Origin of the sequence: Mycobacterium syngnathidarum, from assembly GCF_001942625.1 — a bacterium.
GTDB classification, from domain to species: Bacteria; Actinomycetota; Actinomycetes; order Mycobacteriales; family Mycobacteriaceae; genus Mycobacterium; species Mycobacterium syngnathidarum.
The window spans coordinates 113,481-161,464 of record NZ_MLCL01000032.1; the positions used below are offsets into that span (position 1 = coordinate 113,481).

Sequence of the window (47,984 nt, forward strand, 5' to 3'; positions counted from 1 at the left end):
ATGTCGGCGAGGTTGGCCCGATGCGGGCCGTAGTGCACGGTTTTGCGGACGTAGCGACGCCGGCTCATCGACGTGGAGTACACCTCGCCGCGGCGCAGGGGACGCAGTGCCGACGGGTACTCGTCGGCGAGAGCCTCGCGTACCGGGTCTTCGAAGTAGGGCCGCGATTGCACATTGCGACGGTGCACCAGTACCAGCAGCGCCCAGGAAATCACTTTGAGCAGCAGGGAGATTCGGCCGCTCGTAGAGCGATAGTCACCACGAACGGCGCGGCGCAGCGCGTCGAGGGCCGAACCGGTGATCAACAGTGGCGCGTTTTCCGAGGTCGGCCAGCCGAAAACGAAGGCCAGCACGGTGCTGTAGCCCCGGCGTCCGATCGGTTTCACTGCGTTGGCAGCATTGAGCAGCTCAGCACCGGCAAGGAGCAGCCGGCTTCTTGGTCGACGATGGCGGTCAGCCATTCACCTTCTCCTGGAGTTGGCGACGGTCGATCTTGCCGGTGCTGTTGCGCGGCAACTCATCGAGCACGGTGATCTCCCGCGGCACTTTGTAATTGGCGAGGTTCTCCCGAACGTGCGCCTTGAGCACGTCGGGGGTGGTTGTGCCGGCGAGCACCACGAACGCGGCGAGACGCTGCCCGTACTGCGCGTCGTCGACGCCGATCACGGCGGCTTCCGCGACATCGGGATGGCCGGCCAACACCTTCTCCACCTCGATCGGGTATACGTTCTCACCGCCGGAGACGATCATCTCGTCGTCCCGGCCCACCACGAACAACCGCCCGGCCTCGTCCAGGTAGCCCACATCTCCCGAGGACATGAAGCCCTCGTGGAAGTCCTTGTTGCTGCCCGAGGTGTAGCCGTCGAACTGGGTCGAGTTGCGCACGTAGATGGTGCCCACCTCGGTGGTGGGCACCTGGCGGAACTCGCTGTCGAGGATGCGAATCTCGGTGCCCTCGGCGGGTTTCCCCGCGGTGTCGGGCGCGGCGCGCAGATCGGCCGGGGTCGCCGTGGCGATCATGCCGGCCTCGGTGGCGTTGTAATTGTTGTAGATGATGTCGCCGAAGCGATCCATGAAGGCGGTGACGACGTCGGGTCGCATGCGCGATCCGGAGGCCGCGGCGAACCGCAACGTGCGCCCGTCGTAGCGGTCCAGCACGTTCTCGGGCAGTTCCATGATCCGGTCGAACATCACCGGCACCACGCACAGTCCTTTGGCCCGGTGGCGGTCCACGAGCTCGAGCGTGGCCTCGGGGTCGAACTTGCGCCGGGTGACGATGGTGCACGCCATGGACGCCGCGAAGGCCAGCTGGGAGAAGCCCCAGGCGTGGAACATCGGCGCCACGATCACCACCCGCTCCTCCGTGTGCCACGGGGTGCGGTCCAGGATCGACTTCAGCACCTCGGGGCCACCGCCGGAATGCTTGGCGCCCTTGGGGGTTCCGGTGGTGCCCGAGGTCAGCAAGATGACTTTGCTCTTCTCACCGCCCCGGTGTGGCTCCTGGCCGCGGTGCTGCTCGACGAGCTTGGCCACGGTGACATCGTGGATGTTGGTGTCGGTCCAGGCCACGATCCGCGCGGCGTCGGGCCGGTCCGCGAGTGCCTGATCGAGAGTGCCGCTGAACTCTTCGTCGTAGATGACCGCACTGGTCTTGCCGTCGGTTTCACGTACCAAGACCTCGGCCAGCGCCGGTGCCGCGAACGAGGTGTTGAGCAGCAGCACATCGGCGCCGATGCGGTTCGCGGCGATCAGCGACAGCACGAAGCCGCGGTGGTTGCGGGCCATGATGCCGAGCACTTTCGGCGTGCCACCGGGCAGCGTCTGCAGGCCGGCGGCCAGCGCGTCGGCCTGCTGGTCCACCTGTTGCCAGGTCAGTGTGCCGAGTTCATCGACCAGGCCGGGCCGGTTCGGGCAGCGCTGCGCGGAGGCCGCGAAACCCGAAGTGACGCTCATGTTCTCGCGCGCCATGGCGGTGGCGATGCGCAGGTACTTGTCCGGGCGCATCGCTGTGATGATCCCGGCCCGGCGCATGGTGGTGACCAGGCCGACGGTGTCGTTGACGCGGTCCAGTGGTCCGGTCAGGAGATCGAGCGGATTCACCGGTGCTCAGCCGATCACCGGGAAGCGGCGTTCTTCGGCCAGCTCGTCCAGGGCGCGTTGCATGACACGGCGGACGTGCGCGTCGACCTCGTCGATATCCGGGTTCTCGCCGAACTCGGCGAGGATGTCGATCGGCTCGAGCGTCTTCATCACGATCTTGGCCGGCAACGGCACGTTGAGCGGCAGCACCGCCGACAGGCCGAACGGGAATCCGAATGACACCGGCACGATCTTGGTGCGGGCCAGCCGCGCGATCGGACCGAGCGCCTTGGCCACGCCGGTGCCGCGGGACAGGAACAGGTGCGTCTCCTGGCCGCCGATCCCGACCATCGGCACGATCGGCACGCCGGCGTTGATGGCCGCCTTCACATACCCGGTGCGTCCGGCGAAGTCGATCTTGTTGGCCGACAAAGTCGGCCGGTACACGTCGTAGTCGCCACCCGGGAACACCACGACCACACCGCCCGAGCGCAGCGCCTCGTCGGCGTTCTCGTGGCTGGCCCGGATGAAGCCGGTCTTCTTGAAGAACGCCGCTGTCGGCCCAACCATGAGCATGTCGTGGCTGAGGGTGTACACCGGGCGCGTGTAGCCGAACTTCTCGTAGAAGCCGGTCGCGAACACCGGGATGTCCAGCGGGAACAAGCCGCCAGAGTGGTTCGACACCACCAGAGCGCCGCCGTTGGGAAAGCTGTCCAGCCCGCGTACTTCGGCGCGGTGATAACCCTTGATCAGCGGCCGTAAGAAGCCCATGACCTTCTCGGTCAGGCCCGGATCCCACTTGGTGATTTCGGACGGGTCGATGTCGGTCGCAGCCACAGGGTCCCCCTGATGTGAATTGGAACGTGTTCTAGTTTTGCTAGTGTACCCAGGTCGAGGCGGAAAAACCCATTTGCTTTGCGGGCCCCGCCACCTACCGTCGAGTAGCCGCAGTCCATCCTCTCAAAACCAGAGGTCAACCGGCATGGCTATGATCCGGCCGGCTGATCGGCCGACTTGACCTGAACCATTGTTGAGGCAGCATGATCGACGGTCATGGGATTTGATCTCGCCGGCTACCTGGACAGAATCGATTATCAAGGTTCGGCGTCAGCCGATCTGGACACACTGCGCGATGTCGTCGCCGCCCACGGTCGCTCGATCCCGTTCGAGAACTTGGATCCGCTCCTGGGTATCCCGGTAGCCGATCTCAGCGCGGACGTATTGACCGACAAGCTCGTCACCCGCCGCCGCGGCGGCTACTGCTACGAGCACAACGGACTACTCGGTTACGCCCTCGACGAACTGGGCTACGGCGTCGACCGGCTGGCCGGACGGGTGGTCTGGATGAAGGAGCCCGACGCCCCGTTGCCCGCGCTCACCCACAATGTGCTGGCGGTGACGGTGCCCGGGGAGGCCGGACGCTTCCTGGTCGACGTCGGCTTCGGTGGGCAGACGCTGTCGTCGCCGATCCGGCTGCAGACCGGTGCGGTGCAGCAGACCCGCCACGAGCCCTACCGGCTGATCGAACTGGCCAGTCGCGGAGCGCCGGAGTATGAGTTGGCCGCGCAGGTGCGCGGGCAGTGGCAGCCGCTGTACCGCTTCACGACCGTGCCGCAGCCGCGGATCGACCTGGAGGTCGGAAGCTGGTATGTGTCAACGCATCCGGGCGGGATCTTCGTCGTGGGACTGACCGCTGCACTGGTCACCGACGACGCGAGGGCCAACCTGCGGGGCCGCAACCTGGCGATCCACCGTCACGATGGCACCGAGAAGATCCGATTCGACACGGCCGCACAGGTTCTCGACGCGCTCACCGAGCGGTTCGGTGTCAACCTGTCAGATCTCGGCGGCGTTGACGTCGAGGCCCGGGTGGCGCAGGTGCTCGACAGCTGAGCACGCTCGGGTAACCACAGCAGGAAATGTCATGGTCCCGCGGTCGGTGGCCGACCATACTCGGTGAACGTGGAGGACCAACCGAATGGACGTGACCGGCTGCGGGAGTTGCTCGATGCCGTCGTCGACGACGAGAACGCGGGCGTCGGCGACATGGCACGCAGCAGCTTCGCCTCGGAGTTCCACTTCTCCCGGGAAGTGCGCAGGCTCACCGGGGAGCCACCGGCGGCGCTGCGCCGACGGGTCATGCTCGAGCGGGCGGCCTGGCGGTTGCAGCAGGGGTCCGGGGTGGCCGAGGTGGCCGATTCCGAGGGATGGTCGTCGGCCGAGGTGTTCTCCCGCGCGTTCCGTCGTGCGTTCGGCGTGCCGCCGTCGCGCGCCGGCGATGTCGGTTTCCGGCTGACTGCTCCCAATGGTGTCCACTTCCATCCGCCGCAGTCGCTGTGGTGCGATTCCGGCTCGGGCGAGGAGGCCGGCCCGGATATCGCCCAGTTCATGCTCGTACACGACATCGCCGATACCGAGTACCTCATCGATGCCGCGGCTGGTCTTTCTGAACGGCAATGGGCCGAGGAGGTTTCGCCGGGTCAGGTGGTGCTGGACTGGGACGGGCCAGAACCGAGTGTCGCCGCGGTGCTCGGCGCAATCGTGTGGACCAAAGAGGTCTGGTTGGCGACCATCGAAGGCAGGGACTTCCCGTCACGCGATACCACCCGTACCGCGACAGCCGAGCAACTCGCCGCGCACCACCACGTCATCGGAAAACGCTGGACCACAGTGATATCGGAGTATTCGGCGGCAGGCAGGCTCGGCGACACCGTGATCGACGCACTGTGTGATCCGCCGGAATCCTTTCAGCTGTACGGGATCGTCGCGCACGTACTGACGTACTCCGCGCACCGGCGGGCACTGGTGCGCGGCATGCTGGCACGCCACGGCGTGGCACCCGACCGGGGTGACCCATTGGAATGGATGAGGAAGGACTGACCGGTGAAGACCGTGTACTACACCGCATCGAGCCTGGACGGTTTCATCGTCGACGCCGAGGACAGCCTGGATTGGCTGATCTCGCGAAACATCGACCAACAGGGTCCGTTCGGCTATGACGGGTTCATCAAAACCATCGGTGCCCTGGTGATGGGGTCGTCGACTTACGAGTGGATTGTGAAGAACCAGCCCGACGAGTGGATGTACGAGCAGCCGACATGGGTGCTGACCCACCGCCAGGAGATCATCGTCGCCGGGCATCCGGTCCAGGTGTACGCGGGCGATGTCGGCGAGCTGCACACCCGATTGGCGACGGCCGCGGCAGGCAAGGATGTCTGGGTTGTCGGCGGGGGAGACGTTGCCGCCCAGTTCGTCACGGCCGGATTGATCGACGAGATGATCGTCAGCTATGCGCCGTGCACATTGGGGGCGGGAGCGCCGGTGCTGCCGGTCCGCTCCGAGTGGGTGCTGGCCGAAACTGCGGCCAACGGTGAGTTTGTCTGTGCGCGGTGGGTCAGGGCGCCGGCCGACTGACCCCGGGGAGACCGTTGCGCCGGACGAATTCCCTTGACTTGATCAGGAATTCGAGTTGCCGAGCGACGTCGTGCAGCGGGTCGACCGACCTCGACGACCGGCACAGCACCACGGCGCCCTCCAGCGCGGCGATGCACATCACCGCCAGGGACGACGCGTCGGATTCGTCGAAACCGTCGGCAACGAAATCGGCAGTCAATGCCGCGCGCCAGCGGTCGAAGATGGCGCCGGCCGCCGCGGTGAGGTCGGGTTCTTCGTCCGGGGCGGCGATTGCCACCGCCACCACCGGGCAACCGGCGGTGAAATCGCTTCCGGTGAGCACGTGTTCCCAGAATTCGACGAATCGTTGCACGAGATTCCATGCGCTGTCGGAGGTTTCGGCACCGATGACGTCGCCGATAGTGTCCGCGGCGTATTGCAGCGCCTCCATCAGGATCTGGCGGCGGCCGCCGGGGAAGTGGTGGTACACCGAACCGCGGGGTGCGGCGCTACGGGCCAGGACTTCGTCGATCGTGACGCCTGCGGCGCCCCGCTCGCGCAACACCTCTACCGCGCTGCCGAGCATGCGGGCGCGCGTCGAGCCGCGCTTGTTCCGCGGCTTCGTGGCGGTGTCAGGCGACCCGGTCATGCAGGAATTGCGAGGAACAGCGAAGGAGCATCCGCGGGGTGAGGGTGCGCACCGGGGTATGCGGTGTGCGGACCCGACCGGTGAACCGGTGACCGGCGAGGTTGAGCTCAACGACCCACATCGCGCACCGCCCTTCTATGCGATCCACCATAGAAATGATGGAATCCTCGCATGATGTCGAGTATCCAACGAACATCCTTGTGGACAAAAGACTAGCAGGTGAACGCCTTCTGAACAGGTCGCGCCCGGCGCCGGAGGGCTGCGGCAAAATTATGATCATTTGCATAATTTTGCTGGTCGGCGTTGGCTCCCCGCGACCCGTGGCGTCTCGATGGGGATTAAACCAAGGTGTGCAGTCCTTCGTCGAACGCCGGGCCGCCAGCTTCCAGGGCCGCTGAGTTACTCGGCGCGAGCAGACACAAAATCGCACTGAGAGGTGCTCGGTAATGCGATTCTCTGTCTGCTCGCCGAGGAAATCAGCCGGCGGACTCCAGCGCGACCAGGGCCGCGGCCACCGCGAAGAACTTGTTGGACCCGAGCTGGCGCACGGTCTTGATGTTGAACGCCGCGGCGAGGTGCTCGGCATCGGCATCGGTGACGCCGGCCAGGGCCGCCGGAGAGGCGTCCAGGATCTCCTTGAGCGACTTGTCCTCGTAGGCCTTGTCGAGCGACTTGGCCAGATCAACCGAAACTGCCACGGTGCCTCCTCGTTGTTGGGCTGCCCACCGTAGTTGCCCACCCTGAACGTGGGCTGTCGGTGCAACCTCGCCCACACGAAAGGCGCCTTGAAACCGCAGTCCCAGGGCGCCTTTACGAGTTTCGAAGAGTTTTACTCCGGGGTGTAGCCGAACGGCAGCAGCACGCTCTTGGCCTGGGTGTAGGCGTCGATGCCCTCCGGGCCGTTCTCGCGGCCGATGCCTGAGTTCTTGTAGCCGCCGAACGGGGCTCCCGGATCGAAGGCGTACATGTTCACCGCGTAGGTGCCGGTACGGATCTTCGAGGCGATCTCGATGGCCTTCGGGAAGTCGGTGGTGTACACGCTGCCCGCCAGACCGTACGGCGAGTCGTTCGCGATGCGCACCGCGTCGTCCTCGTCGTCGAACGGGATCACCACGAGCACCGGCCCGAAGATCTCCTCCTGCGCGATGGTCATCGAGTTGTCGACGTCGGCGAACACCGTCGGCTGCACGAACCAGCCCGAATCCAGGCCCTCGGGACGTCCACCGCCGGCGACGATGCGCGCACCCTCCTCGACACCCTTCTTGATGTAGCCCTCGACGCGGTCTCGCTGCTTCTCCGAGATCAGCGGGCCGATCATCGAGGCCGGATCGTCGGGCAGGCCGACCGGCATTGAACTGACAGCTTCCGCAAGTTTTCCTACGATCTCGTCGTACCGCGACCGCGGCGCCAGGATGCGGGTCTGCCCGACACAGGCCTGGCCACAGTTCATCAGGCCGGAGAACACCAGCATCGGCAGCGTGGAGTCCACATCGGCGTCTTCGAGGACGATCGCCGCGGACTTGCCGCCGAGTTCCAGCGTGCAGGGCTTGAGCTTCTCGGCGGCGATCTTGCCGATCTCCTTGCCGACACCGCTGGAGCCGGTGAAGGTGAACTTGTCCAGCTCGGGGTTGGAGGTCAGCGCGCGGCCCGTCTCGGGGCCACCCGGCACCACCGAGAGAACGCCTTCGGGCAGGCCGGCCTCGGCCAACACCTCGGCGAACAAGTTGGTGGTCAGCGGCGTCTCACCGGCCGGCTTGAGCACCACGGTGCAGCCGGCAAGCAGGGCCGGGCCCAGCTTGTTGCAGGCCAGGAAGAACGGCACGTTCCAGGCGATGACGGCGCCCACGACGCCGATCGGCTCCTTGACGACCAGGGTCTGGCCGTAGATGCCGTCGCGGATGCCCTTCCAGTCGTACTTGTCGGCCGCGCCGGCGTAGTACTGCAGGCTCGACACGCCCGCGCCGAACTGCATCATGTCGACGATGGTCGGAGGCTGGCCGGTCTCCAGCTTCAGCAGGTGCTTGAACTCCTCGGCCCGCTCGTTGATGAGCTCGACGGCCTTGGCCAGCACGGCCTGGCGCTCCTCGGGCGACATGTGGGGCCACGGGCCCTCGTCGAAGGCTTTGCGGGCCGCAGCGCACGCGGCGTTGACGTCGGCTTCGGCGGCGAGCGGGACCTGGCCGACCTTCTCGCCGGTCGCGGGGGAGAAGACCTCGATGACCTCGGAGGTCGAGGGCTCCACCCAGTGGCCGCCGATGAACAGTTTGTCGAATTCCGTCCTTATGGCGGCTGCGCTTTGTGTCATGGCCGTCACATTACCTAGATTTCCCAGAAAAACGAGAACCTGTTCCAGTTGACGGTTTCAGGACGGTCGTAGTACCAGCACCAGATTGCTCACCAGGAACTCCCGCAACCCCGGCACCGCCGTCATCCACCAGGCCCATCGTGGGTGGTAGCGCGGAAAAGCCGCGATCAGCGCGCCGGTGGCGGCGGCCCACTGCAGACCGTCGGCGGCCGACACCGCGAACAACGACGAGCCGTAGTCGTTCTTCGGTCGGTGGCCGTGTTTGCGGGTGTAGCGCTCGGCCGCCTGGGCTCCGCCCAGATAGTGCGTCAGCCCCATTTCATGGCCGCCGAACGGACCCAGCCACACCGTGTAGGACAACACCGCCAGCCCACCCGGCTTCGTGACCCGCAACATCTCGTTGCCCAACCGCCACGGGTGCGGCACATGCTCGGCGACATTGGAGGAGAGGCAGATGTCGACGCTGTCGTCGGCGAACGGCAGTGCCATCCCGGAGGCCCGCACGAACGTGCCTTCTGTCGTGTCCGCAGCTGGTCCCGCGTGCATTTCGCGCGGATCCGGCTCCACTCCGATGTAGCGCAGGCCGGCGTGATCGAACGCCGACGCGAAGTAGCCGGGCCCGCCGCCGACGTCGAGCACGGTGCGGCCGGCAGGGGATTCACCGGTGGCGCCCGTCCACAAGTCCGTGGTCATCGCGACGGTATCGGTGGCCAGCGCGCCGTAGAACCGGGCGGGTTGGCTCTGCTCGAACCGGAATTGCGCGAGTAGCCGCACCGACCGGTTCAAGGTGGCCCGGCGGGCGAAGCGCGCCGAGATGTCGCTGGGCTGCACCCGCTCAACCTACTGACCGGTACCCTCAACACGATGTCTGCCCGTCCCGACCCACGCTTGCGGAGCGTCCTGCTGCTCTGCTGGCGCGATACGGGGCATCCGCAGGGCGGCGGCAGCGAGGCATATCTGCAACGGATCGGTGCGTGCCTGGCCGATGACGGCGTCGACGTCACGCTGCGCACCGCGCGGTACCCGGGCGCGGCGCGGCGCGAGGTGGTCGACGGCGTCAAGATCAACAGAGCCGGCGGTCCCTACAGCGTCTACATCTGGGCCGGGTTGGCCATGGTGGCCGCCCGCGTCGGCCTCGGGCCGCTGCGCAGGGTTCGGCCCGACGTCGTCGTCGACACCCAGAACGGGCTGCCCTTCCTGGCTCGGCTCGCGTTCGGCCGGCGGGTCGCGGTGCTCGTGCATCACTGTCACCGCGAACTGTGGCCGGTGGCCGGCCCGATGAAGGGCCGGATCGGCTGGTTCGTCGAGTCGAAACTCTCGCCGCGACTGCACCGTCGCAACCAGTACGTCACCGTGTCACTGCCCTCGGCCCGCGACCTGAATGAACTCGGGGTCGATTCCGGCCGGATCGCAGTGGTGCGCAACGGCCTTGACGAGGCCCCGGGCCCCACGCTGGAACTGCCCCGCTCGACCAGCCCGCGGCTGGTGGTGTTGTCGCGGCTGGTGCCGCACAAGCAGATCGAAGATGCGTTGGAAGCGGTCGCCGCACTGCGTGCGGAAGTGCCCGGGCTGCACCTGGACATTCTCGGCGGTGGTTGGTGGCAGCGGCGGCTGGTCGAGCACGCCGAACTGCTCGGCATCTCCGATTCGGTGACGTTCCACGGTCATGTCGACGAAGAAACCAAACACCGTGTGCTGCAGCAGAGTTGGGTCCATGTCCTGCCCTCGCGCAAAGAAGGCTGGGGGCTCGCTGTCACCGAGGCCGCCCAACACGGGGTGCCGACCATCGGCTACCGCGCCTCCGGCGGGCTGACCGACTCGATCGTCGACGGGGTCACCGGTCTGCTGGTCGAGGACCGTGAGGGCCTGGTCGCGGGGATCCGCCAGCTGCTGAGCGATCCGGTGATGCGAGTGCAGCTGGGGAGCAAGGCGCAGACCCGCAGCGACGAGTTCTCTTGGCGGCTCAGCGCGGATGCGATGCGCACCGTGCTGGGGTCCGTATACGAGCGGCAGTACGTCAGTGGGTTGGTCTAGTCCGCCAGGGGTCGAGCGGGCGCCGCTGGTCACGCGAATCGCAGTTTTCGACGTGATGTCGATGTGCCCGGCTGTCAGCGACTTTCCAGCGACAATTGCCACACGGGCATCGCTGGCCTCATCAAACCCATTGTCGCTGAAAAGTCGCGCGCAGCCGGGCAACTAGGCACCTGCTTCCGCGCCGCGACACGCAGAACCGCCACGCACGACACCCCGATCCGCCGAGGCTAACCGCGCCGGCCTGATCGTCCATGTGCTCGCCAGAAGCTCACAGCCATCCCGAGCGCCCCGCCGGCCAGCACTCCCAGCCACACCCCATGCGCGGCGATCATCACGCCTCGGTGAGGCGAGGCCGGGTGATCGCCGCCAATCCGGTACACGGCGACGTCGCCATCCCGGTAGGCCACCGGAAGGTCCAATTCGGCCGGCACACCGTTGGTTTCGACCACCAACCAGCCGACACCGGCGTCGGCCATGGTTGGGCGGTCGGCGCCCGAGCGCAGTAGATCCTGAACCGCGCGAGCCCGCCTCCCCTCCCCGGGCACCAGCTGACCGCCGATCACCAGATCGCCGGTCGACAGCACCTCGGCGCGCAGCCACCGGGGCAGCGGATCGAGTACCGGCGCGGTACCCGACCAGTAGAACAACCGCATGCTGTCCGGTGGCAGCACCACCACCGGCCGGGGATCGGCGTTGATCGTCGCTGTCGCGGCGGCCCACCCGGTCGGATACTGCACTGCGCGCATCTGATTGCCCACGCCCCAGGCCAAGTCGGGCAGTACCGCGATCAGCGCAGCACAGCCCACCGCAGCCGAAGCGGCCGATGGCACCCGCAGCCGGCGCAACGTGTCGGGTGCGGCAGCGGCAGCCAGCACGTAGCCTGGCATCGCCAGGGCCACCCACTTCTGCCCGTCACGCACCACGCCGAGGCCGGGCGCGGTCCGGATGGTCGCTTCGACAAATGCGAGCCCAGGGGTGGTGGCCATGGCCGCCGGGATCACCACCGCCACCGCGGCCAGGAGCAGCAGCGGGGCCGCCGTGCGGTTACGCAGCACGACCGGCAGGCCGAGCGCCACGATGATGATCAGCACCGCCGTCGCGACCAATGCGAAAAGCGTTGTGCGTGAGTCGGGTACCGCATCGCCATTCCAGATACCGGCCAAGCCGGCCAGGCTGCCCAGGGTGCTAAGACCCGGCTCGGCCCTGGCCGCGAATGCGTGGACCCCGGCCGCCGACGCCGGGGATGACACCGTGCCCCCGACGGCCGCGGCCACCAGCCACGGCATCGCGGCAAGTGCGGCCGCCCCTAATGCCAGGGCACCGACCCGCAGTCGCCCCCATCCGGTGCCGGGGACGGCGAGGCAGACCAGCGCGATGGTGGCGGCCAGCATCAGGCCTGTCGGCGTCAAGCCGGCCAGGGCGATCCAGAACATCAGACCCCACACCGCCCCGAGGCGCGAACCGTTTTGTCCTCCTCGCGTGCGGGGGTCCGCCCGCAGCCGCAGCACACCCGCCGCCACCCAGGGCAGGCAGCCGTAGCCGACCAGCAGGCTCCAGTGACCCTGCAACAACCGTTCGGCCACATATGGATTCCAGACGGCCAGCGTTGCCGCGAGAAACTGGCCGGGCAAACCGCAGCCCAGCACGGCCGAGGCGAGCCGGGCCGCACCCCAGCCCGCCAGCCACAACCCCGCCACCAACAGGACCTTGACCACGATCCCGCCGTCGATGACGGCCGAGGTCACCGCGACAAAGAAATCCTGCGGCAGTGCCCGGGGTGCGGCCTCGGTCAGCCCGAGCGCCGCGTCCGACAGGTACGACCGCGGGGTCGAGACGGCGTCGCGCAAAAGCAGGTAACCGGGCCCCAGTAGGGGCCCGGTTACCAGTAAGGACAGCGCCAGCGCATAGGCCGGCAGCAGGGCGGAGCGCAGGCGCAGATCTACCGGTCCGGTGGTAGGTCGGACGGCCGTTGTGCGGGCAGCTTCTCGGTCTTGGCCTCCGCACCCGGCACCTGGAAGCCCTGGGTGTTGAAGAATCCGTGATCGGCGGTGTCGAGGCCGGGATCGATCAGGGTCGACTCGGCGCGCAGCGCGAACGAACCGACGACGGCGCCACCGACCAGCGCCAGCAGGCCCAGTGCGGCGAACGTGATCGGCAGGACCCGGGTCCACAGGGACACCCGGTCACGCTCATCCTGAGCGGCCGCGACCTGGGACTCGACCGTTTCCTCGTTGTAGGTGACCTTGTAGTCGACGTAGGTCACCTCGGGCTTGAGCGCGTCCCGCGCGTAGTACTGGTAGCCGTGATCCTGCGCCTTGACGATGGTGCCGGACACCGGATCGACCCAGAAGGTGCGCTGCGCGGCGTAGAAGCGGTCCATCGTGATCCGCTCGTCGGGTTCACCGGGCACTCCCCACATCGCGGCCGTGGCGGTAACCGAACTGTCTGCGTCGTCCTCGTACAGCGACGAGTACTTCACCGGCTCGGCCAGCTTGCCGTCGGAGTCGTAGCCGACATTCTGGATGAACCGGTAGGTGGTGAGCCCGTTGACGTCTTCTTCACCGTCATAGTTGGCGTCGAACGCCTTCTGCGCGATCGGGTCGAAGAACGGGTAGGTCTTCTTCTCGGTGTCGAACGGGAACCGGTAGGTCAGGCCCTCGTGCGGCAGCGCGACGTTGGTCGGCGGCTTCTCGTCCTCGATGGCCCGCGGCTTCTGCAGTGCCCCGCCCGGGTTGTTGTCGCTCGACACGGCCAGCGCGGAGCTCCGGTTCATGGTGACGGTGTCCACCATCGCCAACAACAGGCCGGAGTCCTTCTGCCGGTCCGTGCGTCGCAGCGTGCTGCCCACCTGCAGCGTCACGACCTCGGCGTTGGACGGTGATTCCACGCTGACCTGCTGTTGAAGCGCGACCGGCACGTTGCGGTCGACGGAGAACTTCTCGGCCACCAGCGATTCCGGATCAAAAGCGGTCGCGGTGCCATCGCTGACCAGGCTGGTATCCAGGTTGAGCGGGATCTTGGCGATCTTGCCCTTGGTGTAGGTGGTCAGCAACAGTGCGGCGATGAGTAGGGCTGCACCCAGCCCCATCAGTCCGCATGCTGCGATACGCAGCGCCACTGCGCGGTTCAAACCGGGCCTCCTTCAGTGTGGGCCAACTCGTCGTGAGGCAAACCCGTTCGACCCTAACAGCACTATTTAAGGCCATTACTTACTCCGGTGGCACTCCGCGGGTGCATTAACCCGCAGTTTTGGCGGGGTTGCCACAGCGCGGCACACTGGTCGCCGTGGCGACGGCAGCATCGGACGTCCAGAACGGTCCGGAGCAGGTCGGCGGAACGCGCAGCTTCCTGCCGGCCGTCGAAGGCATGCGCGCCTGCGCGGCCATGGGTGTGGTGCTCACCCACGTGGCTTTCCAGACCGGGCACACCACCGGGGTGACCGGCCGATTCTTCGGCCGGTTCGACCTCGCGGTCGCGGTGTTCTTCGCGCTCTCGGGCTTCCTGCTCTGGCGGGGCCATGCCGCGGCCGCCCGGGGCCTGCGTCCTCGCCCCCGCACCGGTCACTACCTGCGCTCCCGCATCGTGCGCATCATGCCCGGTTATCTGGTGGCGGTCGTGGTGATCATCCTGCTGCTGCCCGAGGCCAAGGCCGACGTGACGGTGTGGCTGGCGAACCTGACCCTGACCCAGATCTATGTGCCGCTGACGCTCACTGCGGGGCTCACGCAGATGTGGAGCCTTTCGGTCGAGGTCAGTTTCTATCTGGCCTTGCCGGTGCTGGCGCTCTTGGCGCGGCGGCTGCCCGTGCGGGCCCGCATCGGCGTCATCATCGCCGTGGCGGCACTGAGTTTGTTGTGGGTGCGCATTCCGTTCGACGGCACTACCGGACTCAATCCGTGGAACTGGCCGCCGGCCTTCTTCTCGTGGTTCGCCGCGGGCATGGTGCTCGCCGAACTCACGGTGAGCCCATTCGGATGGGTGCACCGGCTGGCTCGGCGCCGCATCCTGATGGGTGTGATCGCCGCGGTGGCATTCGCGATCGCGGCCTCGCCGCTGGCCGGTCTGGAAGGGCTACGCCCGGGCTCGGTCGGCCAGGTGACGCTGAAGACCGCGATGGGTGCGATCGTCGCGGGCGCGCTGCTGGCCCCGCTGGTCCTCGACCATCCCGACACCGGCCACCGGATTCTGGGCAACAAGGTGATGGTGACGCTGGGCCGTTGGTCCTACGGATTGTTCGTCTGGCATCTGGCCGCGTTGGCCATGGTGTTCCCGATGATCGGCGAGTTCTTGTTCAACGGGCAGATGCTCGTGGTGCTGATCCTGACGCTGGTGTTCGGCTTCGCGCTGGCCGCGGTGAGCTATGCGCTGGTCGAATCCCCGTGCCGGGAGGCGTTGCGGCGGTGGGAGTACCGCAACGAGCGTCCGGTGCCGCCGCTGGACAGTTCGATCACCGACGAGCCGGAGCCTGCCCCAGCCGCGCGATGACCTCGTCGCGCACCGCGGTGCGGCGCGCCTTGCCGGCGTCGTCACGCAGCGGCGTGTCGGCGAACTCCACCCAGCTGGGCACCTTGTAGCCGGACAGGCGCTCGTGCAGAAAGTCCTGGACGGCCGCGGCGTCGAGGCCGGACCCGTCACACGTCTGCACCAAGGCGTATGGCACCTGACCCAGATCCTCGTGCGGTACACCGACCACCAGACAGGACAACACGTCCGGATGGTCGGCCAGCGCGGCTTCGATCTCGGCCGGGTAGACGTTCTTCCCGCCCACGGTGAACATGTCGACGCGCCGGTCGTTGAGGTAGAAGAACCGCTCGTCCCCGTCGTCGACGTAATACCCGAGATCTCCGAGGGAGTCCCAGCCGTCGCGACTCTTGGCCGTGCTGCCCACATAACGGTAAGTGGGCGCACTGCCGGGACCGGGCCGCATGTAGATCTCACCGGTCACGCCAGGGGGACATTCGGCTCCGTCGTCGTCGAGCACCTTCATCTCACCGGCCACCACCACGCCGACCGAACCCGGATGTCGCAGCCACTGCTCACCGGAGATGAAGGTCAGGGCCTGCAGTTCGGTACCGCCGTAGAGCTCCCACAGCGCATCTGGGCCGACCAGGTCGATCCACGCCTGTTTGACCGCGGGCGGGCAGGGTGCGCCGACGTGCCAGAAGCGTCGAATGCTGGACAGGTCATAGGCTTTCGGGTCGGCCCGGTAGACCGGCAGCAGGCGCTGCATGATGGTCGGCACCGTGGTCAGGAACGTCACGCGGTGTTCGGTGACCAGCCGCAGGAACTCCACCGGGTCGAAACGGGGCATCAACACCAGGTGGTGGCCTTGCAGCAGGGCGATGGCGAAGGTGGTGAAACCGGTGTTGTGGCTCATCGGCACCGACATCAGCGTGACGTCTCCGGGCTGGGCGCCCAGCGGAACGCCGATCAGGGCGGGCACCCGGCTGTCGCCGCCCGCCTCGATCAGCTTCGGGCGGCCGGTGCTGCCGCCCGAGGCCATCGACTTCCACGTCGGCGAGACCGCCTCGGGCAGTGGCGCGTCGGACAGTCCGGCGTCAGGGGTGAAACCGGCTGGAACCCAGGGTGTTTCACCGGCGTCGCGGCCGACCACCAGGGCCCGGGGACGTAACGCCAGGATCCCGGCGAACTCGGCGTCCGGCAACCGGGGTGACAACGGCTGCGGCACCGCGCCAAGCTTCCACGTGGCCAGGACCGCCTGCACCCATTCGATCGAATTGGGCAAATTGATGGTGATGTAATCACCTTGCCGCACACCGCGTTCGGCGTAGGCACGGGCCAGTCGATTGGCGGAGCGCTCCAGTTCGGCCCGGGTGAGCGTGACGTCCCCGCAGGTTACCGCGGGCCGGTCGGGATCAGCCGCGACCAGTTGGCTGACGGCGGTCGGGATGGTCGGGAAGGCGTCGGTCATCTCAGTACCCGCCCTTGCGCTCGAAGATTCGTCGCGGATTGTCCACCAGCATCGTGGTGATCTGCTGCTCGGTCACCCCGCGCTCACGCAAGGCGGGCAGCACGTCGTTGTGGATGTGCAGGTAATGGCTGTTCGGAAGGGCCTGCGCGGTGAGCTCGTCAGGCAACGCGTCGAAGTAGCACCAGGTGTCGTGCGAGAGCACCATCTTTCCGGCGTGGCCGCGCGCGCACATGGTTGCGACGGTCGCGACCCGTTCCTCGAACGGGAGAAAGACGTCGACGCCGAAGCGGTCCATGCCGATGTAGGAACCGTTGGCGATCAACTCCTCGAGGTAGCCGATGTCGGTGGTGTCGCCGCAGTGGCCGATGATCACCCGGGACAGGTCCACGCCTTCCTCGGCGAAGATGCGCTGCTGTTCGAGGCCGCGCCGGCTGGCCGCGTGGGTGTGGGTGGAGATCGGCACCCCGGTCTGCCGGTGGGCCTGGGCGACGGCCCGCAGGACTCGCTCGACGCCCGGGGTGACGCCGGGTTCGTCGGTGGCGCACTTGAGGATTGCGGCTTTGATGCCGGTGTCGGCGATGCCGTGATCGATGTCGCGGACGAACATCTCGGTCATGGGGTCCGGATGTCCGTTTTTGGGCGCGTTGAAGTGGAAGGTCAGCGGCAGATCGTTATAGGTGTAGAAGCCGGTGGCGGCGACGATGTTGAGCTCAGTGGCCGCGGCGATCCGGGCGATGCGCGGAATGTAGCGGCCCAGTCCGACCACGGTGAGGTCGACGATGGTGTCGATGCCGCGGGACTTGAGTTCGGTGAGCCGTGCGATCGCATCGGCCTCCCGGCTGGCCTCGTCACCCCAGGACTCGGGGTAGTTCTGGGCCATCTCGCTGCTCATGATGAAGACGTGCTCGTGCATGAGCGTGACGCCGAGGTCGGCGATATCGATGGCTCCGTGGGCGGTGTTGACTGTCGGCACGAGCCCGATGCTAGGTCGATCAGCCCGTCGCGCGTGGGGATTCGGTCCAGTCGCGGGCGGTGGTGCCCGCGCCGTCGAGTCCCCAGCTGATGATGCGGCGCGGTGCGATGCGGATGATGTCGCCGGACAGTCCACCGTCGGTGCTGCCGGCTCCCCGTAATGGCGTTGCCGAACCTCGGATTTCGACTCCACGAGCGTCCGGTGGTTGTATCGACAGCACGGTATCGACGATGAACGCCACCTGCGGGTTGCGAACGACGTTGCGCCACTTCTGCGTCGAGGCGAGGGCGTGGCCGACGATGTCGATGCCGTCCCCGTCGGGACTCAGATGGACCCCGACGGGGCGGATTTGCGGATCGCCCGTGCGGCCCACGGTGCACAGCCGTCCGATCGGTTGCTCGCGAAGGAAGGCCAGTTCGGCAGGGGTGAACGTCATCGGGTCTACTTCCTGTGCTCTTCCAGATACTGGTGCAGCCGGGTGAATACCCCTTCGATGCAGTCGAGTTCGCCGGGCCGGATGTGGTCGAAGAACAACTCGCGGACCGATTCGCTGTGCAACGGCGCTGCCTGCCGCAATGTGTCCATGCCGGTGGCGGTGAGCACGGCCCGGTGGCCCCGGCCATCCTCGGGGGCAGGCTCCCGCAGAACCAGTCCTCGCTTGGTCATCGAGGTGATCTGGTAGGTGATGCGACTGCGGGAGAACACCATCTTGTCGGCGAGTTCGCTCATCCGTAACCGGTGGTGGGGGGCTTCTGACAGCAGCATCAGCAGGTGGTAGTCCATCAGGGTCAAGCCAGTGGTCTCACGCAACCGTTCATCGAGTTTGGTCTCCAGTCGCAGGCTGGCCTCGATGTAGGGCCGCCAGGCGCGTTGCTGCGCGGCGGACAGTATGTCGGCGATCTCCCTCACCCCTCTCGATCAGTGATTCGAATTTTAATCGATGCTCCGCCACATCTTGAAATAAAGCAGAAACATGCCTAGTTTCAGATAGTACAAATTTGAATTACTACACCAGGAGGATGCCATGACCACCAATTTCGGACTAATCGACCCCGACGATGCCGTGATGCTGCTGATCGACCATCAGTCCGGGTTGTTTCAGGTCGTCAACGACCAGGCGCATGACCAGGTCCGACGCAACGCGGTAGCGCTGGCCACGCTTGCGAAGATCGCCGGCATCCCCGTCATCGCCACGGCTTCGGTGCCCCAGGGGCCCAACGGCCCGTTGATCCCAGAGATCCACGAGATCGTTTCCGATGCCACCTACGTGCCGCGCAACGGCGAGATCAACGCGTGGGACGCTCCGGCATTTCGCGAGACCGTCGCCGCTACCGGACGCAAGACACTCATCGTGGCCGCGGTGATCACCTCGGTCTGCCTCGTCGAGCCCGCGTTGAGCGCGCTCGCCGACGGATATCGGGTGTTCGCGGTGATCGACGTTTCCGGCACCTATTCGCAGGTGTCGCAACAGACCGCGATGGCGCGACTGGTGCAGGCCGGTGCCGTGCCGATCGATACCGCGGCAGTGGCCAGTGAGGTGCAGCGGACCTGGAACCGGCCCGATGCCGCCGAGTTCGCCGAACTGTACTCCGGGGTCATGACCAATTACCGGTTGCTCATCGAGTCCTACAGCCGGGCCCAGGCCGAGGCCACCGGCGGTGACGGTGCCGACGCCGAGCGGAAACTGGCCGCCGGGGTCTGACGGGTCTCACTTCAACGAGACTGGTGGCACCGCCGGCATCCGGTTCGCCTACGACAAGAAAAGGAGTAACGACGACATGACACATCGAATCGACTGGGACGACGCTTATCGCCAGCAGCAGACCCCGCCTTGGAGCATCGGTGCACCGCAACCGGAATATGCCGCGATCATCGACGCCGACGGCGCCGTAGTTGGTGAAGTCCTCGACGCCGGCTGCGGCCACGCCGAGCTCGCGCTGGCCTTGGCGGCACGGGGCCATACCGTCGTTGGCATCGACCTGAGCCCGACGGCGATTGCGGCCGCCGCTGCGGCTGCCGCGGACCGCGGCCTGGCCAACGCAACGTTCGTGGCTGCTGACATCTCGACGCTCACCGGGTACGACGGGCGGTTCGGCACGATCTTCGACAGCGGCCTACTGCACGCCCTTCCGGACGAATTGCGCGACGGCTACCTACGCTCGATGTACCACGCGGCCGCCCCCGGCGCGCATTTCTACATCCTGGCCTTCGGCACCGGGGCGTTCAGCGATCACGACGGGCCCGGCCCCACGCCGTTCACCGAAGACCAACTACGGGAAGAGGTTTCGCGGTACTGGCAGGTCGACGAGATCCGCCCGGCCCAGTTGCACGCCGCCCTGCCCGAAGGCCGTGCACAGATGCCGGGCTTCCTGGTCACCGCCAGAAAGGTTTAGCTGGCCGCCTCGACCGCCGCCATCACCTCGGGGGTGGCGGGGTCGAGGACGTCATCGAAGTCGTGGTGCTTCTGTACGTACTTCGCGACGTACGGGCAGACCGCGACAAGGCGCTTGCCGGCTGCGCGGGCATCGGTCAGTGCGGCCGAGACCAACTCGCCGGCCAGGCCGCGGCCACTGAACTCGTCGTCGACCTCGGTGTGATGAAAGATGCGCTGATTGCCGGAGTCGACATAGGCAGCCAGACCGGCATGCTTGCCGTCGACGGTGAGCTCGTAATGGCGGGCTTCGGGTACGTTGCGGACTTCAGCCATGTCTCCACTATGCCGCAGTGGCACTGGCACGATCATGCAGATGGCCGCCACCACCACGTCGACCTGGGCGCCGTTGGCGTCGCCGATCTACCGCGCGCTGTGGATCGCGCAGTTCGTCTCCAACCTGGGCACCTGGATGCAGACCGTGGGAGCCCAGTGGATGCTGGTCGGGGATCCGCGCGCCCCGGTGCTGGTACCACTGGTGCAGACCGCCACCACGCTGCCGGTGATGCTGCTGGCCCTACCGTCCGGCGTGCTCGCCGACCTCGTCGACCGGCGCAGGTTGCTGCTCGCCACCCAGGGGGCCATGGCGGCCGGGGTGGCGGCGCTCGCGACTTTGACGGGCGCCGGGCTGGCCACCCCTACGGTGCTGCTGACCCTGTTGTTCCTGATCGGCTGCGGGCAGGCGCTGACCGCGCCTGCCTGGCAGGCGATCCAGCCGGATCTGGTTCCCCGCGAACAGATTCCGGCTGCGGCCGCGCTGGGCAGCATGAGTATGAACGGCGCCCGGGCGATCGGTCCGGCGATTGCCGGGGCGCTGGTTTCCCTGTCGGGCCCGACGCTGGTGTTCGCGCTCAACGCGGTCTCGTTCGCCGGCATCGTCGTCGTCCTGTTGGTCTGGCGCCGCCCCGCCATCCAGCACGTGCTGCCCGCCGAGCGACCGCTGGCCGCCCTCGGCGCGGGTGGCCGGTTCATCCGCAGGTCGCCGATCATCAGGCGAATTCTGCTCAGAGCGGTGTTGTTCATCGCGCCGGGCAGTGCCCTGTGGGGCCTGCTCGCGGTCATCGCGGAGAGACAGTTGGGGTTGTCCTCGTCCGGCTACGGCCTGCTGCTGGGGGCGCTCGGGGTCGGAGCCGTGCTCGGCGCGCTGGTCCTGGGTCGCTTGCAGTTCGCCTTCGGTCTCAACACGTTGTTGATCGTCGCCGCGTTCGGATTCGCCGGCGCCACTGCGGTTCTGGCGCTGGTCCACAATTTCGGCATCGTTCTGGCCGCGCTTGTCCTCGGCGGCACGTCCTGGCTGTTGGCGCTGTCCACGCTCAACGCCTCGATGCAGCTGAGCCTGCCTGCCTGGGTTCGGGCCCGCGGGCTGTCGGTGTATCAGTTGACGTTCATGGGTGGTCAGGCCATCGGCTCGCTGGTGTGGGGGCTGGTTGCCGGCGCGACGTCCACTGTCACGTCGCTGCTGATCAGTGCCGGGTTGCTGGTGTTCTGCGCGGTGTCGGCGTGGTGGTGGCCGTTGCACGCGCGGACCGGCGATCTCGACATGACCCCGTCGGCGCACTGGCCCGAACCTGCCCTGGTGTTCGAACCAGAGCCGCCCGACGGTCCGGTCCTGGTGCTGACCTCCTATCGGGTGGCACCCGAGCAGGAGCGCGAGTTCTTCGCTGCCATGGGCGCTTTGGGCCGGTCCCGCCAGCGCACCGGGGCCACGCAATGGCGGTTGTTTCGCGCCGTGGAACGCGAACGCGTTTTCGTCGAGGCGTTCGTGGTGCGGTCATGGGACGAGCACCTGCGCCAGCACCGCACCAGGCTGACGGGCAACGACCTGCTCATCGAGCAGGCGGTTGAGCGCTGGGTTGAGGGTGAGCCCGTCTCGCACCATCTGATCGCAGTGAAGACTCCTTGACTGTGAGGCCCATCACAGTAGTATGACCAGTGGTCATACAGGCTGGAGAGTCAGATGCCGACGGTCACCTGGGCACGTTTGGATCCCGCTCGCAGAGCCGCGGTGGTCGAGGCCGCCGAGGCGGAGTTCGGGGCACGCGGGTACTCCCGTGGCAGCCTCAACGTCATCGCGCGACGTGCGGGCGTGGCGAAAGGCAGCCTGTTCCAATACTTCGCGGACAAACGTGACCTCTACGCGTTCATCGCCGACATCGGCAGCCAGCGGGTGCGCGGGTACATGGAGGAGCGGATCCGCACCCGCGACCCGAATCGACCGTTCTTCGAATTTCTCACCGACCTGCTCGACGATTGGGTGGCCTACTTCGCCGACCACCCGCAAGACCGTTCGTTGCATGCGGCGGCCAGCTTCGAGGTGGACACCGATGCCAGGGTCAGCGTGCGAACCGTGATCCACCGCCACTATCTGGAGGTGCTGCAGCCTCTCGTGCGGGACGCTCAGGCCCGGGGAGACCTCCGAGCCGACGCCGACGCCGGCGCGTTGCTGTCGCTGTTGTTGATGATCTTTCCGCACCTCGCGCTCGCGCCGTATGTGCGTGGGATGGATCCGATTCTGGGCCTGGACGAGCCCAGCCCCGAGCAGCCGGCACTGGCCGTGCGCAGACTCATCGCAGTATTGCGGGCCGCGTTCACGGTACCCAATTCCCCGGCGACCACCCGAGCAGCCCACCAGACCTGAGGAGGTCAATTCCCATGTCACACACAAAGTTCGGCTCGCTGGCCAAAGGCGGTCTCAACTGGGACAGTGTGCCGTTGCGTCTGTTCGCCGGGGGAAACGCCAAGTTCTGGAATCCGGCCGACATCGACTTCTCCCGCGACCGGGCGGACTGGGAGGCGCTGACGGCCCGGGAACGTGAGTACGCCACCCGGCTGTGCGCGCAGTTCATCGCCGGGGAGGAAGCGGTGACCAAGGACATCCAGCCGTTCATGAGCGCGATGCGGGCCGAGGGCCGCCTGGGCGACGAGATGTACCTGACGCAGTTCGCGTTCGAGGAGGCCAAGCACACGCAGGTGTTCCGCATGTGGCTCGACGCCGTCGGGATAACCGATGATCTGCACAATTACTTCGACGAGCTTTCGGCCTACCGACAGGTGTTCTACCAGGAGCTGCCGGCATCACTCGACGCGTTGTACGCCGACCCGTCGCCGGCCGCCCAGGTTCGCGCCTCCGTCACCTACAACCACATCGTCGAAGGCATGCTCGCGCTCACGGGTTACTACGCCTGGCACAAGATCTGCGTCGACCGGGGGATCCTGCCCGGGATGCAGGAACTGGTCCGCCGGATCGGGGACGACGAGCGTCGCCACATGGCGTGGGGAACGTTCACCTGTCGTCGCCACGTCGCCGCCGACGATGCCAACTGGACAGTCTTCGAGGACCGGATGAACGAGCTCATCCCGCTGGCGTTGCGTCTCACCGAGGAGGGCTTCGCCCTCTACGCCCCGGACATTCCATTCGGCCTCGTGCAAGACGAGTTCATGCAGTACTCCGCCGACAAGGGCATGCGCCGATTCGGCACCATCAGCAGCGCCAGAGGCCGGCCGCTCGAAGAGATCGACCTCGACTACTCACCGCTGACGCTGGAGGACACATTCGCCGACGAGGATGCACGCGCATTGGCGGCGACCGCATAGACCGCGAGCGTGCGGTGTCGGCGAACCCCTCAGCCGCCGACACCGCACGCCGTGCGCACCACATAGTGCGCAACCACGCGAACACAGCTAAGCCGCACGCTCAGCCCGCCAACTGACTGCTTCGTTAGTTACTGCATCCAGTCGGGCGCAATCCAGGTCCGCAACCCGCGATCCCCCCCACAGCAAAGTGTTTCCAGGACTGCGCCACGCGTGCCGGTACCGTAAGTACCGCATACCTGTGTTGTCAACAGCTACGCGGAATCCTCCGGTTTCCTGCGGTGCAAGCCCAGGTCAGGCGTGACCGCGGACGCCGCGACGAACACCACCGACAACAGTGCGAGCAGCTGTACCCAGGGCGAGTGCCCGACGTAGCCGTCGACCGACCGCCACGGATGCTGGCTCAGCGCCGCCCCGGCCAGGATCAGGCCGCCCGCAGACACGGTCACGGTCAGCTTCTCGCGCCAGCGCTCTCGACCGCGCAGCAGGTAGCCCAGTCCCAGCGCGCCACCGGCGACCAGCAATCCCGGCAGGCCCGAAATCGCCGTGCCCACCACGAGCACCGCAGCCCCGGCCGCCGCAGGCGGCGGTTGCCACGGCCGCACCGGCTCCAGGTCCGGACTGCGGCGACGAGCGGGCCACAACGCGAGCAGAGCCAGTAGCGGAAGCAGAGCGAGCCCGCCGATCAACCCGATGCGGTACGGACGGTTCGAGGGGAACGACAGCGTCACGGTATCGGCGTCGCCGGCCGGGACCACCCAGCCCTGCTGCCAACCGTTGACCTTCACCGGGGTCAGCACGGCTCCGTCGGCCTTGCGGGCGATCCAACCCGGGTTCACGCTTTCGGGCACCACCAGCACCCGGGCGTGGGCACCGGCCGGCACCCGGGCCTCACGATGGTCCGGTGACCACACCGGCGTCGCGACGGGAGACGTTGTCGCCGCGCGTAGTTGGGTGGCCGCAGGCGTGTTCAGCACGACGCCGTCGACCACGAACGCCGAGCCAGGACTGACCAGCAGTTCTTGTTGACCGGCCGGCAGCGCGATCGGGCCGGTCCGACACGGGTGGGCCGGAATCGGATCGCCGTCGAGCAGGGCTCCCACGGTGGTGCGCACCGAGGTTTGGACGAACTGGCCGGCCACGCCGATGATCGGACCTTGACCGCATGGAAGTGACACCGTCCGTTTGCGATTGGCGGCCGAGTCGGCTGCGGCGACGGGCTTGCCGCGAACGTCGAGCACCGTCAGTTCGGCCAGCCCGGGGGGCTTGAGCTGATCGAAGCCGAGCGAGGTGCGGTCGATGATGTCGTTCCACCCGAGCAACGACACCGTGATGGTGTCCGTCACCCGGGGTTTGAGTTTCGCCGTCTGTACGTCGCCGTTGCCCGCCAGCTTGTGCACCTGGGGGCCGTCGCCGAGGTCGATCGAAACCAGCGTCGGGTGCGCGGGCGGTTGGTGGGCGCCGGGGTCGATCCGCAGGGCGCCGACTTTCGTCGGAGCGGGCAACTTCAGCGTCAGTGTGGGCGGCGCCTTGAACTGGACGACGCGTTGCGGCGCGGTCCAGGACGTGCGGGGGTCACCGTCGGTGGCTGCGTAGGAAGAACCGAGCACATCGATCGGGTCGGCGTCACCGGAGGCGCGGGTGGTTCCGGGCTGGGCGACCAGATCGGCCAGCTGGGGACCCTGGCGCGCCCGGATCCACACCGTCGGCTCGACATCGGTGTGGGTGGGCACCGTCAGCGTGCGACTCAGGTTCACCGGCTCTTCGGAGGCCAACGCCAACGCCGCCGCACACCGCACCCCGACCGGACTGTCCACGCAACCCGACCGGCCCAGCAGTTCGGTGCCCAGATCCCATTGGGCGACAACAGAATCGGCCGGGGGTGCGGGAACCTCTACGGTGTGGCGCAGGTTGATGGGATGGGCGAATCCCGACGCGTCGTACTGGGTCACCGACAGGTCGGTGATGCCGAACTGCACACCGGCGGATCCGTCGTCGGTGGCGACGGCGGTGATCCGCACCCACGGAGACTCGCCCACCGGCAGCGGCACGGTCAACTGCTGACCGGCGGTGTCGAAACGCAGGCTGCTGGTGCCGGTCGCGGTGGCCACCTCGATGCGGCGTACCTGCGCCCCGACGGCGGTGGCGCTGGGGGTGATGGTCAGTGTGGCGTTGGTGACGGGGTGATCGAAATCGACCTGAAGCCACTGCCCGACGGCGGCCTGCAGGGCGTTGGACACCCATGAGGTCGAACCGTCGTTGTCGATGGCCGCGGCCGGGCCGGTGGCCGGCGCCACGTTGGGCAGTGCGGTGGAGTCCGCGGCCGAACTCGACACCGAGATCCGTCCGCCGTTCCACTTGCCGTACACCGGCGCGGCCCCTTCGGCCGGGTAGTCCGGCACCCGGTTGTGGGTGTGACGCGCATCGTCGGGGGTGCGGATCGCCGAGGCATGGTCGTCGACGCGGCCGTAGTCGATCTCTCGCGCGGTGGGGGTGTCGGTGACGATCACGCCGGCCGCTCCGCGCGGTTGGACCGCCAGACCGGCGCGCTCGGCGTCGGCGGACAGCAGCATCGGACCCAGCGGAGGCATTCCGTCCAGACGGCGTCGCTCATCCAGGCGCAGCAGCGCCTCGGGGGCACCGGCCACCCGCGTCATCGCGTCGGCGTCGACGAGATACGGCGCGCCCGGGTTGGTCCCGCCGGTGCCGACCTGGTAGATCTCGACGGCGGGGTACCGCGGTCGCAATCCGCTGTCTGCGACGAAGCCCTCCAGCGTCCCCGGACCCACCGGTGCGCCGAACTCTGCCACCTTCGTCAGCCCGGGGGAGCCCTCGATCGACCGGTGTACCAGCACCGGGCGGGCCGACCGGGACACGTCGGGATCAAGGTCGTTGCGCACCACCACATAGGAAATGCCTTGGCGGGCAAGGCTGTCGGCCAGTCCCGCGGAGGGCCGGCCGGCGGCGAACAACCGCTGCACCGAATCCAGGGCGCGGATCGTCTCCGGCGGGGTCAGCGGGATCGAATCCCGTACACCCCACGGGCTGGACCCGAGCACCTGCAACGGCTCGTCGTGACTGTTGCCCCACGTCTGGGTGGCGAACGGTGCGCCCGGCGCCACCAGCACCCGGCCCCGCTCGGTGTTGTGTGCATCCAGCCAGTCCGCCGTGTCGTGCCAGTACTGCGGGATCGCGGTGAACGTTCCGGCCGGGGCGATACGGCCGGTCCAGGCGAGCGAGGTTCCGGCGACCAGGGCGGCGAGCACCACGATCGCCACCGCGATCCGCTTGTCACGTTCGGGCCGGGAGAACGCCTGCATCCACACTGCCCGGGGTGCGCTGCCCGGCAACGGAATCCGGCCCAACAGGTGCGCCAGGCCCAGCGCCAGCGGAAGTCGCAGAACCGGATCGAGCTTGGCCAGGTTGCGCAGCGGCGTGCCAGTGCCGTCGAGGAAGTCCTCGACGGCTGCGCCCAGCGGCGATCCCAGTCCCCCGGAATAGCCCAGGGCCAGCAACACCACGCCGATCAACAGCATGGTGATCAGCCGGCCTCGCGCGGGCATCGAGCGCAAGGCGAGGCCCGCCAAACCGGCGGCGGCCACCAAGGTGGTCGCCAGCACCGCGACCGTGCTCGTCACGAGCGAGGCCGCCGCGGTGGCCGTCGATGCCACGAACGGCGTCCAGGTGTGGGTACCGCGCAACATCTCGGTCAGCGACATCCACTGTGTGGTGACACCCGAGGATTCGATGAAGTCCAGGAACGGAGGGCTGATCCGACCCAGCAGCACCAGCGCCACGACCCACCAGGCGACCGCCAGCGCCGTGCAGCCGAACCACCACGCGGTGAACCGCCACCACAACCGGTTCGGCCGGTGACAGGCCCACCAGATGATCGCGGCCAGGCAGCCGGTCAACGTCGCGAAGGCGTTGACCGCACCCATCAGCGCCACCGCGCCCGCCGACCGGGCCGCCATCAGCCGCAGGTTGCGGTCGCCACGGAACGCCAGGATGACCGGCAACAGCACCCACGGCGCCAGCATGATCGGCAGGGTTTCCGACGAGATCGCCCCGAGCGTGGTCAGCACCCGCGGTGACAGCGTGAACGCGAGCGCACCGAGAACGCGCGAACCGGTGCTGCCGATGCCCAATGCCTCGGCGACCCGCAACACTCCCCAGAAACCGACCGTCAGCAACAGCGCCCACCACAGCCTTTGGGTCACCCACCCGGGAACGCCGAGCAGGTCACCGGCCAGGAAGAAGGCGCCGTGGGGAAACAGGTATCCGTAGGCCTGGTTCTGTGCCTGCCCGAACGGCAGATCGCTGTTCCACAGATTGAACGCACGCGCCAGGAAGCGCAGCGGATTGGCGGTCAGGTCGAGCTTTGTGTCGGGCGATATCTCTCCGGGCGACTGGGCGAAAGTCAGGAGCAGAGTCGCGGCGGCGACCACCCACAACCAGCGCCGCGAAAGTGGCGGGTCAAGCGCCCGCCGCGTTAGCGGCACATCCAAGCTAAGACCGGTCGCCGTACTCGACCCGGTTGAGCACCGATGACGCCGGGTCGCCCGCTTGCAGCGGAGGCTTCGTGTCCTGCTGCACCATTAGCGTCACACCGAAGACTGCAGCCGCTCCCAACAGCAGGCCGACGACGACGCTGGCCGCTGAGGGGATGACGAACCGGTTCACCCGGCCAACCTAGCATGGCGACACACCGAATCCGTGTGAGGCGGACCTGGCTCGACACGCAGAGAATCGATTACTGCTTATTCAGCGGCTAAGGTCGGAGCCCATGGCTTCACCGCGTCTCGTCGCAACCTTCGCAGCGTTGTCCGGGCTGTTGCTGGCCTGCTCCCCGAGCACCCCGGCGCCAGAGTCTCAATCTCCGGACACGAAGCCGCTGTCCACTCACGCACCGATGCCGGCGGCACCGGTCTGCGACCTGGCTGCCCTGTCGCCCCGCGACAAGCTGGCCCAGCTGTTGACCGTCGGCGTCACAGACGCGGCCGACGCCCGTTCCGTGGTCTCCGAGCAGCACGTCGGCGGGATCATGATCGGCAGCTGGACCGACCTGTCGATGCTCAACGACGGTTCCCTGCCCGACATCTCGGCGGCCGGCCCGTTGCCGCTGGCGGTCACCGTGGACGAGGAGGGCGGCCGGGTGTCGCGGCTGGCCTCGCTGATCGGTGAGCAGCCGTCGGCGCGGGTGCTGGCCCAGACCAAATCCGTCGACGAGGTGTACGGCATCGCACTCGAGCGCGGCAAGAAGATGCGCGGCCTCGGCATCACCGTCGACTTCGCGCCCGTCGTCGACGTCACCTCCGACCCCGACGACACCGTCGTCGGAGACCGGTCCTTCGGCGACGATCCGGCCAAGGTGACCGAATATGCCGGTGCCTACGCTCGCGGACTGCGCGACGCCGGGGTGCTGCCGGTGCTCAAGCACTTCCCCGGCCACGGCCATGGCTCGGGCGACTCGCACACCGCCGGGGTGGTCACCACACCACCGCTGGCCGAGCTGCAGAACAACGACCTCGTGCCTTACCGGACCCTGACCACACAGGCCCCGGTCGCGGTGATGGTCGGACACCTGGAGGTACCCGGCCTGACCGGATCCGATCCGGCCAGCCTCAGCCCCGCGGCGTATGACCTGCTGCGCTCGGGCAACTACGGCGGTCCGGGCTTCAACGGCGTCATCTACACCGACGACCTGTCCAGCATGGCCGCGATCAATCAGCGCTACGGCGTGGCCGCGGCAGTGCTCAAGGCATTGCAGGCCGGGGCCGACAACGCGCTGTGGATCACCACCGACGAAGTGCCCGCAGTCCTGGATGGCTTGGAGAAGGCACTGGCCGACGGCCAGCTGAACCAGGCCGCGGTGGATGCTGCGGTGCAACGCAATGCCGACGCCAAGGGCGGCGTGCGCTGCTGATTTCTGTCCACGAGCAGATGCATATGTCCCGCCGTCACCGGCGTGTCGGGGACATATATGTCTGCTCGCGGTGACGCTTATCCTGTTCGGATGGCAGGTGGAACGAAGCGGCTGCCCAGGGCCGTGCGTGAACAGCAGATGCTCGACGCTGCTGTGCAGATTTTCTCGGTCAACGGCTATCACGAGACCTCGATGGACGCGATCGCCGCGGAGGCCGAGATCTCCAAGCCGATGCTGTACCTCTACTACGGCTCCAAGGAGGAGTTGTTCGGCGCCTGCCTGGACCGGGAGCTGACGCGCTTCGTGGATGTGGTGCGCGGGGAGATCGACTTCACGCAGAGCCCCAAGGACCTGCTGCGCAGCGCCGTGCTGGCATTCCTGACCTACATCGATGCCAACCGGGCGTCGTGGATGGTGCTCTACACCCAGGCCACCAGCTCGCAGGCGTTTGCGCACACCGTCCGCGAGGGCCGCGACCGCATCATCGACCTGGTGGCCCGGCTGCTCAGCACCGGTACGCGTAACCCGCAGCCCGACAGCGACTTCGAGATGATGGCGGTGGCGCTGGTGGGTGCCGGCGAGGCGATCGCCAGCCGGGTCAGCACGGGCGATGCCGACGTCAACGAGGCCGCCGAGTTGATGATCAATCTGTTCTGGCGCGGCTTGAAGGGCACGCCGTCGGACGCCGGAACACAGTCGGTCCCCGCTGGCTAGACGGCCACGCCCTCCACGAGGCTGAACGGGGACGCCGTCTGGACCACTCGGGTCAGCAGGAACCCGGCTTGTTCGTAGAGACGGCGGTACTCGGCTTCGTTACGCTCGCGGGCCGCGATGCCGATCAGCATCTCCATGTCGATCCACTTGCCCAGGTACTCGCGGTCGTGTTCGGGGATGACCGACTCGACGAGCAGCAGTGTGGTCCCCGGGGTGGCGGCCGCGCGCACATTGCGCAGAATCTTCACCGCCTCGTCGTCGGGCCAGTCGTGAATGATGTTCTTCAGCAGGTAGGCGTCGGCGCCTTCGGGCACGTTGTCGAAGAACGAACCGGCAAGTACTTGCACCCGCTCGGCCACGCCGTACCTGCCGAGCAGTTCCGGTGCGCCTTCGACCACCTGCGGTAGGTCATAGAGCAGCCCCCGAGCCCCGGGTGTGGCGGTCAGGACGGCGGCCAGCATCCGGCCGTGCCCACCCCCGACATCGGCGATGGTGCTGAATCGAGTGAAGTCATAGGCCGCCGTGACCGGAGCGATCGCGAGTTCGGAGACGCTGGTCATGGCGTCGTTGAAGATCGCCGAGAGTTCCGGCTCGGACCCGATGTAGTCGAATGCGGCCCGGCCACGGAGCTTGGGGATGACGGCCTCACCGGTGCGGACCGCGTCGGCGAGGTGGCTCCAGTGCTCGCGGTGCTGCGGTGATCCGACGAACTTCGCCATGCCCGCGACCGAGACCGGCGCATCTTTGCGCAGGGTGTCGCCGAGGGCGTTGAGCGCATAGCGCCCGTCGCGGGTGCGGCGGAAAATCCCTTCGCTGACAAGGGCTCTCATCAATCGGTTCAGCGTATCGGCGTTGGCCCCGACACGTCGGGCAAGCTCCTCGGGGCGCAACGGACCGCCGGCGAGCGCATCGGCAACTCCGAGCTGCGCGGCGGCCGAGATGCCCTGGGCGATCCAGGCACCGAGGATTATCTCCAGCATCGCCGCCGGCGGTGGTGCCGCACGTCGATACAGCTGATGCAGATGATGGCGGACGCGTTCGACCACTCGAACCACTCGGGCGGGCGGCACCTTGGTGGGACTCACCGGATGACTGTAGGCCAGGGTGGTTGAGGCGTGGGTCACTATGGCGGACAGCAAACCGAGCGGGCGTCGGGGCCTGTCGCGTCAGCCGCCTAAAGTGGTGCCAATGTTCAACGCGACGGAAGCGCCCGGCCATGCCTGAACCGGGTGTGAGCGGCCCCTCGCTGGACCAGCTCTATCAGCTCAATCGCGAGGTCGCCGATTCGCGTTCGGCGCGGCTGCTGGCGACGAACAACCTGGCCACGTACCTCACCCTGATGGAACGCCACCTGGACCGCGGTGCCAAGCTCACCGAGATCGAGCTCGTGGTCCGGCTGGAACGTGATCTGGCCGACCTGGGCTCGGAATCGGAGCAGTCCGCCCTGGCGCTGATCAAATACTGGGCCAGTCAGGGCTGGCTGCACCGGATCACCGAGCAGTCCGGCGCCACCGAACGCAACGTCTGCTACCTCACCTACGAGGCGCGAGCCGTTCTGGATTTCGCCCGCCGCATGCGTCGCGAGGACACCATCGCCACCGGCGGCTCGATCACCGGCATCGCGGCCGGGTTGCGCCGGGTGGCCGGTCAGGTCAGCAACGATCCCGAACGTATCCGGGCTGACATCGAAGCCGAGATCGCCAAGCTGCGTGACGAATTGGATGCCCTGGACCAGGGACAGCGTCCCGAACCCGACCTGGTCGACGTGGAGGACGAGGCCCGCGCCATCGCCCTGCAGATGGAACAGATCATCTCTGACATCGGCCAGTACGGCAGCATGCTCAACCGCATCACCACACGCCTGCTGGACGCCTCCGCCGACACCGATCTGGGCTACCGCGAGCGCCAGCGTCAGTTGTTCGACGATTACGAGTCGCTGTTCGCGTCCCGCGAGAGCGCGTCGTACACCGCTTTCACCCGGATGATTCAGGACCCGGAACAGCGCGCGGCGCTGGTGGCAGACATCGACGCGGTCACCCGGGAGCTCCCGCACCTGGATCCGGGCCTACGGGAGGTGATGACCGGATTCTTCGGCCTGGTATCGGCGCAGACGGCCGAAGTCGGCCGGACCAGGCAACGCTGCGCGCGCCGCATCAAGCGCTTCGTCGCCTCCGGAACCCTCGAGCACAGCCGCGGCGTCACCCGCCAGCTCAACGACGCCTTGGCCAGTGCGCATGACCTGCTCAGTGTCTCCCTGGCGGACAGCCGCATCGGTGTCGAGGTGCCGTTGGTCCGCACCGACTTCAATTCGATCGGCGCCGTGGCATTCAAGATCCGTGACGCGATCCCGCCGTCGCAGGCCGAGCCCTCGGAAGGTGAGGTGAATCTGTCGGCGTTCTCGGCGCTGGCCTCGCAGGTGGATGCCGCCGAGCTGGCTTCACTGATCAACGGCGCGGTGCAACGCGGCCCGTTGTCGTTGCCCGATGCGATCGAGATGCTGGATTCGGCCTACCTCGGGCACGTGATCGTGCTGTGGTCCTGGGCGCTCAAGCAACAATCCACCGACGGGGCCGAATCCGTCCGGGTGCGGTTCCGCTCATTGGAGGGCACCGACCGCGAAATCGAGATCCCCCGACTGGTTTTCACCGAGCCGATCCCTACCGTCAGCGAGAGCCTGCTATGACCGACACCCCCGACCTGTCGCCCGTCAAAGATGGGGTGATCGATTTCGATGCCCTGCCCAGCATCGACGCCGTCGAGCGGACCACCGACCAGCGTCGCGCACCGCGCTTCGACGGGGATGTCAGCGAACTACCCGACCGCGCCTGCTGGGCCCTGCAGCACCTGCTGTCGCGGCGCTACGTCAGCAAGGACAATCACTCCGAGCTGTGGGCCTGGGTCACCCGCTACCGCACCGAGCTCACCGTGCGGTTGTCGGAACTCGATATGCGACTGTGTATCTCGGATGACCACGACATCGCCTACGTCGAGCAGGCCGACTACGAGTCGCAGTGGCGGCGCCGGCTGCTGCGACGCGAGACCCTCAACACCTACGACTCGATCCTGGCCCTGCACCTGGCCAAGCTCATGCGCGCCGCGGCCCGCGACGAGAACGTGTTGATCAGCCGTGACGAGATCCACGAGCTGTTCGCCGGGGTGAACAACGACACCGACCGCGACACCGCCTCGTTCGACAAACGGATCGACAACGCGATCGAGCGGCTCACCGACATCGAGATGCTGGCACGCAACCGCGAGGACGAGGACAGTTTCACCATCAGCCCGGTGGTCAATGCGATCATGACGGCCTCGATGATCACCGAATTGCAGCAGCAGTTCGAGCAGCTCAAGCGGGCCGCCAACGGCACTCTCGACGATTCCGGCGACACCGACCTTTCCGAACGGCTCTCCGACGATGTGGACGCTCATGGCTGAACCGACCAACCAGTTCTCTCTGTCGCGCCTGCAGGTCATCAACTGGGGCGTGTTCGACGGCTATCACTCGATCCCGTTCAGCCCGCACGGGACACTGATCACCGGGTCCTCGGGGAGCGGTAAATCCTCACTGCTGGATGCGATTTCGCTGGCCTTCCTGCCGTCGCACCGCCGTAACTTCAACGCCTCCGGCGACACCACCGCGGCGGGTTCGGGCACCGGCAAGCGCACGGTCGACAAGTACGTGCGCGGCGCCTGGGGTGAGCGGCGCGAGGGCACCAACCGCCAGATCATGTACCTGCGGGGGACGGGCCCGGCCTGGTCGGCGGTCGCGGTCACCTACAGCGACCGCACTGGGCGCTCGGTCACCGGGTTGGTGCTCAAATGGCTTGCTGCCGAGAAAAATTCGGATCCGGGCAGCCGCTACTACTTGATCGACGACGATCGGGACATCTTCGGGCTGTGTAACCGGTGGGCGGCCAACGGGTATGACGCTGCGGTGTTCCGCGACGACGGCTGGACCGGGGGCCGCAGTGAGAGCCAGTACCTGGCCCAGCTGTATTCCAGTATCGGCATCCGTGCCTCCGACGCTGCCCAACAGCTGCTCGGTAAGGCGAAATCACTCAAAAGCGTGGGCGGCCTGGAGCAATTCGTCCGAGAGTTCATGCTCGACGAGCCGGCCAGCCTCAGCGGCGTGGAGGAAGCGCTCGAACAGATCAACCCGCTGGTCGAGGCCCGCGGCCTGCTCGACGTGGCCCGGCGTAAACGCAACACCCTCGGCAACATCGCCGCGGTACAGGCGCGTTACGCCGACGAGGCGGCCAAGTTCGGGGTGATCGACACCATCGACAACGCGATGATCCGCGATTACATCGACCATGTGCGGCTGGCCCAGGCCGGTCCGGAGATAGCCAACCTCGACGATCAGATCACCCAACTCGGCGCCCAGCGAGACGAGTTCGGTACCCAGCAGCGCCAGCTCAAGAACGAGCACAATTCGCTGATGGCTCAAATCAACACCGTCACCGTGGATCTGGTGCCGTTGCAGCAACGCCTCACCGAGGCCGAGCGGATCAGCGAGGAGGTGTCGCGCCGACGCAGCACCTATGAGGACAAGGTCACCTCGCTGGGGCTGACCCCGCCGGACGACGGCGAGGAATTCTGGTCGCTCCGCGAAACTTTGATGGAGGAAGCCGACCGGCTGCACCGCGAACTGTTCACGGGCAATCAGCCCTATGTCGAGGCCTCGGCCAAGGAAGTCCGCGCCCGTGAGGCACGCGAGAATGTGGAGGCCGAGCTGGAACGCGTGCAGCGACTGGGCTCCCCGCTGCCGCGGACCGAATATGAGATGCGGGCCCGTATCGCCAGGGCGCTCGACATCTCCGAGCGTGATCTGGTGTATGTCGCCGAGCTGATGGAGCTCAAGCCAGATGAGTCCCGGTGGCGGCTGGCCGTCGAGAAAGTGTTGCGCGGGGCCGGTTTACGTCTGCTGGTGCCCGATGCCCATATGGAGCGGGCGCTGCGCTTCGTCAACGAGAACGACATGCGCGGCCGGATCCAGCTGCAGCATGTCCAGCATGGTTCGCAGTTGCGGACCCCGCCTCCGGGCACGCTGGCCACCAAACTCCAGTTGGCCGACCCGACGCATGACAGCGCCGTGGAGGCGCTCAACGTGATCGCAAGCACCGGCGATTACGTGTGTGTCGACGGTCCGGGGGAGTTCACCGAACAGTCCCGCGCGGTCACCGATCAGGGCCTGCGCAAAGACAGTGGCAGGCTTTCGATCAAGGACGACCGGTCGAGGCTGCGGCCCTCCGACTACATCTTCCTCGGCGGGACGGCGGCCAAAATCGAAGCGCTGCAAGATGATCTGACGGCCGCGCAGGATCTGTACCAGGTGGCGCGCACTGCGCGTGAGCGGCTGGACGACCACCGCGGACAGTTGCAATCACGGGAACGGGCCTGCCGAGCGCTGTGCGACCAGTACATGCAGTGGAGCGACATCGACACCGATTCGGTCGATGAGATGCTCGAGCGGCTGCAGGACGAACACAATCTGCTGGTCTCGGACAATCCGGATGCCGAACGGCTGCAACAGCGAGCCGACGAATGTTGGGAGCGAGTCGAGAAGGTCATCCAGCAGATCGGCTCGCTCAACGAACGTGAGACCGCACTGGATCGCAGGCGAACCGCGTTGCTGGAGCTGAGCGAGGTGCTGACCGAGCGGCTCGGCTCGAACGAGTTTCCGTCGCATGCCCGCGACACGATCGACGGATATGCCACCGACATCGCTCTGACCCTGGAATTGCTCGAACCGGAGCCGTACCGAAACGAACTGATCCGCGTCATCAGCCGAGAGCGGGATCGGTTGCGGGCGGACCGGAACCGCTCGCACGACGAGTTGGCCGGGATCATGGCCGCATACGACAGCTCGTTCCCCGATGCGATCCCCAACGACAGCGATGTGTTCGACGAGCGGGTGCACGACTATGTGGCGCTGTGCCGCCGGATCGACGAGCGTGAGCTACCCGACGCCTACGAGCGGATGCAGCGGCTGATCACCGAGCAGGCTCCGGGCGCGATCCTGAACTTGCACATGATCGCCGACAACGAGGCCCGTCGGATCACCGAGCAGATCGCCCGGGTGAACACGGGCTTGGGTGCGGTGGAGTTCAACCGGGGCACCCGGCTCACCCTGCATGCTGGCACCCGGCACCTGGCGGCCGTCGACGAACTGAACGAGAAGGCCCAGCGGATCTCGGCGCGCGTCTCCCTGGTCAGCTTCGGCGACGAGACTGCGATGTTCGAGCAGTACACCGACATTCTTCAACTCCGGAAGTTGTTGGCCGGCAACACCCCCGAGGACCGGCAGTGGACCCGTGACGCGCTGGATGTGCGCAACCGGTTCGTGCTGTACTGCGAAGAGCGCGACGCCGAGACCGGCGAGGTGATCCGCACCTACAGCAACTCCGGTGACAACTCCGGCGGTGAGCAGGAGAAGTTGATGGCGTTCTGCCTGGCGGGGGCGTTGAGCTTCAACCTGGCCAGCCCGGACAGCAACGACACCCGGCCGCTGTTCGCCCAGTTGATGCTGGACGAGGCGTTCTCCAAGTCGGATCCGCAGTTCGCCCAGCAGGCGTTGTCGGCGTTCCGCAAGTTCGGCTTCCAGTTGGTGATCGTCTCGACCGTGCAGAACAGCACGACGATCCAGCCCTACATCGACAACGTGGTGATGGTGTCCAAATCCGACGCCTCGGCGCCCAACGCCCGGCCGGTCGCTTCGGTCACCTCGGCGTCGATCTCGGAATTCGCTGACCTGCGACGCACTTCGGGCGACGCGGTACCCAGCGCCTGATGTAGCGGCGAGCGTGCGTACAGATCGCGTTATCGCGTCAGATCGCGATCTGTACGCACACTCGGTGGGTCAGAGCCCGGTGACCGTCGCGGTCAGGTGCGGGTAGCCCTTCTTCAGGTTGCGCAGGGTCAGTTCCCAGCCGTTGGTGTCGCGCTCGACGTAGAGACCGGCTTTCGCAGGCAGCACGACGGGCTTGGCGAACCGCACCGAATACTTGACCGCCTCGGGGAGCTGCCCCTCGATGTTGGTCAAGACAGCTGCGGCACTGTACATCCCGTGCGCGATCACGGTGGGGAAGCCGAACAGCTTGGCGGCGATCCCGTTGGTGTGGATGGGGTTGTGGTCCCCACCGATCGACGCGTAGTTCCGGATCTGGCCCGCGGTGATGTTCAGGATCGCGTTGGGCGGCGGCAGCTTCGGCTGCTTCTCCGGTTCCGGTTTGGGCTCACCCGACAGGCTGGTCTTCTGCTGGTGCAGGAACGTCGTCACCTGATGCCACGCCACATCGTTGCCCACCTTGAGGTCGGTGACGATGTCGACCAGCAGGCCTTTGCGGTGTTCACGCAGGTTCTCCGCGTGCACGGCCGCGTTCACGGTATCGGTCACCTTGACCGGCTTGTACTGCGTGATGTGGTTTTCGATGTGCACCGAACCCATTGCGGCGAACGGAAAATCGAATCCGGTGACCAACGACATCACCGTCGGGAAGGTCAGTGCGAACGGGTAGGTCAGCGGCAGGGTGTCGCCGAAGCGCAACCCGGTCACCTGTGCATAGGCGGCTACGTTGGCCGGGTCGATGGGCAGTTCGTCGACCGTGATGGTGTGCGCCGGCAGGGTGTCGTCGCGCGGGATGAACGGCAGGGCGCCGACGACGGCGCGCAGCATGTTGTTCACGTGCTCACGCCCCCAGCATGGCCTGGCCGCAGACCCGGATGGTGTTGCCGGTCACCGCATTCGAGGCGGGGCTGGCGAAGTAGGCGATCAGCTCGGCCACGTCCACCGGCTTGCCGCCCTGGAACAGCGAGTTGAGCCGGCGGCCGACCTCACGGGTGGCCAGTGGGATGGCGTCGGTCATCTTGGTCTCGATGAAGCCGGGGGCCACGGCGTTGATCGTGATGCCCTTTTCGCCCAGCACCGGGGCCAGCGCGTCGGTGAGCCCGATCATCCCGGCCTTGGTGGCGGCGTAGTTGGTCTGGCCGCGGTTACCGGCGATGCCGGCCATCGAGGACAGCCCGATCACCCGGCCGCCCTCGCCGAGTGCACCGGCTTCCACCAGGCCCTCGGTGAGGCGCTGCGGGGCAAGCAGGTTCACCGCGATCACCGAATCCCACCGGCTCTCGTCCATGTTGGCCAGCAGCTTGTCGCGGGTGATGCCGGCGTTGTTGACCAGCACGTCCACCTTGCCGCCGTGCTGCGCGGTGACATGGGCGACGATCTGCTCGACTGCGTCGTCGGCGGTGACATCCAGCGTCAATGCGCTGCCACCGACCTTCTCGGCGACCTTGCCCAGGTCCTCGGCGGCCTGGGGAACGTCTACCGCCACCACGGTCGCGCCGTCACGCGCGAACACCTCGGCGATGGTCGCGCCGATGCCGCGGGCCGCACCGGTCACCACGGCCACCTTGCCGGCCAGCGGCTTGTCCCAATCGGCCGGCGGGGTGGAATCGGCGGCGCCGACCCGGTACACCTGTCCGTCGACGTAGGCCGACTTGGCCGAGAGGATGAAGCGCAGCGTGGACTCCAGGCCAGTGGCGCCCGGCTTGGCGTCGGCGGCCAGGTACACCAGCGATGCGGTGGCACCGCGCTGCAGCTCCTTACCCAGCGAGCGGGTGAAGCCTTCGAGGGCGCGCTGCGCGATCTGGGCGTGGACGCTGTCCGCCTCATCCGGGGTGGTGCCGATGACGACCACCCGCGCGCAGGAGGCCAGGTTGCGCAGCACCGGGGTGAAGAACTGGTAGAGCTCTTTGAGCCCGGAGGCGTCGGCGATACCGGTGGCATCGAGCACGACGCCGCCGAACGAATCGGCCCAGCGGCCGCCGATGTTGTTGGACACCACGTCGTAGTCGCCGGCCAGTGCGGCGCGCATGGGCTCGACGACGCGGCCTTCCCCGCCGATCAGCAAGGAACCGTTCAAGGGCGGCTGGCCGGGGCGATACCGGCGCAATGTTTCGGGCTGCGGCACGCCCAGCTGCTTGGCCAGGAACGATCCCGGCCCGGAGTTGACGACTTGGGAGAACAGGTCGGAAGCCACTTCAGCTGCCTTTCGCTTCGCAGTACTGCGTTGTCTACACCGAACTTACTCCAGAGTAAGAACAGTGGGTAATATGGCCCCGGACAACCCGACAGTGGAGGGCAAACAGATGGCCAACAACACGACCCGGCGACGCGTTGCCGTATTGGGTGGCAACAGGATTCCGTTCGCGCGGTCCGACGGCGCGTATGCCAACGCCTCCAACCAGGACATGTTCACCGCCGCCTTGGACGGGCTGATCGACCGTTTCGATCTGGCCGGTGAACGTCTCGGCGCGGTGATCGGCGGCGCGGTGCTCAAGCACAGCCGTGATTTCAACCTCATGCGCGAATGCGTGCTGGGCAGCTCGTTGTCGCCCTACACGCCTGCCTACGACATCCAGCAGGCCTGCGGCACCGGTCTGCAGGCCGCGACCGCGGCCGCGAACGCCATCGCGCTGGGGCAATACGACTCCGCGGCGGCAGGTGGCGTGGACACCGCCTCCGACGCCCCGATCGCGTTCGGCAACGACCTGCGCCAGGTGCTGTTGGGCTTGCGCCGGGCGAAGTCCAACCTGGACCGGCTCAAGCTGGTCGGCAAGCTGCCGGCCGCGCTCGGCGTGGAGATCCCGGTCAACAGCGAGCCCCGCACCGGCATGTCGATGGGCGAGCATGCCGCGGTGACCGCCAAGAAGATGGGCGTCAAGCGCGTCGACCAGGACGAACTGGCCGCCGCCAGTCACCGCAACATGGCCGCCGCCTACGACAGCGGATTCTTCGACGATCTGGTCACGCCGTTCCTTGGCCTGTATCGCGACAACAACCTGCGGGCGGACTCCACGCCCGAGAAGCTGGCCAAGCTCAAGCCGGTGTTCGGCGTCAAGGCCGGCGACGCGACCATGACCGCGGGCAACTCGACCCCGCTGACCGACGGTGCCTCGGTGGCGCTGCTGGCCAGTGAGGAGTGGGCTCAGGCGCACGGTCACGAGCCGCTGGCCTACTTCGTCGACTCGGAGACCGCCGGCGTCGACTACGTCAACGGGCCCGACGGCCTGCTGATGGCGCCCACCTACGCGGTGCCCCGGCTGCTCGCCCGCAACGGACTGACACTGCAGGATTTCGACTTCTACGAGATCCACGAGGCGTTCGCGTCGGTGGTGCTGGCCACGCTGGCGGCCTGGGACTCCGACGAGTACTGCAAGGAGCGCCTCGGCTTGAGTACGGCACTGGGAAGGCTCGATAAATCCAAGCTCAACGTCAACGGGTCGTCGTTGGCGGCGGGCCATCCGTTCGCGGCCACCGGCGGCCGGATCGTGGCGCAGCTCGCCAAGCAACTGAGCGAGAAGAAGAAGGAAACCGGTCAGCCGGTGCGCGGACTGATCTCGATCTGCGCCGCCGGTGGGCAGGGCGTCGCCGCGATTCTGGAAGCCTGATGCGGGCGTGACCTCCACAAACGCCGGCCGGAAAAACATTCGAAAAGTTTGTTTTCTCCGGTGTGTAACGGCCACGGCATAGAGGTCGATACACGGGTAGCTCCGTGTTGCCGTCTGACCCCCCGACCCGACGGCAACACGGGGCACCTAGCTTCTTATTCTCGGCAAAATCGGCCGTACTTTTCTCTGGTTTGAGGGGTACCCGAGGCGTACGATCGAGCCTACGACGGGTTCGGGAGTGACTGATCCAAAGAGTCGGTACAGGGGTGAAAAACCGGCTGCGTGAGACAAATTGAGACGCCCCCAAGTGTCCTCCCGAACCCGCCCTATTTTCTGAAGTCCCTTCCCCTTCTGGTCCCCTGCGACTGTTCTCCGCATAGCGTGGTGCCATGCAGATCAGCCTCATCGCCTCCCTCAGTGACACCGGCAGCCGCTCCCCGGTCGACGCCACCGTAGAGAACCTTGCGCAACTGCGCGACGAGGGGTTCCGGCGGGTGTGGATGACGCAGATGCCCTATGAACCCGACCTGCTGACCGTGCTCGCGGTGGCTTTCCGTGAGGTCGACGGGATCGAGGTCGGCACGGGGGTCATCCCCATTCAGAATCAACACCCGATGCTGCTGGCCCAGCGCGCGCTCACGCTCAGCCTGATCAGCGGCGGCCGGTTTCTGCTCGGGCTCGGCATGACGCACGCCGCGGTGACCGAGGGTATGTGGGGCATTCCGTGGGACAAGCCCGTCCGCCGCCTGCGTGAGTATCTCGACGGGCTGCAGCCGCTGCTGGCCGGCGAGCCCGCCGACGCTCCGGGCGAGACGGTCACCACGCGCGGCGCACTGCAGATCCCCGGCGCGCCGGCACCCGATGTGTACATCGCCGCCCTGGGACCGCAACTGCTCAAGCTCGCGGGTCGCCGCACCGCGGGCACCGTCACCTGGATGACGGGGCCGACCACGCTGGCCGAGCATGTTGCCCCGACACTGCGGGAGGCAGCCGGGGACCGCCGGGTGCGGGTGGTCGCGGCACTCCCGGTGAGCGTCACCGATGACGTCGATGGCGCCCGCGCTCAGGCCGCCAAGCAGTTCGCGATGTACGGGCACTTGCCGTCCTATCGGGCCATGCTCGACCGGGAGGGCTATGCGGGCCCCGAGGACGCGGCCATCATCGGCGATGAAAACACTGTGGCGGAACGCATCCGGGCGCTCGGAACCGTCGGTGTCGACGAATATGTCGGGGTGGTGTTCGACGCTTCCCCGGAAACCCGGGCCCGCACAAGGGCTCTGCTGCGCTCCCTCGACAGCTGACGGTGTGGCCAGCCACACCCCATATTGGCTGGACTGCACCATGGTCCGGTGCCAACCTGTCCGGCAACGATGATGACCGTGACGACCACCGCAAGCACATCCACCTCTGCATCCGATGACCGGCGCCGAACACTGCTGACCCCGTTCACCGCGGCGGCCTGCCGTGGCTATCTCTATTTCCTGCTGGTGAGCGTCCTTGCTCTCGTCGGTGTCGTCTACCTGTTCGTGACCGGCCTGACTTCTGGGCTGTTGCTCGTCACCCTGGTCGGCATACCCTTGGTGGCTCTCGTGGTGCTGTCGGGTCGATGGTGGAACGCGCTGTACCGGTCGCTGGCCCGGCTGGTCGGGGTCACGATCGACCCATCGGCGCCCTTTGTACGGCAGGCCAGTTGGGCTCACACCGTGGCGGCTGCGCTGACGGACGGCGTCGGCTGGCGCAGCCTGGGTTTCCTTCTGCTGCAGAGCGTCGTGATGACACCCGTCGGCTATGGGGTGGTGGTCGGGGTCGTGGCATCGGCGGTCCTGGTGGTCTCCCCGATGATCTGGGTGATCACCGGTGAAGCGATCGTCAGCCTCGGCGAACCCGTGGACTCGCTCGGCACCTACCTCCTGCTGTCGGCGGGTGGACTGCTCGGCCTGTATCTGTTGGCGTGGATCATGATCGAAATCGGGCGTGCCCATGTCTGGCTGGCTGAAACATTGCTGGCCCCGACCGATCGCGAGCGCCGGGTCGGCGAGCTCGAGCGGGCCCGTGCCGATGTCGTAGACGATTCGGCAGCCACGTTGCGCCGGGTCGAGCGCGATCTGCACGACGGAACCCAGGCCAGGCTCATCGCTGTGGCGATGACGCTGGCCCGCGCCGAGGAGAAGATGGCCGACCCGGACAAGGCTGATCGGGCCCGGCAACTGGTCTCCGACGCTTTGGCGAACACCAGGGACACCCTCGCCGAACTGCGTGATCTGGTCCGCGGGATCCGTCCGCCTGCATTGGATCTCGGTCTGGTGCCGGCTGTGCAGACATTGGCGGCGCGAAACCCCGTCCCCGTCGAGCTGGTCGACGACCTCGCCGTACGCCCATCGATCGGTGTCGAGACGCTGGCGTACTTCTGTGTGGCCGAGTTGCTCGCCAACGTGTCTCGGCATTCCGGCGCGACGCGAGCCACGGTGCGGCTGTCCAGCGATGCTCACGGATTGCGGATCACTGTGACGGACAACGGGTCCGGTGGCGTCCAACCCGCCAACGGCTCAGGATTGACAGGATTGACAGATCGCCTGCGCATGGTGGACGGCCACCTCGACATCGACAGTCCTCTCGGCGGCCCCACCACGGTCAGTGCCGTCGTACCGTCAGGGCCGCTGCAGTGACCCGGCTGGCGATCGCCGAGGACAACGCGATCCTGCGGGACGGCCTGTCCCAACTGCTCGTCGAACGTGGGCACGAAGTCGTGGCCAAGGTGGGCACGGCCGATGAGATACGCGAGATCGCCGAGACACTGCGGCCTGAAGTGTTCGTCGTCGACATCCGCATGCCGCCGACCTTCACCGACGAAGGGCTGATCGCGGCGGTCTCGTTGCGGCGTTCCCATCCGGACGTCGGTGTGCTCGTGTTCTCGCAGTGGGTCGAGACCCGTTATGCCGCTGAGTTGCTGGCGGGGAACCCGGAAGGGGTGGGCTATCTGCTGAAGGACCGCGTGGCCGACATCGGCGAGTTCGACGCCGCGGTGCGGCGCGTGGCTGCCGGGGGCACGGCCCTCGATCCGGAGGTGGTGCGCCAGCTGATGGGGACCCGGCGCAGCGGCGATGCGTTGGCTCGGCTGACTTCCCGCGAACGCGAGGTTCTTGCCTTGATGGCCGAGGGGCACTCGAACAGTGCCATGGCCGCACATCTTTCGATATCTGAACGTGCCGTAGAGAAACACATCGGCGGCATCTTCACCAAGCTCGACCTGGCGCCGTCGACGGCGCACCACCGGCGCGTGCTCGCTGTCGTCACCTACTTGAACTCCTAGGGCTCGGCGTCCGGTTCGAGCAGACGGCGCACCGAGGTGCGCGATCCGTACGGGCGCAACATGCGGCTGGCCGGGCGGGGTCGCACGATCTGCGGCCACCAGAACCACCGGCCCAGCAGTGCGGCGATCGACGGTGTCATGAACGATCGGACGATCAAGGTGTCGAAGAGCAGACCGAGGCCGATGGTGGTGCCGATCTGACCGAGCACGATGAGATCGCTGAAAATGAACGACGACATCGTCGCCGCGAACACCAGACCGGCCGCTGTCACCACCTTGCCGGTACCGGCCATGGCGCGGATGATGCCGGTCTTGAGCCCTGCCCCGATCTCTTCCTGGAATCGGGATATCAACAGCAGGTTGTAGTCAGCACCCACCGCCAGCAGCAGGATGATCGCCAGCGCCAGCACGATCCAGTACAGCTGGATGCCGAAGATGTACTGCCACACCAGGACTGACAGACCGAACGACGCACCCAGAGAAAGGACCACCGTGCCGACGATGACGATCGCGGCGATCAGGCTGCGGGTGATGAACATCATGATGAGCAGGATGAGCGACATGGCCGCCAGCGCGGCGATGATCAGGTCGTACTTGGCGCCGTCTTGAATGTCCTTGTAGGCGGACGCGGTTCCGGCCACGTAGATCTTTGCGTCCGACAGGGGAGTGGCCTTGATGGCGTCGAATGCGGAGTCTTTGAGGGCGTCGATGTGTGAGATGCCCTCTGGGGTGGCGGGAGTGCCCTCATGCGTGATGATCATGCGGGCGGCCTTGCCGTCGGGTGAGAGGAACAGCTTCAAGCCGCGCTTGAAGTCAGGGTTGTCGAATGCTTCTGGGGGCAGGTAGAACGAGTCGTCGTTCTTGGCCGTGTCGAACGCCTGCCCCATCGCGGTTGCGTTCTCGAGGGCTTCCTGGGACTGTGCGTTGGTTCCGGCCGTGGTCGCGTAATTGGACAGGGTCAGATCGCGGTTTCGTTCCTGGATGGCGATCTGCGGCGGCAGGAGCGCAACGAGTTGCGGTTGCAGTGCATCGAGTTTGTCGAGGCTCGCGGTGATCTGTCCGAACTGATCGCTGAGCTTGTCGATTCCGTCGAGCGCGTCGAACACCGACCGCAGCGCCGCGCACATCGGAATGTCGAAACAGTGTGGCTCCCAGTAGAAGTAGTTGCGCAGCGGCCGGAACTGGTCGTCGAAGTTGGCGATCTTGTCCCGCAGATCGTTCACGATCGCGACGGTGTCGTGGAAGGCCTGGGTCTGCTCGTGGGTGGCGGCAGCACTGGCCTGCTGCAGTGCGACCTACCGTTTGAGGATGTTGATCGTGTTGGACAGCTCATTGGCCTGCTTGAGCAGATCGGCCGCGCGGTCCTGCTGGTAGCCCAGATTCATGATCTGGCTGGCGCTTTGTGCACTGATCTGAAAGGGGATCGAGCTGTGCTTGATCGGTGTGCCCAACGGCCGCGTGATCGACTGCACCAGTGCAATGCCGCGAGTGTGCAGAACGGCTTTGGCGACGCGTTCGAGGACCAGCATGTCCGCGGGGTTGCGCATGTCATGGTCGGTTTCGATCATCAGCAGCTCGGGGTTGAGCCGGGCCTCCGAGAAATGGCGGGTGGCAGCGGTGTAACCGACGTTGGCCGGGGCCGACTCCGGGAGGTAGGGCCGCCCGTCGTAGCTGGTCTTGTAGCCAGGTAGGGCGAGTAGGCCGACGAGTGCGATCAGACACGACACCACCAGGATGGGGCCGGGCCACCGCACGATCGCCGTACCGATGCGTCGCCAACCGCGGGCCTGCAGCTTGCGTTTCGGCTCCAGTAATCCGAACCGGCTGAAAATGGTCAACACGGCAGGCCCGATGGTCAGCGCTGCCGCCAGCGTCACGAGCACGCCGATGGCGGCCGGCACGCCCAGGGTTTGGAAGTAGGGCAGCCGAGTGAAGTGCAGGCAGGCCACCGCGCCGGCGATGGTCAGCCCCGAGCCGACGATGACGTGCACCGTCCCGCGGAACATGTCGTAATACGCGGTCTCGCGGTCCATTCCGCGAGTTCGTGCCTCGTGGTACCGGCCGATGATGAAGATGCCGTAGTCGGTGCCCGCGGCGATCGCCAACAACGTCAGCAGATTTGTCGAATACGTGGACAGTCCGATGATCCCGGAATGCGCCAGCGCGGCCACGACACCGCGTGCCGCGGCCAGTTCGATCAGGACGGTCGCCAGCACGATCAGCATCGTCACGATCGAGCGGTAGACCACCAAAAGCATCACGGCGATGACCAAAAAGGTTATGCCGGTGACCCTTTCGGTTCCTTTACTGCCGACTTCGAAGTTGTCGGTGATCAGCGGTGCGGCGCCGGTGACGTAGGCCTTGACCCCGGGAGGCGGTGGCACGCCGGCCACGACGTCGCGGATGGCGTCGACGGACTGGTTCGACAATGCCTCGCCCTGATTGCCGGCCAGGTACACCTGCACCAGGGCGGCCTTGCCGTCCTTGCTCTGCGAGCCGCCCGCCGTGAGCGGATCCCCCCAGAAGTCCTGAATGTGCTCGACGTGTTCGGTGTCCGCGGCCAGCCGTTTCACCAGGGTGTCGTAGAAGCGGTGGGCGGCGTCACCGAGAGGCTGTTCGCCTTCGAGTACGACCATTGCCGCGCTGTCGGAATCGAACTCGTCGAAGACCTGGCCGATGTGTCGCATCGCCACGGTCGACGGCGCGTCCGGTGCGTTGAGACCGACCGAGCGCGCGGCGCCGACGATTTCCAACTGCGGCACAAGGATGTTCGTCAGCGCAGCTACCGCAACCCACACCAGCACGATTGGTACGGCGAGCAGGCGAATGGTCCGCGCGGCCCTGGAACGTTCGATGTGTTCGGTGCCGTGGGCGCTCATGCGGACTTGTCCAAGCACGCGATGTAGCCGTTCACGTTGTCGGTGGATCTTTCGTCCTTGACCACACCGTTGACGGTGATGCGGCAGCCGATGGTGTCGCCGTCGCCTTGCGCCCGCAGATCGGCGAAAAGTGTCGGATCGTCGGTGACCAGCGTCTGCGACCAGGGCAGCGGGACGTCCTCGGCGCGCTGCGGCTGTGCGTCGATGTCCAGATAGTTGATGGTCGCAATCGAACCGGGCGATCCGAACACTTCGAAGAGAACCCGCTTCGGGTTGTATCCAGTGTTTTCCAGGGCGTCGGCGCTCGGGCGGGACACCTCGTTGTCGGAGCCGAAGATGCCGTGCAATCGACTGACGGTGAAGGCGACGACCGCCACCACGAGTACGGCCACGATCACCGTCCAGCGCCGCTTTACCAGGCGTCCTACCGAGATCCCCTGCATCTCAGAGCCTTTCGACAACGGCGCCAGCGCGCCGGGAGGCGAGAGTCTTTTGGCCGTTCCAAGCACCTGAACGGTACCGTACGGTACAGTCGTGGGCCGGGCAAGACCTGTGGACTGATGGGCTTGCCGAGAAGGAAGGATTTCCGCGTGGCTTCCGCTTCGACACACGGTGGTTCGGCGCCGGCTTCCGCGTCGCAGTGGACCGAACGCGAAGGCGAGCTCCTGGCGGTGACCCTGCGGCTGTTGCAGCAGTACGGATACGACCGCTTGACGGTGGAAGCCGTTGCGACGGAGGCGAAGTCCAGCAAGGCCACCATCTACCGGCGCTGGCCGTCCAAGACCGAACTCGTCCTGGCGGCGTTCATCGAGGGCACCCGGGTTCAGCTGGTCGCCCCCCGGACCGGCTCATTGCGTTCCGACCTGTTGAGCATCGGTGCGTCGGTGTGCGCACAGGCTCGCGAGCACGGCAGCACGATGAGTGCGATCATGTCCGAGATCGCGCACAGCCCAGAACTGAGCACCGCCCTGCAGAACCAGTTCGTGCTGCAGCGCAAGAATCTGATGGCCGAGGTTCTGGCCGACGCGGTGGCCCGCGGCGAGATCGCCGCGGAGGCCATTCACGACGAGCTCTGGGACGTCATGCCGGGTTATCTGGTGTTCCGCTCCCTGATCCCGGGACGTCCGCCGACAGAGGAGACGGTTCGTGCCCTCGTGGACGACGTGTTGATGCCGAGCCTCACCCGGTTCTAGGAGTCTGCTGAATTATTTCGGCGTGGTGGCCGGGTTTGTGGCGATGTTCTCGAGATGATGGGCGGGTGCAGGGGCGTTCTGATGATCAGCGTGAGTTGTTGGATGCGGAGTCGGTAGCGGGGC

Annotated in this window: 40 protein-coding genes and 2 pseudogenes (1 of these 42 only partly in view); 20 read left to right on the forward strand and 22 right to left on the reverse strand. The window is 66.7% G+C overall.

The window, feature by feature from the left end:
- The 3 genes in view from BKG60_RS10325 to BKG60_RS10335 are tightly spaced (at most 6 nt apart) and all read right to left on the reverse strand, a layout consistent with a single transcriptional unit that may run on beyond the window.
- A protein-coding gene (locus tag BKG60_RS10325; protein ID WP_070945432.1) for an alpha/beta hydrolase crosses the window boundary here: on the reverse strand, positions 1–461 show its beginning. The gene continues 775 nt to the left of window position 1, outside the view; only the first 461 of its 1,236 coding nucleotides appear in the window; it begins with the start codon at positions 459–461; its stop codon lies beyond the left edge, outside the window.
- On the reverse strand, positions 454–2,100 hold the full coding sequence (gene fadD12 / locus BKG60_RS10330; RefSeq protein WP_075909626.1) for an acyl-CoA ligase FadD12: 1,647 nt from the start codon (positions 2,098–2,100) through the stop codon (positions 454–456). Before fadD12 ends, BKG60_RS10325 begins: the two co-directional genes overlap by 8 nt.
- Positions 2,101–2,106: 6 nt before the next feature.
- Entirely contained in the window at positions 2,107–2,916 is an 810-nt protein-coding gene (locus BKG60_RS10335; protein ID WP_070945431.1) for a 1-acyl-sn-glycerol-3-phosphate acyltransferase, read from the reverse strand.
- 216 nt (positions 2,917–3,132) lie between these two features.
- Between BKG60_RS10335 and BKG60_RS10340 the strand changes: the two genes are divergently transcribed.
- The 3 genes from BKG60_RS10340 to BKG60_RS10350 all read left to right on the forward strand — a co-directional run bounded on the left by BKG60_RS10340 (position 3,133) and on the right by BKG60_RS10350 (position 5,493).
- Positions 3,133–3,972: an arylamine N-acetyltransferase family protein gene (locus BKG60_RS10340; RefSeq protein ID WP_070945430.1), complete on the forward strand. Its 840-nt coding sequence runs from the start codon at positions 3,133–3,135 to the stop codon at positions 3,970–3,972.
- 63 nt (positions 3,973–4,035) lie between these two features.
- On the forward strand, positions 4,036–4,959 hold the full coding sequence (locus tag BKG60_RS10345; RefSeq protein ID WP_070945429.1) for a helix-turn-helix domain-containing protein: 924 nt from the start codon (positions 4,036–4,038) through the stop codon (positions 4,957–4,959).
- A gap of 3 nt (positions 4,960–4,962) precedes the next feature.
- Entirely contained in the window at positions 4,963–5,493 is a 531-nt protein-coding gene (locus tag BKG60_RS10350; RefSeq protein ID WP_070945428.1) for a dihydrofolate reductase family protein, read from the forward strand.
- On the opposite strand, the gene BKG60_RS10355 is transcribed toward BKG60_RS10350, so the two are convergent.
- From BKG60_RS10355 to BKG60_RS10370, 5 genes are all read right to left on the reverse strand, one after another.
- Complete coding sequence (locus tag BKG60_RS10355; RefSeq protein WP_070945427.1) at positions 5,474–6,121, reverse strand: TetR/AcrR family transcriptional regulator; 648 nt, start codon at positions 6,119–6,121, stop codon at positions 5,474–5,476. The genes BKG60_RS10350 and BKG60_RS10355 overlap by 20 nt on opposite strands.
- The gene (locus BKG60_RS31940) at positions 6,105–6,269 is read right to left on the reverse strand and encodes a hypothetical protein (RefSeq protein WP_165688709.1); all 165 of its coding nucleotides are present in this window, start codon (positions 6,267–6,269) and stop codon (positions 6,105–6,107) included. The genes BKG60_RS10355 and BKG60_RS31940 overlap by 17 nt, the downstream gene beginning before the upstream one ends.
- Before the next feature lie 328 nt (positions 6,270–6,597).
- A complete protein-coding gene (locus BKG60_RS10360) occupies positions 6,598–6,819 on the reverse strand; it encodes a hypothetical protein (RefSeq protein WP_036446466.1) in 222 nt (73 codons plus the stop codon).
- Positions 6,820–6,950: 131 nt separating this feature from the next.
- The gene (locus BKG60_RS10365) at positions 6,951–8,426 is read right to left on the reverse strand and encodes an aldehyde dehydrogenase (RefSeq protein ID WP_070945426.1); all 1,476 of its coding nucleotides are present in this window, start codon (positions 8,424–8,426) and stop codon (positions 6,951–6,953) included.
- A 57-nt stretch (positions 8,427–8,483) separates the two neighbouring features.
- Positions 8,484–9,242 carry a class I SAM-dependent methyltransferase gene (locus tag BKG60_RS10370; RefSeq protein WP_207549579.1) on the reverse strand — a complete coding sequence of 253 codons (759 nt, stop codon included), beginning with the start codon at positions 9,240–9,242 and terminating at the stop codon, positions 8,484–8,486.
- Positions 9,243–9,290: 48 nt separating this feature from the next.
- Here BKG60_RS10370 and BKG60_RS10375 point away from each other — a divergent pair, with 48 nt between their 5' ends.
- Positions 9,291–10,460 (forward strand): glycosyltransferase family 4 protein, encoded by a 1,170-nt coding sequence (locus BKG60_RS10375; protein WP_070945424.1) that lies wholly within the window; start codon positions 9,291–9,293, stop codon positions 10,458–10,460.
- 227 nt (positions 10,461–10,687) lie between these two features.
- Here BKG60_RS10375 and BKG60_RS10380 read toward each other — a convergent pair whose 3' ends face one another.
- Together BKG60_RS10380 and pgfA are read right to left on the reverse strand one after the other, a co-directional pair.
- The gene (locus tag BKG60_RS10380; protein WP_070945486.1) at positions 10,688–12,379 is read right to left on the reverse strand and encodes an MmpA family trehalose lipid delivery protein; all 1,692 of its coding nucleotides are present in this window, start codon (positions 12,377–12,379) and stop codon (positions 10,688–10,690) included.
- Between the two features lie 20 nt (positions 12,380–12,399).
- Complete coding sequence (gene pgfA, locus BKG60_RS10385; RefSeq protein WP_036390480.1) at positions 12,400–13,590, reverse strand: cell envelope lipid trafficking protein PgfA; 1,191 nt, start codon at positions 13,588–13,590, stop codon at positions 12,400–12,402.
- Between the two features lie 236 nt (positions 13,591–13,826).
- Here pgfA and BKG60_RS10390 point away from each other — a divergent pair, with 236 nt between their 5' ends.
- Positions 13,827–14,945 carry an acyltransferase family protein gene (locus tag BKG60_RS10390; RefSeq protein WP_239251721.1) on the forward strand — a complete coding sequence of 373 codons (1,119 nt, stop codon included), beginning with the start codon at positions 13,827–13,829 and terminating at the stop codon, positions 14,943–14,945.
- Here the strand turns inward: BKG60_RS10390 and BKG60_RS10395 are convergent.
- From BKG60_RS10395 to BKG60_RS10410, 4 genes are read right to left on the reverse strand one after another with little or no spacing between them, the layout of a single operon-like run.
- On the reverse strand, positions 14,908–16,392 hold the full coding sequence (locus BKG60_RS10395) for an AMP-binding protein (RefSeq protein ID WP_070945423.1): 1,485 nt from the start codon (positions 16,390–16,392) through the stop codon (positions 14,908–14,910). The genes BKG60_RS10390 and BKG60_RS10395 overlap by 38 nt on opposite strands.
- A gap of 1 nt (position 16,393) precedes the next feature.
- Positions 16,394–17,365: a phosphotriesterase family protein gene (locus BKG60_RS10400; protein ID WP_070945422.1), complete on the reverse strand. Its 972-nt coding sequence runs from the start codon at positions 17,363–17,365 to the stop codon at positions 16,394–16,396.
- A gap of 19 nt (positions 17,366–17,384) precedes the next feature.
- Positions 17,385–17,801: a PPOX class F420-dependent oxidoreductase gene (locus BKG60_RS10405; protein ID WP_070945421.1), complete on the reverse strand. Its 417-nt coding sequence runs from the start codon at positions 17,799–17,801 to the stop codon at positions 17,385–17,387.
- A 5-nt stretch (positions 17,802–17,806) separates the two neighbouring features.
- Entirely contained in the window at positions 17,807–18,274 is a 468-nt protein-coding gene (locus BKG60_RS10410; protein WP_239251670.1) for a MarR family winged helix-turn-helix transcriptional regulator, read from the reverse strand.
- Positions 18,275–18,389: 115 nt separating this feature from the next.
- On the opposite strand from BKG60_RS10410, the gene BKG60_RS10415 reads away from it, so the two are divergent.
- On the forward strand, positions 18,390–19,067 hold the full coding sequence (locus BKG60_RS10415; protein ID WP_070945420.1) for an isochorismatase family protein: 678 nt from the start codon (positions 18,390–18,392) through the stop codon (positions 19,065–19,067).
- A 76-nt stretch (positions 19,068–19,143) separates the two neighbouring features.
- Positions 19,144–19,758: a class I SAM-dependent methyltransferase gene (locus BKG60_RS10420; protein WP_070945483.1), complete on the forward strand. Its 615-nt coding sequence runs from the start codon at positions 19,144–19,146 to the stop codon at positions 19,756–19,758.
- Here BKG60_RS10420 and BKG60_RS10425 read toward each other — a convergent pair.
- Positions 19,755–20,072, reverse strand: coding sequence for a GNAT family N-acetyltransferase (locus BKG60_RS10425; protein WP_070945482.1), 318 nt, complete (start codon positions 20,070–20,072; stop codon positions 19,755–19,757). The genes BKG60_RS10420 and BKG60_RS10425 overlap by 4 nt on opposite strands.
- Positions 20,073–20,106: 34 nt before the next feature.
- Here BKG60_RS10425 and BKG60_RS10430 point away from each other — a divergent pair, with 34 nt between their 5' ends.
- From BKG60_RS10430 to BKG60_RS10440, 3 genes and pseudogenes are all read left to right on the forward strand, one after another.
- Positions 20,107–21,699, forward strand: a complete 1,593-nt coding sequence (locus BKG60_RS10430; RefSeq protein ID WP_120764877.1) for an MFS transporter — start codon at positions 20,107–20,109, stop codon at positions 21,697–21,699.
- A 54-nt stretch (positions 21,700–21,753) separates the two neighbouring features.
- Positions 21,754–22,444: pseudogene (locus BKG60_RS10435) on the forward strand (TetR/AcrR family transcriptional regulator); the annotation flags it as partial.
- A 4-nt stretch (positions 22,445–22,448) separates the two neighbouring features.
- Positions 22,449–23,390, forward strand: a complete 942-nt coding sequence (locus tag BKG60_RS10440; protein ID WP_070185823.1) for a R2-like ligand-binding oxidase — start codon at positions 22,449–22,451, stop codon at positions 23,388–23,390.
- A gap of 251 nt (positions 23,391–23,641) precedes the next feature.
- Here BKG60_RS10440 and BKG60_RS10445 read toward each other — a convergent pair whose 3' ends face one another.
- Positions 23,642–27,895 carry an alpha-(1->3)-arabinofuranosyltransferase domain-containing protein gene (locus BKG60_RS10445; protein ID WP_374243068.1) on the reverse strand — a complete coding sequence of 1,418 codons (4,254 nt, stop codon included), beginning with the start codon at positions 27,893–27,895 and terminating at the stop codon, positions 23,642–23,644.
- 1 nt (position 27,896) lies between these two features.
- Positions 27,897–28,070 carry a DUF2613 domain-containing protein gene (locus BKG60_RS10450; RefSeq protein WP_019346098.1) on the reverse strand — a complete coding sequence of 58 codons (174 nt, stop codon included), beginning with the start codon at positions 28,068–28,070 and terminating at the stop codon, positions 27,897–27,899.
- 103 nt (positions 28,071–28,173) lie between these two features.
- On the opposite strand from BKG60_RS10450, the gene BKG60_RS10455 reads away from it, so the two are divergent.
- Both BKG60_RS10455 and BKG60_RS10460 read left to right on the forward strand, forming a co-directional pair.
- Entirely contained in the window at positions 28,174–29,313 is a 1,140-nt protein-coding gene (locus BKG60_RS10455) for a glycoside hydrolase family 3 N-terminal domain-containing protein (protein ID WP_070185825.1), read from the forward strand.
- A 90-nt stretch (positions 29,314–29,403) separates the two neighbouring features.
- Positions 29,404–30,027, forward strand: a complete 624-nt coding sequence (locus BKG60_RS10460; protein WP_070945417.1) for a TetR/AcrR family transcriptional regulator — start codon at positions 29,404–29,406, stop codon at positions 30,025–30,027.
- On the opposite strand, the gene BKG60_RS10465 is transcribed toward BKG60_RS10460, so the two are convergent.
- Positions 30,024–31,112 carry a methyltransferase gene (locus BKG60_RS10465; protein WP_070945480.1) on the reverse strand — a complete coding sequence of 363 codons (1,089 nt, stop codon included), beginning with the start codon at positions 31,110–31,112 and terminating at the stop codon, positions 30,024–30,026. The genes BKG60_RS10460 and BKG60_RS10465 overlap by 4 nt on opposite strands.
- Before the next feature lie 131 nt (positions 31,113–31,243).
- On the opposite strand from BKG60_RS10465, the gene BKG60_RS10470 reads away from it, so the two are divergent.
- The 3 genes from BKG60_RS10470 to BKG60_RS10480 are packed head-to-tail and all read left to right on the forward strand — an operon-like array spanning position 31,244 to position 36,817.
- Positions 31,244–32,710 (forward strand): DUF3375 domain-containing protein, encoded by a 1,467-nt coding sequence (locus BKG60_RS10470; RefSeq protein ID WP_070945416.1) that lies wholly within the window; start codon positions 31,244–31,246, stop codon positions 32,708–32,710.
- Positions 32,707–33,462, forward strand: a complete 756-nt coding sequence (locus tag BKG60_RS10475) for a DUF4194 domain-containing protein (protein ID WP_070945415.1) — start codon at positions 32,707–32,709, stop codon at positions 33,460–33,462. The genes BKG60_RS10470 and BKG60_RS10475 overlap by 4 nt, the downstream gene beginning before the upstream one ends.
- Complete coding sequence (locus BKG60_RS10480; RefSeq protein WP_070945414.1) at positions 33,455–36,817, forward strand: ATP-binding protein; 3,363 nt, start codon at positions 33,455–33,457, stop codon at positions 36,815–36,817. Before BKG60_RS10475 ends, BKG60_RS10480 begins: the two co-directional genes overlap by 8 nt.
- A gap of 69 nt (positions 36,818–36,886) precedes the next feature.
- Here the strand turns inward: BKG60_RS10480 and BKG60_RS10485 are convergent, their stop codons facing one another.
- Both BKG60_RS10485 and BKG60_RS10490 read right to left on the reverse strand, forming a co-directional pair.
- Positions 36,887–37,702 (reverse strand): MaoC/PaaZ C-terminal domain-containing protein, encoded by an 816-nt coding sequence (locus tag BKG60_RS10485; RefSeq protein ID WP_070945479.1) that lies wholly within the window; start codon positions 37,700–37,702, stop codon positions 36,887–36,889.
- A gap of 13 nt (positions 37,703–37,715) precedes the next feature.
- Positions 37,716–39,068: a 3-oxoacyl-ACP reductase gene (locus tag BKG60_RS10490; RefSeq protein WP_070945413.1), complete on the reverse strand. Its 1,353-nt coding sequence runs from the start codon at positions 39,066–39,068 to the stop codon at positions 37,716–37,718.
- 109 nt (positions 39,069–39,177) lie between these two features.
- Between BKG60_RS10490 and BKG60_RS10495 the strand changes: the two genes are divergently transcribed.
- The 4 genes from BKG60_RS10495 (at position 39,178) to BKG60_RS10510 (ending at position 43,789) form a co-directional block, all read left to right on the forward strand.
- On the forward strand, positions 39,178–40,479 hold the full coding sequence (locus BKG60_RS10495; RefSeq protein ID WP_070945478.1) for an acetyl-CoA C-acetyltransferase: 1,302 nt from the start codon (positions 39,178–39,180) through the stop codon (positions 40,477–40,479).
- A gap of 389 nt (positions 40,480–40,868) precedes the next feature.
- On the forward strand, positions 40,869–41,780 hold the full coding sequence (locus BKG60_RS10500) for a TIGR03564 family F420-dependent LLM class oxidoreductase (RefSeq protein ID WP_070945412.1): 912 nt from the start codon (positions 40,869–40,871) through the stop codon (positions 41,778–41,780).
- 72 nt (positions 41,781–41,852) lie between these two features.
- Entirely contained in the window at positions 41,853–43,145 is a 1,293-nt protein-coding gene (locus tag BKG60_RS10505) for a sensor histidine kinase (RefSeq protein WP_239251719.1), read from the forward strand.
- Positions 43,142–43,789 (forward strand): LuxR C-terminal-related transcriptional regulator, encoded by a 648-nt coding sequence (locus BKG60_RS10510; protein ID WP_070945410.1) that lies wholly within the window; start codon positions 43,142–43,144, stop codon positions 43,787–43,789. The genes BKG60_RS10505 and BKG60_RS10510 overlap by 4 nt, the downstream gene beginning before the upstream one ends.
- On the opposite strand, the pseudogene BKG60_RS10515 reads toward BKG60_RS10510, so the two are convergent.
- Positions 43,786–46,668 (reverse strand): annotated as a pseudogene (locus BKG60_RS10515) (MMPL/RND family transporter). The gene BKG60_RS10510 and the pseudogene BKG60_RS10515 sit on opposite strands and share 4 nt — an antisense overlap.
- Positions 46,665–47,111: an MmpS family transport accessory protein gene (locus BKG60_RS10520; protein WP_070185854.1), complete on the reverse strand. Its 447-nt coding sequence runs from the start codon at positions 47,109–47,111 to the stop codon at positions 46,665–46,667. Before BKG60_RS10520 ends, BKG60_RS10515 begins: the two are co-directional and overlap by 4 nt.
- A gap of 147 nt (positions 47,112–47,258) precedes the next feature.
- Between BKG60_RS10520 and BKG60_RS10525 the strand changes: the two genes are divergently transcribed.
- Entirely contained in the window at positions 47,259–47,861 is a 603-nt protein-coding gene (locus BKG60_RS10525) for a TetR/AcrR family transcriptional regulator (protein WP_070945409.1), read from the forward strand.
- The last annotated feature ends 123 nt before the right edge of the window (positions 47,862–47,984 follow it).

Coding starts and splice junctions, on each gene's coding strand:
- BKG60_RS10455 (WP_070185825.1), top strand. CDS start 28,174: ATGGCTTCACCGCGTCTCGTCGCAACCTTCGCAGCGTTGTCCGGGCTG.
- BKG60_RS10495 (WP_070945478.1), top strand. CDS start 39,178: ATGGCCAACAACACGACCCGGCGACGCGTTGCCGTATTGGGTGGCAAC.
- BKG60_RS10355 (WP_070945427.1), bottom strand. CDS start 6,121: ATGACCGGGTCGCCTGACACCGCCACGAAGCCGCGGAACAAGCGCGGC.
- BKG60_RS10375 (WP_070945424.1), top strand. CDS start 9,291: ATGTCTGCCCGTCCCGACCCACGCTTGCGGAGCGTCCTGCTGCTCTGC.
- BKG60_RS10440 (WP_070185823.1), top strand. CDS start 22,449: ATGTCACACACAAAGTTCGGCTCGCTGGCCAAAGGCGGTCTCAACTGG.
- BKG60_RS10500 (WP_070945412.1), top strand. CDS start 40,869: ATGCAGATCAGCCTCATCGCCTCCCTCAGTGACACCGGCAGCCGCTCC.
- BKG60_RS10425 (WP_070945482.1), bottom strand. CDS start 20,072: ATGGCTGAAGTCCGCAACGTACCCGAAGCCCGCCATTACGAGCTCACC.
- BKG60_RS10415 (WP_070945420.1), top strand. CDS start 18,390: ATGACCACCAATTTCGGACTAATCGACCCCGACGATGCCGTGATGCTG.
- BKG60_RS10430 (WP_120764877.1), top strand. CDS start 20,107: ATGCAGATGGCCGCCACCACCACGTCGACCTGGGCGCCGTTGGCGTCG.
- BKG60_RS10405 (WP_070945421.1), bottom strand. CDS start 17,801: ATGACGTTCACCCCTGCCGAACTGGCCTTCCTTCGCGAGCAACCGATC.
- BKG60_RS10395 (WP_070945423.1), bottom strand. CDS start 16,392: ATGACCGACGCCTTCCCGACCATCCCGACCGCCGTCAGCCAACTGGTC.
- BKG60_RS10420 (WP_070945483.1), top strand. CDS start 19,144: ATGACACATCGAATCGACTGGGACGACGCTTATCGCCAGCAGCAGACC.
- BKG60_RS10485 (WP_070945479.1), bottom strand. CDS start 37,702: ATGCTGCGCGCCGTCGTCGGCGCCCTGCCGTTCATCCCGCGCGACGAC.
- BKG60_RS10460 (WP_070945417.1), top strand. CDS start 29,404: ATGGCAGGTGGAACGAAGCGGCTGCCCAGGGCCGTGCGTGAACAGCAG.
- BKG60_RS10480 (WP_070945414.1), top strand. CDS start 33,455: ATGGCTGAACCGACCAACCAGTTCTCTCTGTCGCGCCTGCAGGTCATC.
- BKG60_RS10475 (WP_070945415.1), top strand. CDS start 32,707: ATGACCGACACCCCCGACCTGTCGCCCGTCAAAGATGGGGTGATCGAT.
- BKG60_RS10340 (WP_070945430.1), top strand. CDS start 3,133: ATGGGATTTGATCTCGCCGGCTACCTGGACAGAATCGATTATCAAGGT.
- BKG60_RS10520 (WP_070185854.1), bottom strand. CDS start 47,111: ATGCAGGGGATCTCGGTAGGACGCCTGGTAAAGCGGCGCTGGACGGTG.
- BKG60_RS10470 (WP_070945416.1), top strand. CDS start 31,244: ATGCCTGAACCGGGTGTGAGCGGCCCCTCGCTGGACCAGCTCTATCAG.
- BKG60_RS10390 (WP_239251721.1), top strand. CDS start 13,827: ATGCGCGCCTGCGCGGCCATGGGTGTGGTGCTCACCCACGTGGCTTTC.
- BKG60_RS10365 (WP_070945426.1), bottom strand. CDS start 8,426: ATGACACAAAGCGCAGCCGCCATAAGGACGGAATTCGACAAACTGTTC.
- BKG60_RS10505 (WP_239251719.1), top strand. CDS start 41,853: ATGACCGTGACGACCACCGCAAGCACATCCACCTCTGCATCCGATGAC.